General features: G+C 64.6%; 53 protein-coding genes and 4 tRNA genes (2 of these 57 running past the window's edge). 39 read left to right on the top strand and 18 right to left on the bottom strand.

Going from position 1 to position 57,671, the window contains the following annotated elements; genetic code table 11:
* A protein-coding gene (gene menD / locus KXR83_RS13990; RefSeq protein WP_437425312.1) for a 2-succinyl-5-enolpyruvyl-6-hydroxy-3-cyclohexene-1-carboxylic-acid synthase crosses the window boundary here: on the top strand, window positions 1–1,085 show its 3' portion. Its footprint begins 553 nt before the window's first position; 1,085 of the gene's 1,638 nt are visible here — the last part of the coding sequence; its start codon lies beyond the left edge, outside the window; the stop codon is at window positions 1,083–1,085.
* 34 nt (window positions 1,086–1,119) lie between these two features.
* On the opposite strand, the gene KXR83_RS13985 is transcribed toward menD, so the two are convergent.
* Window positions 1,120–1,986, bottom strand: a complete 867-nt coding sequence (locus KXR83_RS13985; protein WP_437425311.1) for a cyclopropane mycolic acid synthase family methyltransferase — start codon at window positions 1,984–1,986, stop codon at window positions 1,120–1,122.
* A gap of 186 nt (window positions 1,987–2,172) precedes the next feature.
* Here KXR83_RS13985 and KXR83_RS13980 point away from each other — a divergent pair, with 186 nt between their 5' ends.
* From KXR83_RS13980 to KXR83_RS13970, 3 genes are read left to right on the top strand one after another with little or no spacing between them, the layout of a single operon-like run.
* Window positions 2,173–2,643: a hypothetical protein gene (locus tag KXR83_RS13980; protein WP_437425310.1), complete on the top strand. Its 471-nt coding sequence runs from the start codon at window positions 2,173–2,175 to the stop codon at window positions 2,641–2,643.
* Between the two features lie 25 nt (window positions 2,644–2,668).
* Window positions 2,669–3,829: a glycosyltransferase family 4 protein gene (locus KXR83_RS13975; RefSeq protein ID WP_437425309.1), complete on the top strand. Its 1,161-nt coding sequence runs from the start codon at window positions 2,669–2,671 to the stop codon at window positions 3,827–3,829.
* Window positions 3,830–3,870: 41 nt separating this feature from the next.
* Window positions 3,871–4,560, top strand: a complete 690-nt coding sequence (locus KXR83_RS13970; protein WP_099383796.1) for a demethylmenaquinone methyltransferase — start codon at window positions 3,871–3,873, stop codon at window positions 4,558–4,560.
* Between the two features lie 103 nt (window positions 4,561–4,663).
* Here the strand turns inward: KXR83_RS13970 and KXR83_RS13965 are convergent, their stop codons facing one another.
* Entirely contained in the window at window positions 4,664–5,938 is a 1,275-nt protein-coding gene (locus KXR83_RS13965; RefSeq protein WP_437425308.1) for a geranylgeranyl reductase family protein, read from the bottom strand.
* 32 nt (window positions 5,939–5,970) lie between these two features.
* On the opposite strand from KXR83_RS13965, the gene KXR83_RS13960 reads away from it, so the two are divergent.
* Both KXR83_RS13960 and htpX read left to right on the top strand, forming a co-directional pair.
* Entirely contained in the window at window positions 5,971–6,981 is a 1,011-nt protein-coding gene (locus KXR83_RS13960; RefSeq protein ID WP_030165278.1) for a polyprenyl synthetase family protein, read from the top strand.
* A gap of 95 nt (window positions 6,982–7,076) precedes the next feature.
* Window positions 7,077–7,934 (top strand): zinc metalloprotease HtpX, encoded by an 858-nt coding sequence (gene htpX, locus KXR83_RS13955; RefSeq protein ID WP_023962289.1) that lies wholly within the window; start codon window positions 7,077–7,079, stop codon window positions 7,932–7,934.
* A gap of 95 nt (window positions 7,935–8,029) precedes the next feature.
* On the opposite strand, the gene KXR83_RS13950 is transcribed toward htpX, so the two are convergent.
* The gene (locus tag KXR83_RS13950) at window positions 8,030–8,521 is read right to left on the bottom strand and encodes a YajQ family cyclic di-GMP-binding protein (protein WP_437425307.1); all 492 of its coding nucleotides are present in this window, start codon (window positions 8,519–8,521) and stop codon (window positions 8,030–8,032) included.
* Between the two features lie 160 nt (window positions 8,522–8,681).
* On the opposite strand from KXR83_RS13950, the gene KXR83_RS13945 reads away from it, so the two are divergent.
* The 10 genes from KXR83_RS13945 (at window position 8,682) to rplA (ending at window position 13,766) form a co-directional block, all read left to right on the top strand.
* Window positions 8,682–8,762: transfer RNA gene (locus KXR83_RS13945), tRNA-Tyr, on the top strand.
* 157 nt (window positions 8,763–8,919) lie between these two features.
* Window positions 8,920–8,992: transfer RNA gene (locus KXR83_RS13940), tRNA-Thr, on the top strand.
* Window positions 8,993–9,063: 71 nt separating this feature from the next.
* Window positions 9,064–9,137, top strand: a tRNA-Met gene (locus KXR83_RS13935).
* Window positions 9,138–9,244: 107 nt separating this feature from the next.
* Entirely contained in the window at window positions 9,245–9,412 is a 168-nt protein-coding gene (gene rpmG / locus KXR83_RS13930; protein ID WP_030165273.1) for a 50S ribosomal protein L33, read from the top strand.
* A gap of 177 nt (window positions 9,413–9,589) precedes the next feature.
* Window positions 9,590–10,675, top strand: coding sequence for a fused (3R)-hydroxyacyl-ACP dehydratase subunits HadA/HadB (locus tag KXR83_RS13925; RefSeq protein ID WP_437425306.1), 1,086 nt, complete (start codon window positions 9,590–9,592; stop codon window positions 10,673–10,675).
* 208 nt (window positions 10,676–10,883) lie between these two features.
* Window positions 10,884–10,956 (top strand) — tRNA-Trp (locus KXR83_RS13920).
* Window positions 10,957–11,065: 109 nt separating this feature from the next.
* Window positions 11,066–11,560, top strand: coding sequence for a preprotein translocase subunit SecE (gene secE / locus KXR83_RS13915; protein WP_437425305.1), 495 nt, complete (start codon window positions 11,066–11,068; stop codon window positions 11,558–11,560).
* A gap of 42 nt (window positions 11,561–11,602) precedes the next feature.
* Window positions 11,603–12,445, top strand: coding sequence for a transcription termination/antitermination protein NusG (gene nusG, locus KXR83_RS13910; protein WP_437425304.1), 843 nt, complete (start codon window positions 11,603–11,605; stop codon window positions 12,443–12,445).
* Window positions 12,446–12,529: 84 nt separating this feature from the next.
* Window positions 12,530–12,967: a 50S ribosomal protein L11 gene (rplK, locus tag KXR83_RS13905; protein ID WP_023962301.1), complete on the top strand. Its 438-nt coding sequence runs from the start codon at window positions 12,530–12,532 to the stop codon at window positions 12,965–12,967.
* Between the two features lie 88 nt (window positions 12,968–13,055).
* Window positions 13,056–13,766: a 50S ribosomal protein L1 gene (rplA, locus tag KXR83_RS13900; protein WP_023962303.1), complete on the top strand. Its 711-nt coding sequence runs from the start codon at window positions 13,056–13,058 to the stop codon at window positions 13,764–13,766.
* 210 nt (window positions 13,767–13,976) lie between these two features.
* Here rplA and KXR83_RS13895 read toward each other — a convergent pair whose 3' ends face one another.
* The 4 genes from KXR83_RS13895 to KXR83_RS13880 all read right to left on the bottom strand — a co-directional run bounded on the left by KXR83_RS13895 (window position 13,977) and on the right by KXR83_RS13880 (window position 16,918).
* Window positions 13,977–14,975: an LLM class flavin-dependent oxidoreductase gene (locus tag KXR83_RS13895; protein WP_437425303.1), complete on the bottom strand. Its 999-nt coding sequence runs from the start codon at window positions 14,973–14,975 to the stop codon at window positions 13,977–13,979.
* A gap of 131 nt (window positions 14,976–15,106) precedes the next feature.
* Window positions 15,107–15,721, bottom strand: coding sequence for a flavin reductase family protein (locus tag KXR83_RS13890; protein ID WP_437425302.1), 615 nt, complete (start codon window positions 15,719–15,721; stop codon window positions 15,107–15,109).
* A gap of 62 nt (window positions 15,722–15,783) precedes the next feature.
* The gene (locus tag KXR83_RS13885) at window positions 15,784–16,332 is read right to left on the bottom strand and encodes a dihydrofolate reductase family protein (protein ID WP_437425301.1); all 549 of its coding nucleotides are present in this window, start codon (window positions 16,330–16,332) and stop codon (window positions 15,784–15,786) included.
* A 10-nt stretch (window positions 16,333–16,342) separates the two neighbouring features.
* Window positions 16,343–16,918 carry a TetR/AcrR family transcriptional regulator gene (locus KXR83_RS13880; RefSeq protein WP_437425300.1) on the bottom strand — a complete coding sequence of 192 codons (576 nt, stop codon included), beginning with the start codon at window positions 16,916–16,918 and terminating at the stop codon, window positions 16,343–16,345.
* Window positions 16,919–17,041: 123 nt separating this feature from the next.
* Here KXR83_RS13880 and KXR83_RS13875 point away from each other — a divergent pair, with 123 nt between their 5' ends.
* Both KXR83_RS13875 and KXR83_RS13870 read left to right on the top strand, forming a co-directional pair.
* Window positions 17,042–17,863, top strand: coding sequence for a DUF2786 domain-containing protein (locus KXR83_RS13875; protein WP_437425299.1), 822 nt, complete (start codon window positions 17,042–17,044; stop codon window positions 17,861–17,863).
* A gap of 29 nt (window positions 17,864–17,892) precedes the next feature.
* Window positions 17,893–18,408: a TIGR04338 family metallohydrolase gene (locus KXR83_RS13870; protein WP_437425381.1), complete on the top strand. Its 516-nt coding sequence runs from the start codon at window positions 17,893–17,895 to the stop codon at window positions 18,406–18,408.
* Window positions 18,409–18,424: 16 nt separating this feature from the next.
* On the opposite strand, the gene KXR83_RS13865 is transcribed toward KXR83_RS13870, so the two are convergent.
* Entirely contained in the window at window positions 18,425–20,359 is a 1,935-nt protein-coding gene (locus KXR83_RS13865; RefSeq protein WP_437425298.1) for a CocE/NonD family hydrolase, read from the bottom strand.
* Between the two features lie 536 nt (window positions 20,360–20,895).
* Between KXR83_RS13865 and rplJ the strand changes: the two genes are divergently transcribed.
* The 16 genes from rplJ to KXR83_RS13785 all read left to right on the top strand — a co-directional run bounded on the left by rplJ (window position 20,896) and on the right by KXR83_RS13785 (window position 43,115).
* Complete coding sequence (gene rplJ, locus KXR83_RS13860; RefSeq protein WP_030165238.1) at window positions 20,896–21,435, top strand: 50S ribosomal protein L10; 540 nt, start codon at window positions 20,896–20,898, stop codon at window positions 21,433–21,435.
* A 66-nt stretch (window positions 21,436–21,501) separates the two neighbouring features.
* On the top strand, window positions 21,502–21,885 hold the full coding sequence (gene rplL, locus KXR83_RS13855) for a 50S ribosomal protein L7/L12 (protein ID WP_030165235.1): 384 nt from the start codon (window positions 21,502–21,504) through the stop codon (window positions 21,883–21,885).
* A gap of 403 nt (window positions 21,886–22,288) precedes the next feature.
* Window positions 22,289–23,437: an ABC transporter ATP-binding protein gene (locus KXR83_RS13850; RefSeq protein ID WP_437425297.1), complete on the top strand. Its 1,149-nt coding sequence runs from the start codon at window positions 22,289–22,291 to the stop codon at window positions 23,435–23,437.
* On the top strand, window positions 23,438–24,244 hold the full coding sequence (locus tag KXR83_RS13845) for an MlaE family ABC transporter permease (protein WP_023962323.1): 807 nt from the start codon (window positions 23,438–23,440) through the stop codon (window positions 24,242–24,244).
* A gap of 13 nt (window positions 24,245–24,257) precedes the next feature.
* Entirely contained in the window at window positions 24,258–25,115 is an 858-nt protein-coding gene (locus KXR83_RS13840; RefSeq protein WP_023962325.1) for an MlaE family ABC transporter permease, read from the top strand.
* A 4-nt stretch (window positions 25,116–25,119) separates the two neighbouring features.
* On the top strand, window positions 25,120–26,484 hold the full coding sequence (locus tag KXR83_RS13835; RefSeq protein WP_437425296.1) for an MCE family protein: 1,365 nt from the start codon (window positions 25,120–25,122) through the stop codon (window positions 26,482–26,484).
* On the top strand, window positions 26,481–27,548 hold the full coding sequence (locus KXR83_RS13830) for an MCE family protein (protein ID WP_023962329.1): 1,068 nt from the start codon (window positions 26,481–26,483) through the stop codon (window positions 27,546–27,548). Before KXR83_RS13835 ends, KXR83_RS13830 begins: the two co-directional genes overlap by 4 nt.
* Window positions 27,549–27,591: 43 nt before the next feature.
* Window positions 27,592–28,626: an MCE family protein gene (locus KXR83_RS13825; RefSeq protein ID WP_437425295.1), complete on the top strand. Its 1,035-nt coding sequence runs from the start codon at window positions 27,592–27,594 to the stop codon at window positions 28,624–28,626.
* Window positions 28,626–29,888, top strand: a complete 1,263-nt coding sequence (locus KXR83_RS13820) for an MCE family protein (RefSeq protein WP_437425380.1) — start codon at window positions 28,626–28,628, stop codon at window positions 29,886–29,888. Before KXR83_RS13825 ends, KXR83_RS13820 begins: the two co-directional genes overlap by 1 nt.
* The gene (locus tag KXR83_RS13815; RefSeq protein ID WP_437425294.1) at window positions 29,888–31,213 is read left to right on the top strand and encodes an MCE family protein; all 1,326 of its coding nucleotides are present in this window, start codon (window positions 29,888–29,890) and stop codon (window positions 31,211–31,213) included. Before KXR83_RS13820 ends, KXR83_RS13815 begins: the two co-directional genes overlap by 1 nt.
* Window positions 31,210–32,451, top strand: a complete 1,242-nt coding sequence (locus tag KXR83_RS13810) for an MCE family protein (RefSeq protein ID WP_437425293.1) — start codon at window positions 31,210–31,212, stop codon at window positions 32,449–32,451. The genes KXR83_RS13815 and KXR83_RS13810 overlap by 4 nt, the downstream gene beginning before the upstream one ends.
* A gap of 85 nt (window positions 32,452–32,536) precedes the next feature.
* Window positions 32,537–33,193: a hypothetical protein gene (locus KXR83_RS13805; RefSeq protein WP_437425292.1), complete on the top strand. Its 657-nt coding sequence runs from the start codon at window positions 32,537–32,539 to the stop codon at window positions 33,191–33,193.
* Complete coding sequence (locus KXR83_RS13800) at window positions 33,193–34,152, top strand: hypothetical protein (protein WP_437425291.1); 960 nt, start codon at window positions 33,193–33,195, stop codon at window positions 34,150–34,152. The genes KXR83_RS13805 and KXR83_RS13800 overlap by 1 nt, the downstream gene beginning before the upstream one ends.
* A 254-nt stretch (window positions 34,153–34,406) precedes the next feature.
* A complete protein-coding gene (gene rpoB, locus KXR83_RS13795) occupies window positions 34,407–37,895 on the top strand; it encodes a DNA-directed RNA polymerase subunit beta (protein WP_317711927.1) in 3,489 nt (1,162 codons plus the stop codon).
* Between the two features lie 75 nt (window positions 37,896–37,970).
* On the top strand, window positions 37,971–41,927 hold the full coding sequence (locus tag KXR83_RS13790) for a DNA-directed RNA polymerase subunit beta' (RefSeq protein WP_437425290.1): 3,957 nt from the start codon (window positions 37,971–37,973) through the stop codon (window positions 41,925–41,927).
* A gap of 258 nt (window positions 41,928–42,185) precedes the next feature.
* Window positions 42,186–43,115, top strand: a complete 930-nt coding sequence (locus KXR83_RS13785) for a hypothetical protein (RefSeq protein ID WP_437425289.1) — start codon at window positions 42,186–42,188, stop codon at window positions 43,113–43,115.
* A gap of 146 nt (window positions 43,116–43,261) precedes the next feature.
* On the opposite strand, the gene KXR83_RS13780 is transcribed toward KXR83_RS13785, so the two are convergent.
* From KXR83_RS13780 to KXR83_RS13740, 9 genes are all read right to left on the bottom strand, one after another.
* Window positions 43,262–43,636, bottom strand: a complete 375-nt coding sequence (locus KXR83_RS13780) for a VOC family protein (RefSeq protein ID WP_437425288.1) — start codon at window positions 43,634–43,636, stop codon at window positions 43,262–43,264.
* An 87-nt stretch (window positions 43,637–43,723) separates the two neighbouring features.
* Window positions 43,724–44,014: a DUF1905 domain-containing protein gene (locus tag KXR83_RS13775; RefSeq protein WP_437425287.1), complete on the bottom strand. Its 291-nt coding sequence runs from the start codon at window positions 44,012–44,014 to the stop codon at window positions 43,724–43,726.
* A gap of 30 nt (window positions 44,015–44,044) precedes the next feature.
* Complete coding sequence (locus KXR83_RS13770) at window positions 44,045–44,842, bottom strand: SDR family NAD(P)-dependent oxidoreductase (protein WP_437425286.1); 798 nt, start codon at window positions 44,840–44,842, stop codon at window positions 44,045–44,047.
* Window positions 44,843–46,066: an MFS transporter gene (locus tag KXR83_RS13765; protein ID WP_437425285.1), complete on the bottom strand. Its 1,224-nt coding sequence runs from the start codon at window positions 46,064–46,066 to the stop codon at window positions 44,843–44,845.
* Complete coding sequence (locus KXR83_RS13760; RefSeq protein WP_437425284.1) at window positions 46,063–47,400, bottom strand: LLM class flavin-dependent oxidoreductase; 1,338 nt, start codon at window positions 47,398–47,400, stop codon at window positions 46,063–46,065. Before KXR83_RS13760 ends, KXR83_RS13765 begins: the two co-directional genes overlap by 4 nt.
* A gap of 31 nt (window positions 47,401–47,431) precedes the next feature.
* The gene (locus KXR83_RS13755) at window positions 47,432–48,307 is read right to left on the bottom strand and encodes an ABC transporter permease (protein WP_437425283.1); all 876 of its coding nucleotides are present in this window, start codon (window positions 48,305–48,307) and stop codon (window positions 47,432–47,434) included.
* Window positions 48,300–49,109 carry an ABC transporter ATP-binding protein gene (locus KXR83_RS13750; RefSeq protein WP_437425282.1) on the bottom strand — a complete coding sequence of 270 codons (810 nt, stop codon included), beginning with the start codon at window positions 49,107–49,109 and terminating at the stop codon, window positions 48,300–48,302. Before KXR83_RS13750 ends, KXR83_RS13755 begins: the two co-directional genes overlap by 8 nt.
* Entirely contained in the window at window positions 49,106–50,179 is a 1,074-nt protein-coding gene (locus tag KXR83_RS13745; RefSeq protein ID WP_399509859.1) for an ABC transporter substrate-binding protein, read from the bottom strand. Before KXR83_RS13745 ends, KXR83_RS13750 begins: the two co-directional genes overlap by 4 nt.
* A 207-nt stretch (window positions 50,180–50,386) precedes the next feature.
* Window positions 50,387–51,136 (bottom strand): IclR family transcriptional regulator, encoded by a 750-nt coding sequence (locus KXR83_RS13740; RefSeq protein WP_437425281.1) that lies wholly within the window; start codon window positions 51,134–51,136, stop codon window positions 50,387–50,389.
* 227 nt (window positions 51,137–51,363) lie between these two features.
* Here KXR83_RS13740 and KXR83_RS13735 point away from each other — a divergent pair, with 227 nt between their 5' ends.
* The 4 genes from KXR83_RS13735 (at window position 51,364) to KXR83_RS13720 (ending at window position 55,457) form a co-directional block, all read left to right on the top strand.
* Window positions 51,364–52,320, top strand: coding sequence for a TauD/TfdA dioxygenase family protein (locus tag KXR83_RS13735; RefSeq protein ID WP_437425280.1), 957 nt, complete (start codon window positions 51,364–51,366; stop codon window positions 52,318–52,320).
* A gap of 26 nt (window positions 52,321–52,346) precedes the next feature.
* Window positions 52,347–53,279: a TauD/TfdA dioxygenase family protein gene (locus KXR83_RS13730; protein WP_437425279.1), complete on the top strand. Its 933-nt coding sequence runs from the start codon at window positions 52,347–52,349 to the stop codon at window positions 53,277–53,279.
* 66 nt (window positions 53,280–53,345) lie between these two features.
* Window positions 53,346–54,437, top strand: coding sequence for a DNA polymerase IV (locus KXR83_RS13725; RefSeq protein WP_437425278.1), 1,092 nt, complete (start codon window positions 53,346–53,348; stop codon window positions 54,435–54,437).
* Between the two features lie 60 nt (window positions 54,438–54,497).
* Window positions 54,498–55,457, top strand: coding sequence for an esterase/lipase family protein (locus tag KXR83_RS13720; RefSeq protein ID WP_437425277.1), 960 nt, complete (start codon window positions 54,498–54,500; stop codon window positions 55,455–55,457).
* Here KXR83_RS13720 and KXR83_RS13715 read toward each other — a convergent pair.
* Window positions 55,442–56,167, bottom strand: coding sequence for a type 1 glutamine amidotransferase (locus KXR83_RS13715; protein ID WP_437425276.1), 726 nt, complete (start codon window positions 56,165–56,167; stop codon window positions 55,442–55,444). The two genes, KXR83_RS13720 and KXR83_RS13715, sit on opposite strands and share 16 nt — an antisense overlap.
* Window positions 56,168–56,431: 264 nt before the next feature.
* On the opposite strand from KXR83_RS13715, the gene KXR83_RS13710 reads away from it, so the two are divergent.
* Window positions 56,432–57,671: the 5' portion of an acyl-CoA dehydrogenase family protein gene (locus tag KXR83_RS13710; RefSeq protein WP_437425275.1), read on the top strand. Its footprint extends 380 nt past the window's final position; 1,240 of the gene's 1,620 nt are visible here — the first part of the coding sequence; its start codon is at window positions 56,432–56,434; its stop codon lies off the right edge, out of view.

Raw genomic sequence — 57,671 nt, 5'->3', positions numbered from 1 at the left:
CCGGCGTCGGACCGCACGACGACCTCGGCAGCTACAGCGGACGACCCGGCAACGCGCCGTGGACCGCGACAGCCGTCGGAAAGCTGGACGTACCGGTGGAGATCGACCTCACCGAGCCGACCGTGGTGGTCTCCGGGCACGGCGCCGGACACCGTCCCGAACTCGCCGCGCTGCCGACGGTCGCCGAACCGACCGCACCTGCCCCCGAGAACCCGCTGCATCCGCTGGCTCTCACCGCGGTGCGGCCCACCCAGGCCATCATCTGCGGCCGGCCCACCCTGCACCGCCAGGTGTCGACGCTGCTCGCCAACCCGTCGATCAGGGTGTATGCCCTGACCACCGGGCCGCGGTGGCCGGACGTCTCCGGCAACGTCCTGGCGACGGGTTCGCGGGCCATCACCACCGGTGAGCCCGACGAGGACTGGCTCAAGGACTGCGCCGCCGCACACCAGCGAGCGGTCGGGGCGGTAGACGCCGTACTCGATGCCACCGACCTGCCCACCGGGTTACACGTGGCCCGGGTTGTCAGTGCCGCGATGTCGCCGGGTGAACAGCTTGTGGTCGGGGCATCCAACCCGATCCGCGACGTCGCCCTGGCCGGCCGGGTGGGACCAGACGTCCGGGTGCTGTCCAACCGGGGTGTGGCAGGTATCGACGGCAACGTCTCCACGGCGATCGGGGCCGCGTTGGCCCGTGATGTGCGCACCGTGGCGTTGATGGGTGATCTGACGTTTGTGCACGACGCGACGGGTCTGTTGATCGGCCCGGCCGAGCCGCGACCGGGCCGGCTGACCATCGTGGTGGCCAACGACGACGGCGGCGGCATCTTCGGGTTGCTCGAACAGGGCGACCCCCGCTTCGACGGGCCCGACTACCTCGGCGCGCACGAGCGGGTGTTCGGCACTCCACACCGCACCGACCTGGCGTCGGTGTGCGCGGGCTTCGGTACCAAGCATTCGCTGGTGACACCGGCCGAGCTACCCGGGGCGCTGAGCGCTGCGGGCGAGGGCATCGACGTGGTGGAGGTACACACCGACCGCGCGTCGCTGCGGTCGGTGCATGCCGCCATCAAGGCGCGCCTCTAGGCCGATCGGGCCTTCTCGGTTCGCCGGTGGTGGGTCACGGCTTGAGCAGGGTGAACTGCATGACGTCGACGTAGCCCTGCCGGAACAGCTCCGCGCACCCGGTGAGGTACTTCATGTACGTGTCGAACGTTTCCTGCGAGGCGATCTCGACCGCTTCGTCATGTCGGCGCTCCAACGCGGCCGACCACAGGTCGAGCGTTCGTGCGTAGTGCAGCTGAAGTGGGTGCACCCGGTCGACCGTGTATCCGACACGCTCGGCGCCCTCGACAACCCACTTCGGTTCCGGCAGTTGCCCGCCCGGGAAGATCTCCCGGGTGATGAACCGCGTGAACTCGAGGAGCTTGCGGTCGATCGGCAGACCCTTGTCGCGGATGTCGTGCCGGTTGTGACCGACGATGGTGTGCAACAACATTCGACCGCCAGAAGGCAGGAGTGAGAACGACTTCTCGAAGAACGCGTCATACCGTTCCTTGCGGAAGTGTTCGAACGCGCCGATGCTGACGATGCGGTCGACCGGTTCGTCGAACTCTTCCCATCCCTGCAAGCGCACCGAAGCCCGTTCCGCGGGCCAACCACGGTCGTCGATGAGCCCTTCGACATACTCGAATTGGTTCTGCGACAACGTGAGTCCCACCGTGTCGACGCCGTACCCCTCCACTGCCCGCATCACCGTGGCGCCCCATCCGCAACCGATGTCGAGCAGGCGCATGCCCGGCTGGAGGTCGCATTTGCCCAGTGCCAGATCGACTTTCGCTCGCTGAGCCTGCTCCAGCGTGTAGTCGTCCTGCTCGAAGTAGGCGCAGCTGTAGGTCCGCGTCGGATCGAGGAACAGTGCGAAGAAGTCGTCCGACAGATCGTAATGAGCTTGGACGTCGTCGAAATAGGGTTTGAGGTCGGCCATGAAAGGTCCAATCAACGAGACTGAGCGACCGCAACCAACGCCCGAGGGTTTCAGCGCAGCGGCCACTGGTCCCGGGATATTACGGGTAACTAGGGCTCAATGTTGGATGAACAACATTGTTGTCCTGATGAGTCGGCGGTCACAGGGTTCGGTGGGGAGGCGGCCAGGGTCGCTATTGTGGCCTGCATGTCCGCTACCGTGCTGCGCCGAGTACAGATCGGACTACTCACGGTCGGGGTCCTGGTGACCATCATGATGGCCGTGATGGTCGCCGGCTCGTACCGCGACGATGCGCTGATCGACGACGACAAGGCCACCGCCGTGGCCGACGTGGTCAGCGCCGGCCCCACCAAGGCCACCGTCAGCTTCTCCACGCCGGACGGCATCTTCCGCAGTCCCAGGCTCGGGGTGTTCTACCCCGGACGACTGACCGAGGGGCAGCGGATCAGCATCGAATACTCCTCGACCAACCCCGAGCTGGTCCGGGTGGCCGGACGCGACGCAAGTCTGTCGATCCTGCCCGCACTGTCGGTACTGGTGTATTCGTGGCTCGCCATCGCGGCGATCATGGTGCTGCTGGCCGAAACACACCGCCGCCGCGCCAATGGACGTTCACCTACGGTTCGGCCTCCGGTCACGGCGTCGCAGACCTCCTGACAGGTCCGGTGCCCACACTGGCACCGTGCGAGTCGCAATCGTCGCGGAGAGCTTTCTCCCGAACATGAACGGCGTGGTGAACTCCGTGCTGCGGGTGGCCGAGCATTTTGAGCACGCCGGGCACGAAGCCATGATCATCGCGCCGGCCCTTCCCCGGTCGGCGAGCAAGGGTGAAAAGCCGTCGCGCGGGCCGGACGAGGTCTCTGGCGCTCCTGTCCACTACATCCCTTCCGTGATGGTCCCGAAGGTCAGTTCACTGCCCGTCGGTGTGCCCGCGCCGTCGATGTTCCGCGCACTCGCCGATTTCGAGCCGGACGTGGTGCACCTGGCATCGCCGTTTGTGGTCGGGGCCGCGGGAGCTGCCGCAGCACGGCGCCTCGATGTGCCGTCGGTGGCCGTGTTCCAGACCGATGTCGCGGGCTTTGCGGCGAGCTACGGGATGAAACTGGGCACTCGCGCTGCCTGGGCGTGGACCCGCAAACTCCACACCGCCTGCGACCGCACTCTTGCGCCGTCCACCGTGTCGGTGAAAGCCCTTCGAGATCACGGCATTCCACGGGTGTTCCAGTGGGGCAGAGGTGTTGATGCCGAGCGGTTCCATCCCGATCGACGTGACGAATCATTGCGGTCGAAGTGGAGCCCACAGGGCAAGTTGATCGTCGGTTTCGTCGGCAGATTGGCGCCCGAAAAGCACGTTGAGCGCCTCGCGGTGCTGTCCGGACGTTCGGACGTGCAGCTGGTGATCGTGGGCGGTGGGCCTGAGCGCGACCGGCTCGGCAAGCTGATGCCCGACGCGGTGTTCACCGGGGAACTCGGCGGTCTCGACCTCGCCCGCGCCTACGCCAGCCTCGACGTCTTCGTGCACGCGGGCGAACACGAGACGTTCTGCCAGGCGGTGCAGGAGGCCCTGGCCAGCGGTGTTCCCGCGATCGGCCCCGACGCCGGCGGTCCGCGTGACCTGATCACCCACTGCCGGACCGGATATCTACTCGCCGTCGAAGACTTCTCGCCCCGGCTCGTCGATGCCGTCGCGACCTTGCAGGACAAGAGGACCCGTGACGAGTTCGGCACGGCCGCCCGGCGCAGCGTGCGTGGACGCACCTGGTCGGCCATTGCTGACCAGCTGATCTGGCATTACGACGACGTCCTCGGCCGCGACGACCTGTTGCGTCGGCGGTCGGCATAGAGGTTCACGGGGAGTCTTCTCCAGCCGGTACGGTGGCCGTTATGTCTCGTGCATCGCTGGCCAAGGATCCCGCCGACGTCGCGGCCATGTTCGACGGAGTGGCCGGCCGCTACGACCTGACGAACACGGTGCTCTCGTTCGGTCAGGACAGGGGATGGCGGGTCGCCACCCGCAAGGCGCTTGCCCTCGGACCCGGCGATGTGGTGCTCGACCTTGCCGCCGGTACCGCGGTGTCCACCGAGGAGCTGGCCCGCTCGGGCGCGGATTGTGTGGCTGCCGATTTCTCCATGGGGATGCTGAAGGCCGGCGCCCGGCGGTCGGTACCGAAGGTCGGGGCCGATGCGCTTCACCTGCCGTTCGGAGACGAGTCGTTCGATGCCGCGACCATCTCCTTCGGTCTGCGTAACGTGAACGACGTCGACCAGGCGTTTGCAGAACTGTTCCGTGTTCTCAAACCCGGTGGGCGAGTGGTGATCTGCGAGTTCTCCACACCGGTGTTCGCGCCGATGCGCGTGGTGTACATGGAATACCTGATGAAGGCGCTGCCCTCGGTTGCCAGGAAAGTGTCCAGCAATCCCGACGCCTATGTGTACCTTGCGGAGTCGATCCGCGAATGGCCCGACCAGGCCGCTCTCGCGCAGCGGATGAAGTCCGCAGGTTTCGAGCACGTCCGCTGGCGCAACCTCACCTTCGGCATCACCGCCCTTCACCGCGGCATCAAGCCCCGCTAGCCTGTCCAATCCCGCCCCCGCCCCCGCCCCCGATGATGTGCGGTTCTGGCGGTCGCGACCTGGGGTTTTGTTCGCCAGAAGGGCACAACATCGGGGGAGGGGGTCAAGTGAAAGGTGGGCGGGAGTCGAGTGCGCTGCTGGTCATGCCTGCGACGCGCCAGGCCCGGGCGATCAGGTCGCTGTCGTCCTCGGTGATCAGATTTCCCATCACCCGCACCACCATCGACATCAGCGCTGCCGAACGGATGCCTGGGCGGCCCAGGACGGGCACCACCCGCGGCACGGTCAGGACGGCTGCGAGTCGGCGGGCGGCGGAGAACGCCAACGCGTATCGCGATCGGAGCAGGTCCGGCCAAAGAGCCGAAAGGTCTTGCTGGTCAAGCACTTCCACGGCCAGTCGCGCGGTCTCCAACGCGTAGTCGATGCCCTCGCCGTTGAGTGGGTTGACGCAGGCGGCCGCATCGCCGATCAACACCCAGTTGCCGCCCGCGACGTTGCTGACCGCTCCGCCCATCGGCAACAGCGCCGAGGCGATGCGCATCGGCTCGCCGCTGAGCCGCCAGTCCTCACGCTGAGAGTTGGTGTAGTGCTCGATGATCGGGCGAAGCGCCATGCTCGCCGGGCGTTTGTCCGTCGCAAGGGCACCCACCCCGATGTTGACCAGCCCGGTCTCCGAACCCAATGGGAAGACCCAGCCGTATCCGGGCAGCAGTTCGGAATCGGTGCCGCGCAATTCCAGATGCGACCCCATCCAGGGGTCGTTGCAGCGTTCGGACTGCACGTAGGCCCGCGCGGCCACGCCGTAAGCGGTGGTGCGGTGCCACGACCGTCCCAGCGCGTTGCCCAAGGCCGAGCGCACCCCATCGGCGACGATGAGCTTGTCGACCTTGATCTCCGCGGGACCGTCGTCTGTATTGACCTGTACCGCAGTCACTTTGCCGTCGACGACGGTGGCGCCGACCGCTTTGGTGCCCGACACCATCGTCGCTCCGGCCTCCACGGCATGAACGCGGATCCGGTCGTCGAGTTCGGTGCGGGTGACAGCGCTGCCGTAATCGGGGAAATGGTCCGACTTCGACGGCCAGCGAACGAGCTGACGGCCGCCCCAGCCCTGCATGTCCAGTCCGAGAATTCGTGGACCCGAGAACGCGTCGCCGAGGCCGAGGGCGTCGAGTTCGGCAATGGCGCGGGGCGTCAGTCCGTCACCGCACGTCTTGTCCCGCGGGAACACCGCCGAGTCGAGCAGAGTCACCTCGTATCCCGCCCGGACTGCCGCATACGCCGCGGCCGAGCCGCCGGGACCTGCGCCGACCACAAGCACCTGGGTGCGCGACGGACATGGGATGGGTGCACTCACCCGGCCAGTATCGCGCACCATTAGGCTCGTCCTATGACAGGAGCTGGTCAGGCGTGAAGACGACGTTCGCGGGTCTCGATATGGGTTCGGAAGACTTCGCCGCAGATGTGGGCAGGTCGCTGGAGAGCGTCGAGAAGCTGCTGCTCGAGGAGTTGTCCTCTGGTGAGGACTTCCTGACCGAGGCGGCCACGCATCTGGCCAAGGCCGGCGGCAAGCGGTTCCGGCCGATCTTCTCGATCCTGTCGGCCCATTTCGGCCCCAACCCACACGCCCACGAGGTCATCATCTCGGCGACCGTCGTGGAGATGATCCACCTGGCGACGCTGTACCACGACGACGTGATGGACGAGGCCGAGCTGCGGCGCGGTGCCGTCAGCGCCAACAGCCGGTGGGGCAACAGTGTTGCGATCCTGTCCGGCGACTTCTTGTTCGCGCGGGCTTCGCGTCTGGTGTCCACTCTCGGGCCGCACGCCGTCCGTATCATCGCCGACACCTTCGCCGAGCTGGTCACCGGTCAGATGCGTGAAACCGTGGGCTCGCAGGGCAAGCTCGACCCAGTCGACCACTACCTGAAGGTGGTCTGGGAGAAGACCGGTTCGCTGATCGCGGCCAGTGGCCGGTTCGGGGCGATGTCCTCGGGTGCGGACGAAGAGCAGATCGAACGCCTGTCCCGGCTCGGCGACTCGATCGGGACCGCTTTCCAGGTCAGCGACGACATCATCGACATCAGCTCGGTGGCCGGTGATTCGGGTAAGAACCCGGGAACCGATCTGCGCGAAGGCGTGCACACCCTGCCGGTCCTCTACGCCATCGCAGACCCCGACGAAACCCGGTTGCGCGAGTTGGTACTCGCCGCCGACGGCACGCCCCGGCCGCTCACCGACGACGCCGAGGTCGCCGAAGCACTCGAACTCCTGAACAAGTCGGCGGGCCTGGCCAAGGCCCGAGCCACTCTCCAGGGGTATGCCGATGCGGCCGATGCCGAACTGGCCCAGCTCCCCGAGGGGCCCGCGCACGATGCGATGAGCTCGCTGGTGCGGTACACCATCGACCGGATCGGCTGACCTGCTGCGCGGTCCGGCTCTGACCGGCCTGGGATCGGGAACCGTGAGGTCGGGCCCGATCGTTGTGCTGCCGTGTGTACAGACGGGAGTGATGGATGAGTGGTCATGCCAACGGCCTGAAGACCGTCCTGCTGCTCGGATTCATGTCGGCGATCATCGTCGGGATCGGGGCAGCGTTTCGCAGTCCCGCCATCCTGTTCGTCGCCGTGGTGGCTGCGGTCGGATTCAACGCCTACATCTACTTCAACAGCGCCAAGATGGCGCTCAAGGCCATGCACGCACAGCCCGTCACAGAGGTGCAGGCGCCGGCGCTGTACCGGATCGTCCGCGAGCTGGCGACCGTGGCGCGCCAGCCCATGCCCGCGTTGTACGTGAGCCCCACCGAGGCGCCGAACGCCTTTGCCACCGGACGTAATCCGAAGAACGCCGCAGTCTGCTGCACCGCAGGAATCCTGCAGATCCTCGACGAGCGCGAGCTCCGCGCCGTCCTCGGCCACGAACTGTCACACGTCTACAACCGCGACATCCTCATCTCGTCGGTGGCCGGCGCGATGGCCGCGGTGATCAGCGGCATCGCCAACTTCGCGTTCTTCTTCGGCAGCAACCGTGAGGGCGGCGCCAACCCGATCATGTTGTTGCTCATCACATTTCTGGGCCCGATCGCTGCAACAGTGATCAAACTGGCGGTCTCGCGCTCACGCGAGTACCAGGCCGATGCCTCGGGTGCTGAGCTCACCGGCGACCCGCTGGCCCTCGCGTCGGCCCTGCGCAAGATCTCCGGCGGGGTGCAGGTCGCCCCGCTGCCGCCGAATCCCGACCTCGCCGCCCAGTCTCACCTGATGATCGCCAACCCGTTCCGGGCCGGCGAGCGGGTGGGCAAGCTGTTCTCCACGCACCCCCCGATGCAAGACCGCATCAGGCGCCTGGAAGAGATGGCCGGCCCACACCGCTGACGTCGTCGAAAGCCACCACAATCGTCCCGCCGGTGGGAAGGCAAGGGGTATCTACCCTCTGCGCCCTCTGAGCGGGACGATGTGGGTGTGGGGGACTAGCGGTAATTCACGAACTGCAGGGCGATCTCGAAATCCTTGTTCTTCAGGAGCGTGATCACGGCCTGCAGGTCGTCGCGCTTCTTGCTCGAGACGCGCAGCTCCTCACCCTGGATCTGAGCCTTGACGCCCTTGGGCCCCTCGTCGCGGATCGCCTTGGTGATCTTCTTGGCCTTCTCCGAGTCGATGCCCTGCACCAAGGTTCCGGTGATCTTGTAGGTCTTGCCCGAAGTGACGACCTCGCCGGCGTCGAAAGCCTTCAAAGAGATGTCGCGTCGGATGAGCTTCTCCTTGAAGACCTCCAGGCCCGCCTGGGCGCGCTCCTCGGCGTCGGAGGTGATCACGATGTTCTCTTCACCCGACCACTCGATCTTGGTGTTGGTGCCCCGGAAGTCGTACCGCTGCGACAACTCTTTCGCCGCCTGATTGAGAGCGTTGTCGACTTCCTGCCGATCGAGCTTGCTGACCACGTCGAACGATGAATCTGCCATAACCGACAAGCCTAGTCGCCGCCCCTGCAGTGATGGGCCCGATGGTCTCCGGGGCCGAAACAGGCGGCCATACGCAGGGCATTTGTGCTCAGGGGCCATGCCCGTTGTATTCTTTGCGGCGTTGCTTTCCGCCGGTCCAAAAGACTACGGAAAGTAGCCCGGCAGGTTGCCCGAGCGGCCAAAGGGAGCGGACTGTAAATCCGTCGCGCAAGCTACATAGGTTCGAATCCTATACCTGCCACAGCACCGCAAAACGGCCTCGAGCTGGGTGAACCGGCCCGAGGTCGTTTGGTGCGGCGAGACAACTACACAGGCGATTTGGCGTGTACCAGCGCCGCTGTGTAATCTCGTTAAGGCTCTTCGTGCGTTGCCAGGTAGGCAGCACATGGAAAGCGAACGCCCCCTTAGCTCAGTCGGTAGAGCGTTTCCATGGTAAGGAAAAGGTCGACGGTTCGATTCCGTCAGGGGGCTCGCTGGACTCAGATCCTGGGCAGCGGCGCAGCTGATGCCAGACGCGCTGTCGGACCTGGAATCGGGGCCATGGCGGTGTAGCTCAGTTGGTTAGAGCGAACGACTCATAATCGTTAGGTCGCCGGTTCGAGTCCGGCCATCGCTACGAAGTGTCGTCTCCGACGACGCGCTACGAAGTGTCGTCTTGCGACGATGCGCCACAAGTACCGCCTCACGGTGGTACACCACACGATCCACCTGAAAGGCAATCCCGTGGCCTCCTCAACAGACGTGCGCCCCAAGATCACCTTGGCCTGCGAGGTTTGCAAACACCGCAACTACATCACCAAGAAGAACCGCCGCAACGATCCCGATCGCCTAGAGATCAAGAAGTTCTGCCCGAACTGCGGCAAGCACCAGAACCACAAGGAATCGCGCTAACTCCCACGCCGGGCGGCCGTTCGAGGCCGCCTGCGCAGCGGGGGCCACTGCGGCGCCCCAGCGAAGTCGGCCCTTCTCGGCCGACGATTGTCCGGGAGTAGCCACGGCACCCGCGGCGCGGCCCACATCGACAAGCCGCCGGAGTCGACGAAAAGTCGAAAGTCAGAGGTCGGTTTAGTGACGAATGTGAGCGAAGCCCAAGCTGCCGAGCGCATCCAGGCCATCCGGGACGGCGTCAAGCTGACCCCCGAAGAAATCGCCGAACACACGCAGGCGCTGGTGGGGTACAAGTACACCGTCGACGACTACTACGAGGTCGGCCGCGAGAAGGTGCGCGAGCATGCCCGCGCCGTCCAGGACACCAACCCCGTCCACTGGAACGAGGCCAAGGCCCGTGAGATGGGCCACGACACCCTCGTCGCCGCGCCCACATTCGTATCCGTCCTCGGGATCATCGCCCAGCGGCGCCTCTTCGAAGATGTCATCACCGGCTACGACCTCTGGCAGATCATGCAGAGCGATCAGCGGCTGGTGTTCCATCGGCCCATCAAGGTCGGCGACCACCTGATCTGCGACGTGTCCCTCGACTCGTTCCGGCAGATGTCGGGCACCGACCTGATGGTCACCAAGAACGTCGTCTGGAATCAGCACAACGAACCCGTGATGACCACGTGGACGAGCCTGGCCGCCAGAGCCGCCATCGAGGTCGACCCCGCGCTGATCGACAAGATCGAACACGTGATGATGGACGAGCCCCCCGGCATCGACCCGGGCAAGACCATCCACGGCCCGTTCGACCGCTACACCGACCCGGACCCGGCTGTCGATCCAAAGCCTTATGCCGCAATCGATTTCGACACGCTGACGGTCGGACAAGAACTCCCCGCGCGGACGTTCAAGCTGACCCGTGGAAACCTGATCAACTACGCCGGTGTGGCAGGCGATCCGAACCCGATCCACTACAGCGACGAGGTCGCCAAGGTGGCCGGCCTGCAGGACGTGGTGGCCCACGGCATGCAGACCATGGGTCTCGGAGCCAGTTTCATCGGCGAGTTCATCGGCGACCCGGCGGCCATCTACGAATACAACGTGCGGTTCACCAGTCCGGTGTACGTGCCGGCCGACGACTTCGCGGCCGTCGACTTCACCGGCAAGGTGAAGTCGCTTGATCCCGACACCCGCCGCGGCCAGATCTCGATCGTTGCCAAGCAAGGTGAGCGCAAGATTTTCGGACGAGCACTGGTCAGCGTGCAGTTCAATTGATCGTGGGTACGAATGACCTGCGGTTTCCGCGGGTCAACACCGAGTTGGAGTTCAACCCGCCCGGTGACGTACACTTCAATAGTCTGAGTTCTACTCACACTTGCGCGCTGCCCTGAGGGTGGCGCGTTGGTTTTGTGTAGTGCAGACACCGGGTCGACGTGGCCTCGAGACCATCGCAAGGTGGTCACCGAGTAACTCGCCGTCCCAAAGGGGCGTAGCTCAACTGGCAGAGCAGCGGTCTCCAAAACCGCAGGTTGCAGGTTCAAGTCCTGTCGCCCCTGCCCTTGACGGTGTGCACGTCGGCACCTCAGGGCACCCGATGTCAGCTGTTCGGTGCCCAGGCACATCGCCTGCCGCCGAACATCCGACTTCAGCCACGAGAGGATCAAGTTGAGCAAGCGCGACCGTGCCGAACGCGCCAAGAGCGCGGCCGAGTCGAACGACGAGGTCGAGGTCGACACCTCAGTCGACGGCGAAGCCGGTTCGGTGGACGAGTCCGATGCTGAGAAAGTCTCCGACGGAGACACTCAGACGGCGGCTCGCCCGACGGGTAAGCGTTCGCCGCGTGGCAAACGGACGAACCTGACGAAGAGCGACGACGACGATTCAGCGGGATCGGCCGTCGCCACCAAGGAAAAGACCAAAGACAAAAAGAAAGACGGCAAACGCAAGCGAGTCCGGCCCGAGGACAGCCACAATCCCTTCATCCGGTTGTGGATCTTCCTCAAGCAGGTTGTCAGCGAGCTCAAGAAGGTCATCTGGCCCACTCGCAAGCAGCTGATTCAGTACACGATCGTCGTGCTGATCTTCGTGATCATCATGGTCGCGTTCATCTCCGGGCTGGATCTGCTCTTCGCAAAGGCCGTTTTGTGGCTGTTCGGGTAATCACCCGTACGGCCGCTTCGAGGAAAGGGAGCGTGGGCTGCAGTGAGCACCCCCGAGAACGACGCTGAGATCAGCGAGACCGAAACCGACGTCACCGATCAGACGGTCGGTGATTCGGAGGCTGTTGACAGTGGCATCTCCGACCCCGAAGCGCCGGCTGATTCCGACAGCAGCGACCAGGACGCCTCCGATGAGGCCGACAGCACCGATCAGGACGCCTCCGACGAGGACACGACCCCCGAGGTCGTCGAACCCGAGGAAGAAGAAGACCCGGTCGAGGCCCTCAAGAAGTCCCTCAAGCGCGCAGCTGGCGACTGGTATGTGATCCACTCCTACGCCGGTTACGAGAACAAGGTGAAAGCCAACCTCGAAACCCGCGTGCAGAACCTGGATGTGGGCGACTACATCTTCCAGGTCGAGGTGCCCACCGAAGAAGTCACCGAGATCAAGAACGGCCAGCCCAAGAAGGTCAACCGCAAGGTGCTGCCGGGCTACATCCTCGTGCGCATGGATCTCAACGACGAATCGTGGGGCGCAGTGCGCAACACCCCGGGCGTCACGGGCTTCGTGGGATTGACCTCGCGTCCTTCGCCGTTGTCCATGGATGACGTGCTCAAGTTCCTGCTGCCACGTGCCGAGCCGAAGAAGTCGTCGGCGAAGTCCGGCAGCGACGCCGGTTCCGACCTGGCTGCCGCCTCCGCACCCGTTGTCGAGGTCGACTTCGCGGTCGGCGAGTCGGTCACCGTCATGGACGGCCCGTTCGCGACGTTGCCCGCATCGATCAGCGAGGTCAACGCCGAACAGCGCAAGGTGAAGGTGCTCGTCTCGATCTTCGGTCGCGAGACCCCCGTCGAACTCGCCTTCAACCAGGTCGAGAAGATCTAAGACTTTCGCGTCTCCAGCGGGCGCGAAACCGGGCTGACGGAGTGTTGTCAGCCCAAACGCAATCAATCAGAAACAGGGAAAAGGATGCCCCCCAAGAAGAAAAAGAAGCTGTCCGGGATCATCAAGCTTCAGATCCAGGCCGGCGCAGCCAACCCCGCACCCCCCGTGGGTCCGGCACTCGGCCAGCATGGCGTGAACATCATGGAGTTCTGCAAGGCGTACAACGCCGCGACAGAAAGCCAGCGCGGCAATGTCGTGCCCGTGGAGATCTACGTTTACGAAGATCGCTCCTTCGACTTCAAGTTGAAGACCCCGCCGGCCGCCAAACTGCTGCTGAAGGCCGCCGGTCTGCAGAAGGGTTCGGGAGAGCCGCACAAGACCAAGGTCGGCAAGGTCACGATGGACCAGGTCCGCGAGATCGCCAAGACCAAGCAGGAAGACCTCAACGCCAACGACGTTGAACAGGCCGCCAAGATCATCGCCGGAACCGCCCGCTCCATGGGCATCACGGTCGAGGCCTGAGTCTCTTCCTCGAACAGACATCACGTGGGAGGGCCGGCTCGGTCCGCACCACCAACCCGCATGAGTTGCGGAGAAAGACAGAGCAAACATGAGTAAAACCAGTAAGGCCTACAAAGCCGCTGCGGAAAAGGTCGACAAGTCCAAGCTCTACAGCCCGCTGGAGGCTGCCAAGCTTGCCAAGGAGACCGCTTCCACCAAGACCGACGCAACCGTCGAGGTCGCCGTCCGTCTCGGCGTCGATCCCCGTAAGGCAGACCAGATGGTGCGCGGCACCGTCAACCTGCCCCACGGCACCGGCAAGACCGCCCGCGTCATCGTGTTCGCCGCCGGCGACAAGGCCAACGAGGCCGTCGCCGCCGGAGCCGACGAAGTGGGCGCCGAGGATCTGATCGAGCGGATCCAGGGCGGCTGGCTCGACTTCGACGCCGCGATCGCCACCCCTGACCAGATGGCCAAGGTCGGCCGGATCGCGCGTGTCCTCGGACCGCGTGGGCTGATGCCGAACCCGAAGACGGGCACGGTCACCACCGACGTGACCAAGGCCGTCAACGAGATCAAGGGCGGAAAGATCAACTTCCGCGTCGACAAGGCAGCCAACCTGCACTTCGTCATCGGCAAGGCTTCCTTCGACGAGAAGAAGCTGGTCGAGAACTACGGAGCAGCCGTCGACGAGATCCTGCGTGTGAAGCCGTCAGCAGCAAAAGGCCGGTACCTGAAGAAGGTCACCGTTTCGACCACCACCGGACCGGGCATCCCGGTGGATCCTGCGGTGAACCGTAATTACCTCGAAGAGGACTGACCAACTCTTACAGGCTGAGCATCACAGTGCCGGGACTCCGTAACGGGGTCCCGGCACTGTGTTTTTGGCTCGCTGGCGCTCGCGGGCGGATGGCCTTTCTCGCGTCGTCTTCCCTCGTCTTCGCATCGCTGCGCTCGCTCATCCTCAGTCCAGACGACGCGGGCCATCCGCCGGGCGGTTTCGCTTTGCTTCGCTCGCTCTAGGGGTGGATCAGACCTTCGCGGTCTTCATTGCCTCGGCGGTGAGCTCGAGAGAACGGATACGTCCGGCACTGGTCACCGACTGATGGGCCACGATGACCTCATCGGCCTGGGCCAACTCGGCGAAGTCCTCCAAGAAGCCGCGGACGTCCGCGCCCGTGCCGACGCCGGTGTACTTCATCATGTTGGCGATGCCGCGGCCCTCGCGGGTGGTGAGGAACGCATCGATCTCCTCATCGCTGTATTCCGGGGTCGACGGCCCGCGGGAGATGAACATCCGCACCCGGATGCGACGCAACGCCTCGTAGTCCCTCGCCGCCTCGTCGGCGTCGTCGGCCGCGACAACGTTCGCGCCCGCGATCACATAGGGCTCCGACAGCTGAGCCGAGGGCTTGAACTCGCGGCGATAGAGCGCCACCGCCTGCTCCAGGGCGTCAGGCGAGAAGTGCGACGCAAAAGCGTAGGGGAGCCCGAGAGCAGCGGCCAGCTGAGCGCCGAACAGTGACGAACCCAGGATGTACAGCGGTACATCCGTGCCCGCGCCGGGAACGGCCTGAACGCCGGGGATCCGCGACTGTCCACGCAGGTAGGCCTGCAATTCGAGGACGTCCTGAGGGAAGCTCTCGGCCGAGCTGTGGTCTCGGCGCAGTGCGCGCATCGTTGCCTGGTCGCTACCGGGTGCGCGGCCCAGACCCAGATCAATCCGGCCGGGGTGCAACGTCTCCAGGGTGCCGAACTGCTCGGCGATCGTCAGCGGCGCATGGTTGGGGAGCATGATGCCGCCGGCACCCAGACGGATTGTCTCGGTGTGCGCGGCGATATGAGCGATCAGCACACTGGTGGCCGATGAGGCGATCGACTCCATGTTGTGGTGCTCGGCGTACCAGACTCGCTTGTAGCCGTTGCGTTCTGCGGCCTGGGCCAGCGCAACACTTGCCTCGAAGCTCGCGTGGGCGCTCTCACCGGGCGCAATCGGTGCAAGATCGAGAATCGACAGGGTCAAGGACATAGACGGGCCTTCTTCACTGCTGGAAAGTAGTCATCACGCGAATTAGTTGTACGTGTGCAACAACGCCTGAGCGCGTCACTACCTTCCCGAAACCGAGCAAAACCTGCCCGGGCTGCTCAGCCAGAGGAGTCTCAGGGTCGTTCGCGTTCGACCACCCTGCCCGGCAGACCCCATTCGGTCCGGCCCAGACGGCTGACCGGTGCGAGCCTCGTGAAGTCCGGGTGGCCGTCGGCGGCGGCGACAGCGGGATCAACCGTCACCGCGACCACACGCCCCATCACCACCTGCGAATTGCCGACCTCGATGATCTGGTGGAGTTCGCATTCGATGGCCACCGGGCTGTCGCGGACCCTCAGGCAGTCGACGACCGTGGCCGGTGCCGAGGCGACCCCCACGGCGGTGAACTCGTTGACGTCCTCCGCGAAGCCGGCCGACGTGGCATTGACCTGGTCCATCATCGGCTCCGTGGCGATGTTGACGACGAACTGCCCGGTGGCCGCAGCATTGTCCGCGCTGTGCTTGCCGCCGACCGCGGTGAACTGCACGACCAGCGGATCGGTGGAGCTGACGGAGAAGAAGCTGAATGGTGCGAGGTTGTCCACGCCCTCGGCGCTGCGCGAGGACACCCAGGCGATCGGCCGCGGGACGATCGCGGCGGTGATCAGCTTGTAGAAGTCACGCGTGGACGTGTTGGAGTGGTCGAACAGCGTTCGACCGGCCAAGGTTTCGTCGACATCTCGATTCACCCGTCCAGCATCGCACCAGCCGCACGACGGCGTCGTGCGGCCGTCGCCCGGTCAGAGACGACTCATGCCGCCGAGACCCGGTAGACGCTCTGGGTCATCCCGTTGCCGAGCGTTGTGGTGCGCACGTGATCGAGCGGGATGTCGTGATCGATGGCGCCGAACAACGGCAGACCGGATCCGATGATCACCGGTGCCGTGGTGATCGTGATCTCGGTGATCAGGCCACGCTGGAGGAAGCTCGTGATCAGACGACCGCCGTCGGCATAGACATGACGGACACCCTCGTTGTGGGCGGCCTCGAAGAGTTCGTCGAGACCGCGGTGCACGGAGATCCGGTCGTCGGCTCCGGGTTCGAGGGTGGTACTGACCACGAACACGCGCATTCCCTCGTAGGGCCAGGTGTCGAAACTGCACCCCACCTCATAGGTGTTGCGGCCCATGACAATTGCGTCCGTGGTCGCGATGAAGGCGTCGTAACCGGTCTCGCCGAGGTTCTCGTCGCGACTGAGCAGCCAATCGATGCCGCCGTCGGTGCGGGCGATGTAACCGTCGACGCTGGTCGCGATGAACACCGCTCCGGTGACAGGGCTCGGGGAAGGGGATGTGGTCATTGTTGTCCTTTCATGTCCAGGTGGTGATGAGTCGATCGAACTCGTCGCCGAGGGCGTCGATGAGGGAACCGTGCGGTTGGACGGTCCAGCCGAGGAAGGTGCCCTCCAGTAGCGCGAACAACGTTCGGGCAGCGGCGGGGGGAGGAGGCGCGCCGGATAGTTCACCGCTGTCCACGGCCCGGGCGATGACGGCTTGCAATTGTCGTCGCTTCTTGTCCCAGCCTGCGGCAAGCAGTCGAGTCAGTTCCGGATCGCCGAGATCCATCGCCAGTGAGGACACGTGATTTCCGGCCTCGTCGGGGTCGTCGCTGTCGGTGTAGGACCCCACCGACAATCGGCGAAGCGCCGCCAGGACCGGTTCGCCCGGGCCCCCGACGTCGTCGAGATCGATCGCGTCGACCCAGCGCTGCGATGACGCGATGAGCAGTCCGCGTTTGGAACCGAAGCGCTTGACGAAGGTCGCCGCCGAGACGCCGGCCTCCCGGGCTGCCATCTCGAGGGTGAACCGGGCCGAGCCGGTCTGCGACAGGACGGCGTCGGCTGCATCGAGCAGGTGATCATCGGAGTTCACTCGAGGGCGCGCCACGCAGTTAGTAAATCATCATTTCCTAATGCTGCCAACGAGGGGTTTGTCCACAGAGGCCGCGTTGTGAACATGACGTTGGCGCAGGCGGGGGAGCAGTCACACCGACGCCTTAGGGTTGTGAGCGTGCAAGACGACAAACTCCTGACCCGCATCTCCGGTTTGCTCAGGCAGGCAGAAGGCACCGACAACGAGCACGAGGCGCAAGCCTTCATGCAGGCGGCGCAACGGTTGGCCACCGCAGCGTCCATCGATCTGGCCGTTGCGCGGGCCCATGGGAAGCCCGAACAGCGCACGTCCCCGGTGCAACGCAACATAGCGATCGGAACGGCCGGCAAGCGAGGGCTGCGCACATATGTCCAGCTCTTCGTGGCCATCGCCCACGCCAACGACATCACCTGCGACGTCGCGAGCAACTCGACGTTCGTCTATGCCTACGGATTCCCCGGCGACATCGACACTTGCGAGGCGCTGTACAGCTCGCTGGTGGTGCAGATGGTCGCCGCCAGCGACAGCTATTTGAAGTCGGGTGCGTACAAAGGCGAGACCTTCGCTCGTGTGGTCACCGAACGTCGCGGCTGGGTGCAGCGCAGGGTGGTCGAGGAGAAGCCGTTGTCGCCGATCACGGCCCGGCTGAACTTCCAGTCCGCGTTCGCCGAACGTATCGGCAAGCGGCTCACGCAAGCCCGTGATGAGGCGCGTGCGGATGCGGTAGCCGCGGACGGGGGCCGTTCGGATTCGGGAACAGCGCTGGTGCTCCGGAACAAAGAGGTAGAGGTCCGGGATTTCCACAAGGAGACGTCCACCGCGCGGGGCACGTGGCGGTCCCAGAGTGCGTCGGCCGGCTACTCCGAGGGCGCGCGGCGGGCAGGGGACCGAGCCGGCCGCCGGGCACGGATCAGCGAGGACAACCAGTTGGGTGCTGCGCGTGGGGCTCTGGAGGCGTGAGTGGGCGCGCTGAACCGTGAGTGGGCGAGTTGACGCAGCGTGACAGCCAACGTTCGGCGTTGTACTCCGCAGAAGCGCTGGTGCACAACGTTTTCGAGCGTGCCGCACGCGGTGGCTCCACGCTGGAGATCGCCGGCACCTCGGTGACCCTGCCGCCGGAGGCGCGGTTCGGCTCGGTGGACTCGGTACGCGACTACGTGAACCGGGTGCTCTCGCTGGACAGCGTTATCGACAGGTTCCCGCGGGCCGCAGTTCCGGTGAGGGTTCGATCCCGCCGGGGACAGCGCGAAGCCCACTACGAGTACCGGTCGGCCGACGGCGACGGGGCGATCGCGGTACCCGATGCAGCCGAAGGCCGCTGGGCGATGCGCGAGCTGGTGGTGCTCCACGAGATAGCCCACCACCTGAGCCCGGGGTCGGCGCAGGACAAGCACGGCCCGCGATTCGCGGGCACCCTCATCGACCTCGTCGGTCTGGTGCTCGGACCTGAAGCTGCACTGATCTACCGGGTGACCTTCGGCGACAGCGGTATCGCGGTCGGTTGAGAACCCGCGTGCCCGGCTACCAGCCTGGCTCGCCCACCGTCAGGAACGTGAGGTGGCTCTGGTGGAACGGGTCGAGAACGATTCTCTGCGAACGGAATCCGGACTTCACCAGGTCGGGGACCACGGCAAGGAAACGGGGCATGCTCGCCGCATAGACGTCGACCCGCAACCGATGCCCGACGTCCAGTAGCGCATCTGTGGACACCAGGTCGATGTCGAGGTCGATGGGTACGTTCGGGATCACCTTCAGTTTGCGTTTGCGGCTGAGTGGGTGATGGGCGACGAGCAGTGAGCCGTCCTCGGCGTAATCGCTGAGTTCTGGGTCCAGAGATCGGTTGGATGCGGTCAATGAGCCGTTGGTGAGCACGGTCGAGGTGCCGTCCGGCGCAACGTCGTTGAGAGTCACCGCCCAGAGGGCGTCGCTACCGGCACAGGTTGCGTGCAGGTGCAGATTCAGCGCGCCGGAGATCTGTACCTGTTCGGTGACGGGCGCCGTGGTGAACGAGAGCGCGCCCCGTTCCTGGAACCGGGCATCGGTGGTGAAGGCCTTGCCGAGAAACATGGTGGCGCCGGCGGTCACCTGGGTCATGTCCCGGGAGATGAAGCCGCGCACGCCCGGCTTCACCTTCAGTTCGGCGCGCGAGGTGTTCGCCTCCGCCCCCAGACTGCCGTCGTGCACACAGTGCCCGGCGGTGTCCGAACCGTCGGGCGACAGATACAACCGCCGAACCCGCGCCTCGGGGCGGGGGAAGCTCTGGCCCGACGTCCACATACCGCCCTGTTGCTGCAGGGTCACCGGGCCGTATTCGTCCACGCCGTTGTCGAGGCCTTTGAGCCACTTGTCGAACCACGCGCGTTCGAGCACGTCGACGCGCGGCGGGCTGACCCGGCCGCCGAAGCCGAGCCCGGCATCGAGGTGATAGCCGTCGGCCATGATCAGCTGCTTCTGCCCGGGTGGCAGATTGAGCTGGTTGTAGATGCGGGTTGCGCTGCGGCCGAAGAGGTCGTGCCACCCACCGAAGACGAATGTCGGGGCGGTGATCTCGTCGATCTTGGGGTCGCGCTCGTCGAAATAGGGATCGTCGTAGATCCGCGGGTCGCGGCCGGTGAGGAAGCCCCACGCCAGCGAGCCGATCTCGGTGGCGGGGGAGCCGACCCGGTCCTTCAGCCAACGGACGCCGTTGGTGCTGAGGGCATCACCCACCGCTGTGGACGGGTTGGGCAGCCACTTGAGCAGATTCACCGCCGACAGCCAGATCGGGATGAACGCCGACGGCGCACCGCCGGTGATGTAGATGTCGCGGACGATGTCCTCACATCCCTCGATGGCGAACACCGCCTTGAGGTGCGGTGAGCCGTTGCCGGCGGCCTGCAGCGAGTTGATCGCCGAGTACGACCAGCCGGCCATCCCGATGTTGCCGTTGCTCCAGCTCTGCGCGGCGGCCCAGTCGATGACCTCGATGGAGTCGCGTTGTTCGCGTTCACCCAGGATCTGCCAGCGCCCGTGCGAGGCGCCGGTACCGCGGACATCGACCACGAGCTGGGTGTATCCGCTTTGCACGAGCTTGCGGTTGATGCCGAAGACGTCGAGGGCACCGCCGGACAGTGGGGGGAGGGGAAGACGATGGGTGGCCTGGTCGATCGCGTCGAGCAGGGCGCGGTTGTAGGGGTTGATGGTGACCACCGTCGGCAGCGGGGTCTGCACGGGTTCGCCTGACATCTTCACCGGCCGTACGAGGGTGGCTCGCAGGCGGACGCCGTCGGACATGGTCAGCTCGAGAGAACGGTCGATCGTCACCTTGGGAAACGCGGGACGGCCGTCGACCTGTTCGCGCCACCAACGGGCGTTGGCGCCGCCGGTCGGGTCGCCGAACGGGAGGGTCGGTGCAGAGTGTGGAATCGCGCTCATCCGAGGCTCGGTGTTCTCGAACGGGTTGATCTGGTAGACCACGGCGTTCACCTCTCTGCGTCGAGCGGGCCACGCGTTCCGGCAATGCCCCGTCTGAGCAGGGCATATCTCGAAAACTGTGGCAACACTCCGTCGTGCTGCGGTACCGGGTGGGTCAGGAGGTATTCGTGACCGACCTCACACCGGATGGTTTGATGTCAATGTAGCCGAGCGGGTGTTCGGTCGCGACCCTGGGCCAGAACAGCCGCCGGTCCTTGACCCCGATGTGCCTGATTTGTGATCCGGCCCGTCGTGCCGGTACTGTTGGACCTTGGTGTTCGCAGGTCATCGGCCTGCGAGCGTCAGTTCAACCAGAGACCGTTGGTCACCGGTACGCATCGCGCGACCGGCCGAAGGCCCGACACACGTCGGCGGCCCACGCAGGGAGAACGAGGATTCGCTTTCGAAGCGGCGTCAGAGCCGCTTTGCTCGTGTGCGCCCCGTGCCCTGTGCCGGGGCGTTTGTCGTTGGTGGGGCCCGCGGCCGATCGTACGAGTCGGACGAGGTGCCAACCGACACGTCATGAGAGGAGGCGAAGTATGGCAAATAGTGAAAAGGTCACCGCGGTTGCGGAGATCACCGAGCAGTTCAAGGGAGCCACTGCGGCAGTCGTCACGGAATACCGTGGCCTGACCGTCAAGCAGATCTCCGAGCTGCGTCGCTCACTGGGCGAAGGCGCTGTTTACTCCGTCGCCAAGAACACCCTGGTCAAGCGCGCTGCTGCTGATGCGGGCGTGGCCGGTCTGGACGAGCTGTTCACTGGTCCCACCGCAATTGCCTTCATCGAGGGCGAACCTGTGGTGGCTGCCAAGGCGATCAAGAATTTCGCCAAGGACAACAAGGCTCTCATCATCAAGGGCGGGTACATGGACGGCCGTGCGCTGTCCGTGGACGAGGTCAATCAGATCGCCGACCTTGAAACACGCGAGATTCTCCTTGCAAAGCTCGCCGGTGCCATGAAGGGCAACTTGGCAAAGGCCGCGGGTCTGTTCAGTCAGCCCGCTTCGCAGGTCGCACGTCTTGCGGCCGCACTGCAGGAAAAGCAAGCCGCGGGCGCACCCGCAGAAGCGGCCGAATAAACCCCCAAAACCCTCCTGCGGTCGCATCATCGCGCGGGCGCAGGAAAGACAGAAAGGATTGCCACCATGGCAAAGCTCTCCGCTGACGAGCTCATCGATCAGTTCAAAGAACTCACCCTGCTGGAACTCAGCGACTTCGTGAAGAAGTTCGAAGAGGTCTTCGAGGTCACCGCTGCTGCTCCGGTCGCCGTTGCCGCCGCCGGTGCACCCGCTGCCGCCGAAGCCGCTGTCGAGCAGGACGAGTTCGACGTCGTCCTCGAATCGGCCGGCGACAAGAAGATCCAGGTCATCAAGGTCGTCCGCGAGGTCGTCTCCGGACTGGGTCTGAAGGAAGCCAAGGATCTCGTCGAGTCGGCTCCCAAGGCCATCCTCGAGAAGATCGACAAGGACGCTGCCGAGGCTGCCAAGACCAAGCTCGAAGAAGCCGGCGCCAAGGTCTCGGTCAAGTAAGACAAGCACGTCAAAAGCGATTGTTGATCCCTGTGTAGGGGTCGATCGCTCCACAACGATGGCCCGTAGCGACAGCTACGGGCCATCGTTGCGTCTCGGGTGGGGTGTGGCGCCACAGATCGGGGTGCTGACGGCCCTGGCTACTGACGAGTAGAACCCGCTCCGACCTGGATTTGCGTCGCGCGGAAAAAGTTTTTACGGTGATCCAAGTTACCCGCGAGTAACTGTTCGTTTGATCTACCTGCGGCGATCGGGAAGAAGCCGTCGGGCAGGTGGGTCGGCGAGGGTGCGACGAAACTGAGAAAGATCGACAGCTCGTATATTCGTCACGCTGTGTGCGTTAGAGTGAGCCGAACCACAGGCTCCGCGCGGGGGCGGACTTCGTTTTGGAGGGACTAAATCAGTGGGCGTTGAGGTCAGTGTCGAGAATCTGACGAAGTCGTTCGGCTCGCAGAATATTTGGCGTGATGTGTCGCTGACCCTGCCCCAGGGTGAGGTCAGCGTGTTGCTCGGCCCGTCGGGTACCGGTAAGTCGGTGTTCCTGAAGTCGTTGATCGGTCTGCTCCATCCGGAGCAGGGATCGGTCATCATCGACGGCACCGACATCACCAAATGCTCCAGCCGCGAGCTGTACGAGATCCGTAAGCTGTTCGGTGTCCTGTTCCAGGACGGCGCCCTCTTCGGTTCGATGAGCCTGTTCGACAACATCGCCTTCCCCTTGCGTGAGCACACCAAGAAGAAGGAAGACGAGATCCGTCAGATCGTCATGGACAAGATCGAGCTGGTGGGTCTGACAGGCGCGGAGAACAAGCTCCCGGGCGAGATCTCCGGTGGTATGCGCAAGCGTGCCGGCCTGGCCCGTGCTCTGGTCCTGGACCCGCAGATCATCCTGTGCGACGAGCCGGACTCGGGTCTGGACCCGGTCCGTACCGCGTATCTGTCGCAGCTGTTGATCGACATCAACGCGCAGATCGACGCCACGATCCTCATCGTGACCCACAACATCCAGGTCGCTCGTACCGTTCCCGACAACATCGGCATGCTGTTCCGTAAGGAACTGGTCATGTTCGGTCCGCGCGAGGTGCTGCTCACCTCGGACGAGCCGGTGGTCGATCAGTTCCTCAACGGTCGCCGCATCGGACCCATCGGTATGTCCGAGGAGAAGGACGACGCTCAGCAGAAGCGTGAGCAGGAGATGGTCGATGCCGGGCACTCCGATGGTGGTACCGCCGAGGATGTGCGCGGTATCGTGCCGCAGCTGCAGGCCACACCCGGACTGCCCGAGCGCAAGGCTGTCGGACGCCGTCAGGCCCGTGTCCGCGAGATCCTGCACACGCTGCCCGAGCCCGCCCAGCGCGCGATCGAGGAGAGCTTCCAAGAAGAGGAGCGAGCTCAGGAGAACGGGCGCGAAGCCGCTCGTAAGACCCAGAAGGTGGGCGCCGGTTCCGGTTCCGCCTCCACATCCTCTTCCTACGACGACTCCAGTTACCAGGGTTCGGACGCTCAGACAGAGCAGTTCCCCGCATACCGCGCCGGTGACAAGGCTCTCTAGATGACCAGTGCCACTACACGTGGCGTCGACAGGGTGGCGAAAGCCGGCTCCGGGGCACTTTCTCAGACCGGCAACATCGTTCAGCTGTTCATCGACGTCGCACGTCAGACTTTTGTGCGCCCTTTTCAGTGGCGTGAGTTCATCCAGCAGGCCTGGTTCATCGCCAGCGTCACGATCTTGCCGACGGCGCTCGTCGCCATCCCGTTCGGCGCGATCGTCTCGCTGCAGACCGGGTCGCTGATCCGCCAGCTCGGTGCCGAATCCTTCACCGGTGCAGCCAGCGTCCTGGTGGTCATCCAGCAGGGTGCGCCGCTTGTGACCTCGCTGTTGGTCGCGGGCGCGGCGGGATCAGCGGTGGCTGCCGACCTCGGTGCCCGTACCATTCGCGAAGAGATCGACGCGATGGAAGTGCTCGGCATCAATCCGGTTCAGCGACTTGTGGTTCCGAGAGTGCTCGCCATGGTCCTGGTGGCCGTGCTGCTGTGCGGGCTGGTCTCGGTGGTCGGTATCGGCGGCGGTTACTTCTTCAACGTGATCATCCAAGACGGAACGCCCGGTGCGTATCTGGCCTCGTTCAGTGCGCTGGCGCAGTTGCCCGACATATACGTTGCCGAGGTGAAGGCTGCCGTCTTCGGCGTGATCGCCGGCGTGGTCGCTGCCTACAAGGGCCTGCACCCCAAGGGTGGCCCCAAAGGCGTTGGTGATGCGGTCAATCAGAGTGTCGTCATCACATTTTTGTTGTTGTTCTTCGCGAACTTGATCATCACCGCGGTCTACTTGCAGATCGTTCCCGCCAAGGGTTCATAGGAGGACTTCGGAAGTGACCATCGCCAAAGGTCGGGGAGACCTGGGATATCGGGCGGCCAAAGTCGCGCGTGTTCCTTTGCGCGTCCTCGACGGCGCGGGCGACCAGATGTCGTTCTATGGCCGCGCGATCGGCTGGTCGCCGCGCACCATTCGCCGTTACCCCAAAGAACTGCTCCGGCTTCTCGCCGAGGTGGCATTCGGGTCCGGTGGACTCGCGGTCATCGGCGGCACCATCGGTGTGATGGTGCTGATGTCGGGATTCACCGGTGTCGTCGTCGGTCTGCAGGGCGCCAATGCGCTCGATCAGCTCGGGTCGCAGGCCCTCACGGGGTTCCTGGCGGCCTACGCCAACACCCGTGAGGTCGCCCCGCTCGTCGCCGGACTGGCCCTGTCCGCAACTGTCGGTTGTGGTTTCACCGCTCAGCTCGGCGCCATGCGCATCTCCGAGGAGATCGACGCACTCGAGACCATGGCCGTCCCGTCCATCCCGTTCCTGGTCACCACCCGCGTGCTGGCCGGCTTCATCGCCGTCATCCCGCTGTACGTGCTGGGCCTGCTGTCGGCCTACTTCGCCTCCCGGCTGATAGCCACGCAGTTCACCGGGCAGTCGTCGGGTTCGTACGACCATTACTTCAATCTGTTCTTGCCACCTGCGGACGTCCTCTGGTCGTTCGGCAAGGTCATGATCTTCGCGTTCGTGATCATCCTGGTGCACTGCTACTACGGCTACTACGCCACCGGTGGTCCGGCCGGCGTCGGCGTGGCGGTGGGTCACGCGGTGCGTGCGGCCCTGGTGATCATCGCGGTGCTCGACTTCTTCCTGGGCCTCGCAATCTGGGGGACCACCACCTCCGTGCGAGTAGGGGGATAAACCGATGAAAGCTCTTCGCCGCCGGGCTCTGGGCCTGGTGTTCTTCATCGTTGTCATCTTGTTCCTGACGTTGACGATCATGCAGTACAACAAGTCGTTCACGAAGTTCGTCGACATCAAGTTGGCGACCAGTTCGGCCGGAAATGCGTTGCCCGCCAACGCCGACGTCAAGGCTCGTGGCCTGATCGTCGGGCAGGTGCGCAGTGTCGAACCGGACATCAAGGACGGCTCGGTTGTGGTGACCCTCGGGCTGCAGCCGGACAAGGTCAAGATGCTGCCCACCGACACCACGGCCAGGATCTTGCCGAAGACCCTCTTCGGTGAACGCTATGTCGCGCTGCAGGTGCCCGACGGTCAAGAGGGATCGCCGAGCGATCACCTGACCAACGGCGACACCATCGACGAGGACGTGTCGGGTAACGCGGTGGAGCTGCAGCAGTTGTTCGATCAGCTGCTCCCGGTGCTCGACGCGATCCCGCCTGCCGACCTGAACATCACCCTGTCGGCGCTGTCGAAGGCCTTGTCTGGCAACGGCGAACGCCTGGGCACGAGCTTCGAGCAGCTCAACACGATTTTCAAGGACATCAACGCGAACATGCCTGAACTCCAGGGCACGCTGCGTGGCCTGGCCAGCTTCTCGGAGACCTATTCCGAGGCCCTGCCAGATCTGGTGGACTCGCTGGACAATCTGCGCACGACCACCAACACGCTCTATGAGCGCCAGGGCGACCTCCGCACACTGATCGCGTCGGTGACCCAGGTTGCGGTGGACGGCACGAACTTCCTGACCACAAACCGGAAAGACCTCGTGGACTTAGCAATTCAGTCTGAGCCGCTGCTGACGGCGCTGGCGAGGTACTCGCCGACCTTCGGCTGCACGTTCAAGAACTTCGCGGGATTGGTCCCCGAGGCGAACATCATCACGGGTAAGGACACCGAGAATCCCGGTGTGCGCGTGAACCTCCAGTTCGTCAACCCGCGTGGCCGTTACCTTCCGAACCAGGACGAGCCGCGACTGTTCGACCAGCGCGGACCGATCTGCTACCCGCAGGCCCGCAACGGCCGGCCGTTCCCGCAGTACCCCTACGGGTCGGTCAATGACGGTTCGTACCAGGTTCCGTCGCGGAACGCCGGTCCCCGAGACCTGCCCGTCCTGCCCGAGCCGCAGTTCTCCGGTATCCCCTCGGGGACGATCGGTGAGGCCCAGCAGCAGCAGGATCCGCCGACCAACTACAGCGATCCGCGGAACAAACTCCAGGTGCGCGCCATCGTTGCGGCGTCATCCGGTAAGGACCCCGCCGAGATACCGGGATGGATCACGATGGTCGCAGCACCGACGATGCAGGGACAGCAGGTGAGCATTCGATGAAGAGTCTTGTCGGACCCCTCGTCAAGCTGATCGTCTTCTCTGTCATCACGGTTCTCGCCACCTCGGTCCTCGCCTTCGCGGTGGCCAACGGTGGTGGCGGTGGCGGCACTGATTTCAAGGCGATCTTCACCGACGCCACCCAGGTCGCCAAGGGCGACGACGTCCGCATCGCCGGCGTCCGGGTGGGTCAGGTCAGCGGAGTGGAGATCGTCAACCGCGACGAGGCCCAGGTCAGCTTCTCCGTCGACCGGGGCCGGCTGCCTGCCGGCGTGCGGGTGGCGATCAAGCTCCGCAACCTCACCGGCCAGCGGTACCTGTCCCTGGAGAAGGGGCCGGGCGACCCCGACGACACCATCGGCGGCGGCAGCACCATCGGTCTGCCGAACACCACCGAGGCCATCAACCTCACCGAGCTGTTCAACGGTTTCCGGCCGCTGTTCCAGCAACTCACCGCCGACGACGTCAACAAGCTGTCGGCAGAGATCATCCAGGTGTTCCAGGGTGAGAGCGGCACGATTTCGGAGCTGGTCCGCGACACCGCCAGCCTCACGAACACGATCGCCGACCGCGACCAGGTGATCGGCACGCTGATCGACAACCTGACCGTGGTGCTCAAGAACCTCAACGACCACGACGACCAGTTCACCGCGTTGCTGACGAACACCGAGAAGTTCGTCACCGGCCTTGCGGCACAGCGTGGTTCGGTCGGATCTGCGATCACGTCGCTGTCGAACCTGACGGCGGTGACGGCATCGATCCTGCAGCCGACGCGCCCGTCCATCCAGGGCTCGATCGCTGCACTCAACGATCTCGGACAGACCGTGGTGCAGCGTCAGGACGAGATCAAACAAACACTGACCAACCTGCCGGTGAAGCTCCAGAAGATCGGGCGGGCAGCCACATTCGGTTCGTGGTTCCAGTTCTACCTCTGTGGACTGGATGTCACCGCGGGGAACGGCACCAGCAGCTTGCTGACGCAGCCGCTGATCCCGCTACCCGACATCAACCACGTCCTGTACACCAGCGCAGCTACCCGCTGCTGGGCAAACGAGGATCCACCGTGAACGAGATGACCCACCATGCAAGGCGAGAAGGGGAGGTGAGCAAGTGAGCGACCGTTCCAGTTCCGGACGTAGTCCGGTCACCGTGGGTTTCATCGGCATCCTCGTGCTGCTGATGCTGTCCACCTCGGCCTTCTTCCTCAACTCACTGCCGCTCATCGGCGCCGGTGTCATCTACTCCGCCGACTTCTCCGAAGCAGCCGGTCTCAAGCCGGACGCCGAGGTGCGAGTGGCCGGGGTCAAGGTCGGCAACGTGCGCGCCGTCGAACTCGAAGGCGACAAGGTCCGGGTCGACATGCAGGTCAGTCAGGCCTGGATCGGCAACCAGACCACGGCGTCGATCCAGATCAAGACTGTTCTGGGTCAGAAGTACATCGCGCTCGACCCGCAGGGCAGCGAACTCGCCGATCCAAAAGACGTCATCCCGCTGAGCCGCACCACCTCGCCGTATGACGTGATCGAGGCGTTCTCCGACGCCGCCGATCAGATCGAGGAAGTGGACACCAACCAGCTCGCGACCAGCATGCGCACGTTGTCGGATGCCTTCTCGGGCACTCCCGCCGACCTGCGTGCCTCGCTCGATGGGCTGACCCGACTGTCGGAGACCATCGCCAGCCGCGACCAGAAGGTCCAGGAACTGTTGGAGGCGACCAAGGACACCTCCAAGATCCTCGCCGACCGCAACCAGGAGTTCGAGCGGTTGATCAACGGCGCGGGACAGTTGCTCGAGGAACTCAACAATCGTCAGCAGTCGATCTCACGGCTGCTCTCGAGCACGATCACGCTCTCCGATGCCCTCAGCGGAATCGTCAAGGACAACCAGGAGCAGATCGGCCCGACGCTGGAGACGCTGCGTCAGGTGATCGAGATCCTCAACGACCAGAACGAGAACCTGCGTCAATCGCTCACGTACATGGCGCCGTTCTACCGGCTCTACGCCAACGTGCTCGGTAGTGGTCGCTGGTTCGACTCGGTGGTCACCAACATCCTGCCGCCGGCTCTGCCGCAGCAGAACACGACAAGGCTCCCGGTGCAGCAGAAGCAGCTCAACAATGGCGGCGGAACGGTGGCCGGACAATGATGACCTCGGCAAGCAACACACAGGACACTCGCGGTCCCGGCCGCTGGTTCACCCCGAAGCACATCGTCTTCATCGTCATCGCGCTGATCCTGGCGCTGTTGGTGGCGGGGTCGTTGTGGTGGGTGTTCAAGCGTGTCAACAGCACTCAGGTCACCGCGTACTTCAAGAGCAGCGTCGGGATCTACGACGGCAGCGACGTGCGTGTGCTCGGCGTTGCGGTGGGCACGGTGGAGAACGTCAAGCCCGAGGGCGATCAGGTGCGCGTCAAGATGCGCGTCGACGGCAACGTCAATCTGCCGAAAGATGTCGGCGCGGTACAGATCACACCGTCTGTGGTGGCCGACCGCTACGTGCAGTTGACTCCCGTCTACACCGGCGGCCCGAAGGCGCCGAAGGACATCAGCCTGCCGGTCTCCAAGACGATGGTGCCCGTCGAGGTCGACGAGCTGTACTCATCGGTGCAGAAGCTCTCGACCGCGCTCGGTCCCGACGGCGCCAACAAGAACGGCGCGGTGTCCGAACTGGTAACCACCGGAGCGCAGAACCTCGCCGGCAACGGTGAAGCACTGCAGTCGACGATCACGGGGCTGTCCAAAGCGGCGAACACCCTCAACGAGTCGCGGGGCAACATCGTCGACACGGTCAAGAACCTCGACAGCTTCATCGGCATGCTCGCGGCCAACGACCAGCAGGTGCGACAGTTCAACACCCAGATGGCCGACTTCAACAACTTCCTCGCCGGCGAGCGTGAACAGCTCGGAACCGCACTCGACAAGCTGTCGGTGGCGCTCGGTGATGTGGCCGGATTCGTCGAGGACAACCGCGAGGCACTGGGCGACCGCGTCTCGGAGTTGATCCCGACCACACAGATGCTCGTGGACACCAAGAGCTCCCAGAAAGAGATCCTGACGGCTCTGCCGCTGGCGCTGTCAAACCTGGTGAACGCCTACAACGCGGAGTCGGGGACTCTCGATCTGCACCTGACCATCCCCGAGTTGCAAGACCTGCTCGGCGCTCAGTGTGGGTTGCTCGATCTGGGCAAGCTCAAGCCAGGTGACCCGGCGTTCGAACAGTTCAGCAAGACGCTCCAACCGCTGATCGATCAATGTACAAATGTTGCCGACCAGATCACCGCAGGTATCAAGACGCCGACGCTCAACCTGCCGTTCGGCATCCTGAGCAACGACAACCTGCAGAATCGCGGACCCGTGCCGGGCACGGTTCCGGGCAATCCGGATCCGGCACTGGAGGGTGAGAACTGATGAGGTCACCCCTTCGTAAGAACGTCGTCGGACGTCAGCGACTGGTGCAGGTCGGTGCCGCGGCACTGGCCGGTGCTGCGCTGATCGCAGTGAGTGGTTGTGGCACACAAGGGCTGCAGTCTGTTCCGCTGCCCGGTGGCGCCAGCCTCGGCGACTCGCCGCGCACGTACAAACTGCAATTCCTCGATGTCCTCGACCTGGTCCCGCAGTCGACGGTCAAGTTCAACGGCATCGAGGTCGGCCGGGTGGATTCGATCAAGGTCTCGCCCGACCAGTGGACGGCCGAGGTGAAGATCGAGGTGCAGAACAGCGTCGATCTGTCCGACGCGTCCACCGCGGAGATCCAGCAGACGAACCTGCTCGGTGAGAAGTACGTGGCACTCGAGGATCCGCAGGAGAACGCGAACCTGCCCCGGCAGAACCCGGCCGAGACCATCGGTTGCCCCGCAGTTGGTGCGCCGGACTGCCGCACGCGTACGGCGACGGATATCGAGCAGGTTCTCGGTGCGTTGTCGTTGCTGCTCAACGGTGGTGGTGTCTCGCAGATCAAGCCGATCGTCGACGAATTGAACACCGCACTCGACGGCCGCGAAACCCAGGTGAAGAGTCTCCTCAACGAGACCGCGACCCTGATCAGCGGACTCGAAGAGCAGAAGAACAACATCGTGACCGCGCTCGACGGCCTCGACAAGCTGTCGAATCGGGCTCGATCACAGACCGATCAGATCAACCGGGTTCTCGATGAACTGCCCAGAGGCGTAGCGGTTCTCGAAGAGCAGCGACCTCAACTGGTGGCGATGCTCGAACAGGTCGACCGGCTGGGTGTTGTCGGGGTGCAGGTGCTCGGCACCGCTCGCGAGGAGATCATCACCGACCTCAAGGCCCTGCGGCCGACGCTGCAGGCACTGGCCGGTGCGGCTCCGGACCTGATCACCTCGTCACCGCTGCTGTTCACCTACCCGTTCCCGGACGCTTTGCTCCCGGGTGTCAAGGGTGACTCGACCAACCTGTTCGCCAACCTGGACCTGCGGCTGCTGAACCAGCTCGAGGCCCTCGGGGTGGGACAGGGTGAGCCGGTGTACAGCCCGCCACGGACCGGACCTCAGCCGATCATCGACCCTGCGAACCCGTACTACAACGGCAATGGCCCGCGGCTCGGGTGGCCGACCATCACGCTGCTCCCGCTGCCGAATGCTCGGCCGGGGCCGAACACGCCGCCCTCGGGCGGGCAGTACGCGCTGATGCCGGAAGAACGCGGGCAGCAGAGCTTCCTGCAGGGCCCGATGAACATGCTGGCCAACGCTAACGTCGGAGCTTCATCATGATGACCAAGATCGTCCGATGGCAGCTGATCATCTTCGTGGTGATCGGTGTGGTTGCCATCGTCTACGTGGGTGCCACCTACGCCAAGCTCGATCGGATGGTCGGCGTCGGGTCGTACTCCGTAAAGGCGGAATTCCCGGACTCCGGCGGCATCTTCACCAATGCCGAGGTGACGTATCAAGGTGTTCCCGTAGGCCGGGTCGGCGCGTTGACCCTCCAGCCCAAGGGCGTCCAGGTCGAGCTGATCCTCGACTCCGATGGCGCGGACATCCCGGATTCGGCTGTGGCCGTCGTCGCCAACCGATCGGCGATCGGCGAGCAGTACGTGGACCTTCGCCCGAAGAACAACGACGGTCCGTACCTCAAGAACGGCTCGGTCATCACCGACACCAAGACGCCGCCGCCGCTGCAGGACGTGCTGAAGTCGGCCGTCGACTTCACCGGCTCCATCCCGGTGGACGACCTGCGCACGGTGGTCACCGAATTGGGCAAGGCCTTCAACGGCAATGCGGAGAACCTGCGGTCGCTCGTGGATTCGCTGACCAACCTGTCCCAGGCCGGCCTCGACAACCTGCCCCAGACGATCTCGCTCATCCAGAACAGCGACACCGTTCTGAGCACCCAGGCCGAGCAGTCCGATGAGATCCTCAGCTGGTCACGCAATCTCGAACTCGTGACGCAGACCCTGCAGGCATCCGATCCTGCCATCCGGCGGTTGCTGACCACCGGAACCACCAGCGCCACACAGATTTCCAGGCTGCTGCAAGACAGTGGCGGCGACATCACCACCGTTGTCCGCAATCTCGCCGAGGACGTCCGGACCATTTCGCCGACCTTCTTCGCGGCGGGCCCGGCGCTGGCGCTTCTGTCTGCGCTCTCCAGCGGCAGCTACAGCCCGGCGCCCGGCGACGGCACGATCCACTTCGGCATCGTCCTGGAGGTCAACAACCCACCTGCGTGCACGCTCGGATACGAGAGCACCCAGGACATCATCGCCGCCGAAGAAGCCCGCAACCCGGACTTCGACATCAACTACGACGACTTCCCGTTCAACACCGAAGCGAAATGCACGGTCGCACAAGGCAATCCGACCGACGTTCGTGGTGCTGCCCGGGCGGTGTACGCCAACCCGAACATCCCGCAGCCGTGGGACGACAACCCCAAGAAGATGCCCGACACGCTGAATCTGAACCCGATCGCGGAACAGATCGCCGGCCTTCTGGGTGTGCGGGACAAGTGATGTCGAAGATGTGGTCTGACCGGTTGACCGGGATGACGCCGGAGCCGGAGCTCGTCTCATCGGCGGCGTGTACCTTTGGCGGGCGATGACTGAGACTTCAAAGCCCGGCGGTAAGCGGCAGCACGGATCGCAGACGCTGTGGTTGCGGATCGGCGCTGCCCTGGCAGTGGCCGGCCTCGTGGCCGCAGTGGTGTGCGCAGCGGTCTTCGCGATCGGGTGGAAGGACGCCTACGCCGAACACAACGCCCAGCAGACCCGCGACAGTGCGCAGGACGGTGCCGAACAGGTGATCCTCAACGTCACCAACATCGACCCGAAGAATCTGACGGCGTTTCGCGAGCAGGTCGACGCATCCCTCACGGGTAAGGCCAAGACGCAGATCACCGCGGAGGACTTCGAGAACCTCACCAAGCAGGTGGACGCCAACGGCGACCAGACCGCGACGTTGTCGTCGGTGGTCAAGCGCAGCGGCGTCGTCGAGTTCAACAAGGAAGACAAGACCGCGAAGGTGCTCGTCTACGTAGATGTCACAAGTACGGTCCAGGGAACGCCGCCGGCCACGTCGAACATGGGGTTCTCGGTCGACGTCGTCGATGTCGACGGCGGCTGGAAGGCCTCGGACATCCAGTCGATAGATGCGATCGGACTCCAGGACCCGGCAGGCAGCACCCAGGCACCGGCAGGCGATCCGGCTGCCACCCCGGCGCCGGTTGAACCCGCTCCCGCCACAGGGGGCAACTGATGGCAGGCACACCGCGTAAGCCGATCCGTCCGGCCGGACCCCGCGGCAAGATCCGCGTCGCAGGCAGCAGCCCGTCGGCGCGCAAGGTCAACCCATCCGAGAACGCCGACGAGTCGGGCACCACGGACAACGTGACGCCCGAGACGGCAGCACCGGAGACGTCGGCACCTGAAGCGATCGAGTCCGCTGAGTCCGGAACCGCTGAGGCGGGGGAGCCCACGCCCGGCGCCACCGCCGAAACCAGTGACAAGGCGTCGACCGGCGAAGCCACGGCAACAGCCGAGACCGCCTCAACAGACAAGGCCGACGCCACCGACAAAACGGTGACACTCGGCAAGCCGGCCGCGAAGAGCAAGCCGAAGGTCAAGGGTGCCTCGCTCAAGAAACCCGCAACCGAGCGTTCGTCCGACGACAAGCCGGCACAGGTGGCCGAACCGAAGACTGCGAAAGCGGCATCGGGCTTCCTGACCTGGCGCAAGGTTGCGATCGTTGCGCTCCTGGCCGTCGTGTTCGCGGTGTTCGCCGTGGTCGCGGCGTTCAAGCCGGGTGCATCGACGCAGTCGAACATGGCGTTCATCAACTCGTCGGAGACCAGTGCCCTCAAGGCGCAGGCCGGCGACCGCATCTGCGCCGTGCTCTCGATTGACCCCACCAAGTTCGACGACTGGGCCGACAAGGCGAAGACCGGTCTGACCGGCGAAGCCCTCACCGAGTTCAACGAGTACCAGAGCACCAGCAGGGACCTGGCGGCCCAGAGCGGCCAGGGAGCCGAGTGCAAGGTGGACCTCGTCGCGGTCAGCAACATGGACGACTCGAGCGCCACCGTCATCGCCACGGTGCTGATCAGTACCACCCAGCAGGGTGTGGCAGTCCTGAGCGGTCCGGGCCAGGCGCGTACCGAACTCGGTATGCAAAAGGTTGACGGACAGTGGCTCATCAACCGCATATCTGACTTTTAAGCGTCTTTCCGCGCGTTCCTCTTGACGCAGGGCCCCGTTGGTAGCAGTCTGTCCGCAGTAACCAAAAGGGGTTGTTTACGTGCGCCCATTTTCTGGTACAGTAGGACGTTGCGCTGGCTGCCTCCTGTCCATCTCTCGATCTCACCTTCTCGCCACGACCGTGTGTCGTCTCAGGTGATCGCCGTTGACCAGGTCGTACAGCAGCGAAAACACCACTTAGGCACTACGAGTTATTCGTGTTGGAAGGACATATCTTGGCAGTCTCCCGCCAGTCCACCTCAACCATTCCAGGTGCGCCTCGGCGCGCCTCTTTCGCGAAGATCAGCGAGCCCCTCGAAGTACCCGGACTGCTTGATGTGCAGCTCGAGTCGTTCGAGTGGCTGGTCGGTTCAGCGGAATGGCGTGAGCGCGCTGCTTCCCGCGGCGACGGAAACCCTACCGGCGGCCTGGAGGACATCCTCGCCGAACTGTCCCCGATCGAGGACTTCTCCGGCTCCATGTCGCTGTCTTTCTCCGACCCACGGTTCGATGAGGTCAAGGCCTCGGTCGAGGAGTGCAAAGACAAGGACATGACGTACGCGGCCCCGCTGTTCGTCACCGCGGAGTTCATCAACAACAACACCGGCGAGATCAAGTCGCAGACCGTCTTCATGGGCGACTTCCCGATCATGACCGACAAGGGCAGCTTCATCATCAACGGCACCGAGCGTGTCGTGGTGAGCCAGCTGGTGCGTAGCCCCGGTGTGTACTTCGACGCGACCATCGACAAGGCCACCGAGAAGACCCTGCACAGTGTCAAGGTCATCCCGGGCCGCGGCGCATGGCTCGAGTTCGACATCGACAAGCGCGACACCGTCGGCGTCCGCATCGACCGCAAGCGTCGCCAGTCGGTCACCGTTCTGCTCAAGGCACTCGGCTGGACCAAGGAGCAGATCGAAGAGCGCTTCGGTTTCTCCGAGATCATGATGTCGACGCTGGAGAAGGACAACACCGCAGGCACAGACGAGGCCCTGCTCGAGGTGTACCGCAAGCTGCGTCCGGGCGAGCCCCCCACCAAGGAGTCCGCGCAGACCCTGCTGGAGAACCTGTTCTTCAAGGAGAAGCGCTACGACCTCGCCAAGGTCGGCCGTTACAAGGTCAACAAGAAGCTCGGACTGGTCGAGAACCCGATGGCCGGCGCACCCGTGCTGACCGAAGAGGACATCGTCGCCACCGTCGAGTACCTGGTGCGTCTGCACGAGGCCGACCCCAACGTCACCAGCACGATGACCGTGCCCGGTGGCGTCGAGGTGCCCGTCGAGGTCGACGACATCGACCACTTCGGCAACCGTCGCCTGCGTACCGTCGGCGAGCTCATCCAGAACCAGATCCGCGTGGGCCTGTCCCGCATGGAGCGCGTGGTCCGTGAGCGGATGACAACTCAGGACGTCGAGGCGATCACGCCGCAGACCCTGATCAACATCCGTCCGGTCGTCGCGGCGATCAAGGAGTTCTTCGGAACCTCGCAGCTGTCGCAGTTCATGGACCAGAACAACCCGCTGTCGGGCCTGACCCACAAGCGCCGCCTGTCGGCGCTGGGCCCCGGTGGTCTGTCCCGTGAGCGTGCCGGCCTCGAGGTCCGTGACGTCCACCCGTCGCACTACGGCCGCATGTGCCCGATCGAGACCCCTGAGGGCCCGAACATCGGCCTGATCGGTTCGCTGTCGGTGTACGCGCGGGTCAACCCGTTCGGATTCATCGAGACGCCGTACCGCAAGGTCGTCGACGGGTACGTCACCGACGAGGTGCAGTACCTCACCGCTGACGAAGAGGATCGTTACCTGATCGCCCAGGCGAACTCGGGCATCGACACCGACAACCGGCTCTCCGACGACCGCGTGCTGGTCCGTAAGAAGGGCTCGGAGGTCGAGTTCGTCTCGACCAGCCAGGTCGAGTACATGGACGTCAGCCCGCGCCAGATGGTGTCGGTCGCCACGGCCATGATCCCGTTCCTCGAGCACGACGACGCCAACCGTGCCCTGATGGGCGCGAACATGCAGCGTCAGGCGGTGCCGCTGGTTCGCAGCGAGTCGCCGCTGGTCGGTACCGGCATGGAACTGCGTGCCGCGATCGACGCCGGTGACGTGATCATCTCGGCGAAGGCCGGTGTGGTGGAAGAGGTTTCGGCCGACTACATCACCGTGATGGCCGACGACGGCACTCGCGACACCTTCCGGATGCGCAAGTTCGCCCGTTCCAACCAGGGCACCTGCGCCAACCAGCGTCCGATCGTGGACGAGGGCCAGCGTGTCGAGGTCGGCCAGGTCCTGGCCGACGGTCCTTGCACCGATCAGGGTGAGATGGCCCTCGGGAAGAACCTGCTCGTGGCGATCATGCCGTGGGAAGGCCACAACTACGAGGACGCGATCATCCTGAGTCAGCGTCTGGTCGAAGAGGACGTGCTCACCTCGATTCACATCGAAGAGCATGAAATCGACGCCCGCGACACCAAGCTCGGTGCCGAGGAGATCACCCGGGACATCCCGAACGTCTCCGATGAGGTGCTCGCCGATCTCGACGAGCGCGGCATCATCCGCATCGGTGCCGAGGTCCGCGACGGCGACATCCTGGTCGGCAAGGTCACGCCCAAGGGCGAGACCGAGCTCACCCCGGAAGAGCGTCTGCTGCGCGCCATCTTCGGCGAGAAGGCGCGCGAAGTGCGCGACACCTCGCTGAAGGTTCCGCACGGTGAGACCGGCAAGGTCATCGGCATCCGCGTCTTCTCGCGTGATGACGACGACGATCTGCCTCCCGGTGTCAACGAGCTGGTCCGGGTGTACGTGGCCCAGAAGCGCAAGATCCAGGACGGCGACAAGCTCGCCGGCCGTCACGGCAACAAGGGCGTCATCGGCAAGATCCTCCCGCAAGAGGACATGCCGTTCCTGCCCGACGGCACCCCGGTCGACATCATCCTGAACACCCACGGTGTGCCGCGTCGTATGAACATCGGCCAGATCCTGGAGACCCACCTCGGGTGGATCGCCAAGACCGGCTGGAACATCGACGTTGCCCAGGGCGTGCCGGAGTGGGCGTCGAAGCTGCCCGAGGACATGCTCTCGGTGGAGCCCGACACCAACACCGCCACCCCGGTGTTCGACGGCGCTCGCGAAGAGGAGCTGACAGGTCTGCTGGCCTCGACGCTGCCGAACCGCGACGGCGAGGTGATGGTGAACGCGGACGGCAAGGCGACCCTGTTCGACGGTCGTAGTGGTGAGCCGTTCCCGTACCCGGTCTCGGTCGGCTACATGTACATCATCAAGCTGCACCACTTGGTCGACGACAAGATCCACGCGCGTTCGACCGGTCCGTACTCGATGATCACGCAGCAGCCGCTGGGTGGTAAGGCGCAGTTCGGTGGTCAGCGTTTCGGCGAGATGGAGTGCTGGGCCATGCAGGCCTACGGTGCGGCATACACGCTGCAGGAGCTTCTCACCATCAAGTCGGACGACGTCGTCGGCCGCGTGAAGGTGTACGAGGCGATCGTCAAGGGCGAGAACATCCCGGAACCGGGTATCCCCGAATCGTTCAAGGTGCTGCTGAAGGAACTTCAGTCGCTGTGCCTGAACGTCGAGGTGCTCAGCTCCGACGGTGCTGCCATCGAGATGCGTGACGGTGACGACGAGGACCTCGAGCGGGCTGCGGCCAACCTGGGGATCAACCTCTCGCGCAACGAGTCCGCCACTGTCGACGACTTGGCGAACTGACCTGACCCGCAAGCGGTCAGGCGGCTCGCCAACTGATCGTCCAGATTTACTGACTGAGCAACTGAAAGGTAAATAGTGCTCGACGTCAACTTTTTCGATGAACTCAAGATCGGTCTGGCCACCGCCGACGACATCCACAACTGGTCCTTCGGTGAGGTGAAGAAGCCGGAGACCATCAACTACCGCACGCTCAAGCCAGAGAAGGACGGCCTGTTCTGCGAGAAGATCTTCGGTCCCACCCGGGACTGGGAGTGCTACTGCGGTAAGTACAAGCGCGTCCGCTTCAAGGGCATCATCTGTGAGCGCTGCGGCGTCGAGGTCACTCGCGCCAAGGTGCGTCGTGAGCGGATGGGTCACATCGAGCTGGCCGCGCCGGTCACCCACATCTGGTACTTCAAGGGTGTGCCCAGCCGGTTGGGTTACCTGCTCGACCTGGCGCCGAAGGATCTCGAGAAGATCATCTACTTCGCCGCCTACGTCATCACCGCGGTGGACGACGAACTGCGCCACAACGAGAAGTCCACTCTCGAGGCCGAGATGGAGGTCGAGAAGAAGGGTGTCGCAGACACCCGGGACGCCGACCTCGAAGAGCGCGCCAAGAAGCTCGAAGAGGACCTGGCAGAGCTGGAGCGCGAAGGCGCCAAGGCCGATGCCCGCCGCAAGGTGAAGGATGCCGGCGAGCGCGAGATGCGCCGTATCCGCGACACCGCGCAGCGCGCTCTCGACGATCTCGAAGAGATCTGGGACAAGTTCGTCAAACTCGCTCCCAAGCAGATGATCATCGACGAGAAGCTCTACCGCGAGCTCCAGGACCGCTACGGCGAGTACTTCACCGGAGCCATGGGTGCCGAGGCCATCAAGCGTCTGCTCGAGGACTTCGACATCGCGGCCGAGGCCGAGATCCTGCGCGACACGATCCGTAATGGCAAGGGGCAGAAGAAGCTCCGTGCACTCAAGCGGCTCAAGGTCGTCGCAGCGTTCCACCAGTCGGGCAACTCCCCGCTGGGCATGGTTCTCGACGCCGTTCCGGTGATCCCGCCGGAGCTCCGCCCGATGGTCCAGCTCGACGGTGGCCGTTTCGCGACGTCCGACCTGAACGACCTGTACCGCCGCGTGATCAACCGCAACAACCGCCTCAAGCGACTGATCGACCTCGGTGCCCCCGAGATCATCGTCAACAACGAGAAGCGGATGCTGCAGGAGTCCGTCGACGCACTGTTCGACAACGGCCGTCGTGGCCGTCCGGTCACCGGACCGGGTAACCGCCCGCTGAAGTCGTTGAGCGATCTGCTCAAGGGCAAGCAGGGTCGTTTCCGTCAGAACCTGCTCGGCAAGCGCGTCGACTACTCGGGCCGTTCGGTCATCGTCGTCGGCCCGCAGCTCAAGCTGCATCAGTGTGGTCTGCCCAAGCTGATGGCACTCGAGCTGTTCAAGCCGTTCGTGATGAAGCGTCTGGTGGACCTGAACCAGGCACAGAACATCAAGTCCGCCAAGCGGATGGTGGAGCGTCAGCGCCCCGCCGTGTGGGACGTGCTCGAAGAGGTCATCGCCGAACACCCGGTGCTGCTCAACCGTGCACCCACCCTGCACCGTCTGGGCATCCAGGCGTTCGAGCCGCAGCTCGTGGAGGGCAAGGCCATCCAGCTGCACCCGCTGGTGTGTGAGGCCTTCAACGCCGACTTCGACGGTGACCAGATGGCAGTGCACCTGCCGCTGAGCGCCGAGGCACAGGCCGAGGCCCGCATCCTGATGCTGTCCTCGAACAACATCCTGTCGCCCGCGTCGGGTCGTCCGCTGGCCATGCCGCGTCTGGACATGGTGACCGGTCTGTTCCACCTCACCACGCTCAAGGAGCAAGCGGTCGGCGCGTACACCGCCTCGACCGACGGCGACATCGAGCGCGGCGTGTACTCCAGCCCGGCCGAGGCCATCATGGCCGTCGACCGTGGACTGCTGAGTGTGCAGGCTCCGATCAAGGTCCGGCTGACGCACCAGCGTCCGCCGGCCACCATCGAGCGTGAGCGTTTCCCCGAGGGCTGGAAGTTCGGCACCCCGTGGGAGATCCAGACCACGCTGGGTCGGGTGATGTTCAACGAGCTGCTGCCCAACGACTATCCGTTCGTCAACGAGCAGATGCCGAAGAAGCGTCAGGCCACGATCATCAACGACATGGCCGAGCGCTACCCGATGATCGTTGTCGCGCAGACCGTCGACAAGCTCAAGGACGCCGGTTTCTACTGGGCGACCCGTTCGGGTGTCACCATCGCCATGTCCGACGTGCTGGTCTCGCCGGACAAGAAGCAGATCCTCGACAAGTACGAGGAGCGTGCCGACGGCCTGGAGCGCAAGTTCCAGCGTGGTGCTCTCACCGGCGCCGAGCGTCGTGACGCTCTGGTGGAGATCTGGAAGCAGGCGACCGAAGAGGTCGGTGCGGCCATGGAGGCGCACTACCCCGATGACAACCCGATCCCGATGATCGTGAAGTCCGGTGCCGCGGGCAACATGACCCAGATTCGCTCGCTCGCGGGCATGAAGGGTCTTGTGACCAACCCGAAGGGTGAGTTCATCCCGCGTCCGATCAAGTCTTCGTTCCGCGAGGGCCTGACCGTGCTCGAGTACTTCATCAACACCCACGGTGCCCGTAAGGGTCTGGCCGACACCGCGCTTCGTACCGCCGACTCGGGTTACCTGACCCGTCGTCTGGTGGACGTGTCGCAGGACGTCATCGTGCGCGAAACCGACTGTGGCACCGAGCGTGGCATCAACACGATCATCGCCGAGAAGCAGTCCGACGGTTCGCTCATCCGTGACGCCCATGTCGAGACGTCGACGTTCGCTCGTACGTTGGCCACCGACGCTGTCGATGAGAACGGCAACGTGATCATCGAGCGCGGCCACGATCTCGGTGATCCCGCGATCGAAGCCCTGCTCGAGGCCGGCATCTCGCAGGTGAAGGTCCGTTCGGTCCTCACCTGCAGCACCGGCACCGGCGTCTGCGCCACCTGCTACGGACGGTCGATGGCCACCGGCAAGCTCGTCGACATCGGCGAGGCCGTCGGTATCGTCGCGGCCCAGTCGATCGGTGAGCCCGGTACCCAGCTGACCATGCGTACCTTCCACCAGGGTGGCGTCGGCGACGACATCACCGGTGGTCTGCCGCGTGTGCAGGAGCTGTTCGAGGCCCGTGTCCCCAAGGGCAAGGCCCCGATCGCCGAGGTCTCCGGACGTATCCGGCTCGAGGATGATGATCGCTTCTACAGGATGACCATCACGCCTGACGACGGCTCCGAAGAGGTTGTCTACGACAAGATCTCGAAGCGTCAGCGTCTGCGCGTCTTCAAACACGACGACGGTAGCGAGCGTCTGCTCGCCGACGGCGACCACGTGGAGGTGGGACAGCAGCTCATGGAAGGTGCTGCCGATCCGCACGAGGTGCTGCGTGTGATGGGTCCGCGTCAGGTGCAGGTGCACCTCGTCAACGAGGTCCAGGAGGTCTACCGGAGCCAGGGTGTGTCGATCCACGACAAGCACATCGAGACGATCGTTCGTCAGATGCTGCGTCGTGTGACGATCATCGACTCCGGTGCCACCGAGTTCCTGCCCGGTTCGCTCACCGAGCGCGCCGAGTTCGAGGCGGCAAACCGTCGTGTCGTGGCCGAAGGTGGCGAGCCCGCTGCCGGACGTCCGGTGCTGATGGGTATCACCAAGGCATCGCTCGCGACCGAGTCGTGGTTGTCGGCGGCGTCGTTCCAGGAGACCACTCGTGTGCTCACCGATGCGGCCATCAACAGCCGTAGCGACAAGCTCATCGGTCTCAAGGAGAACGTGATCATCGGTAAGCTCATCCCGGCCGGAACCGGTATCAACCGGTACCGGAACATCCAGGTGCAGCCGACCGAAGAAGCACGTGCGGCCGCGTACGCGGTGCCGTCTTACGACGACACCTACTACAGCCCGGACGGCACCTTCGGTGCCCCGTCGGGTGCGGCTGTCCCGCTGGACGATTACGGCTTCAGCAGCGACTACCGGTAACCAGCGCAACTCAAAGCGGGCGTCCTCTTCGGAGGGCGCCCGCTTTGTGTTGTCGCACCGTTGTCGCGCCGCCCCCGCCGCGGCCCGCCGCCCTCGAATTCGCTCCACCTGCTTGCGTCTGCTCCAGGTGCACCCGGCGCGTTCGACGGCAGGTGGAGCGAATTCTGGTTGTTCACAGGGCGGTTGGTATCCACAGGTCGCCGAAATGCCGGTCGGACGGGTCCGGTTGCCGTCGGTGGCTAACCCGAGCCTCGGTGCATGAGCGAATCGAAGATCGAAGACCCTAATCTTGTCCGACGACGGGATGCATTGCAGATCGGCGAACTCGACCGGCATCTGGCCGCTCGTGTCAAAACCGGGGGGCTGCGTCGGCTGTATCGCGGGTTCTACACGTTCACCTCTGACCTCGACCAACTCGATCGTCATGTCCGCGACACGGAGATCTATCGGCGCACCGTGCTTGCGGCGGCGGACAGCGGTGAGCCGAACAAGGCCATCAGTCACTGGTCGGCGGCGGTCCTGCACGGATTGCCGGTGCTCGATGGTGACTGTTCCCGTGTGCATTTCACCGCGAATCGAATCGGGGGAGGACGTCGCAGAGGCCGGGCATGTGTTGTGCACGGCTCGACATGGGAGACCGACGAGGTGGTGATGGTCGGCGAGTTCCTGGTGACCTCGCGGGCCAGGACGGCAGTGGACGTCGCGCGGTCCGGGACATTCTTCCAAGCCGTCTGTGTGTTCGATGGCGCGCTACACGCCGGCGTGCCCCGTGGTGAACTCGAATCGGTGTTGCGACGAAGCGTCGGCCGTACCGGCATCTCTGTTGCTCGCGCGGCGCTGGCAGTGGCAGACGGGATGTCCGAGAGCATCGGGGAGTCGCTGTCTCGCGCCCTGATACTCAGTTTCGGGGACATCCCGCTGCCTCGTTTGCAGCACACATTCATGACCGGCGACGGAACCTTTGTGGCTCGCACCGACTTTGATTGGGGCGGGTTGGTAGCGGGAGAGTTCGACGGCTACGCCAAGTACATCCGCTACCTTCGTCCGGGCAAACCACTGAGTAGGCGTACGAGCGCGAGAAGTGGCGTGAGCAACGGCTGCATCGCATCGGAGTTGTTGTGGTGCGCTGGAACTGGCGCGATCTCCAGAATCCGGAGCGTTTGCGTCGAATCCTGGTGGACGCTCTGACTGCACACGGGCTGATGCCCTCCGCCTGAACAGAATTCGCGCCGCCTACCGGCGTGCGCGCCCGTTGCAAGCGGCGCACGCGCAGGCAAGCGGCGCGAATTTGGGGGTGGGGGTCAGCGGGGCCGCGGGGCCGGCCGGGGTGGGGGCTAGGAGTTGTTGCGGTACGGGAGGTACTGGACGGCCCAGTGATTGCCGTCGGGATCGTCGAAGGAGAGGAAGTGGCCCCAGGCCTGGACGTCGACTTCGCCGGGTTCGATGCCGACGGACCGGAGGTGGGTCTGGGCCTCGTTGATGTCGGAGACACAGACCTGCAGGCCTTTGACGGAACCTGGTTCGGCCTCGGTGAGGCCTTTGCCGAAGGCGATGGAGCACGCTGAACCGGGAGGCGTCATCTGCACGAACCGGACGTCGTCCGACACGACGTGATCGTGGTCGACGTTGAATCCGATCTTCTTGTAGAAATCGCGGGTGCGGTCGACGTCGGTGACGGGCAGGATGACGAGTTCGAGTGTCCAGTCCATGATGTGCTCCTCCGGTTGTGGCTGTCGGTTGCTGCTGAAACAAGGTTCTCAGCAATCGCGGACACTTCCGGTCCTAATTGTGAACTTTCAGCGAATGATCTCCACCGTCAGCGTGACCACGTCACCTTCGGCGGCTCCGACCGCTCGCCGGACCGCCTTCTTCACCGGCAGAACGTAGGTGCCGCGCTTGGAGTCCGGAAAGATCGATGTCTGCCACTCGGTCTCGTCGATCGCGACGGAGACCCGGATCGATCCGAATCCGGGCCCAGGTTCCACGGTTGCCCGAATCTCGTCGGCGGAGTCCGCGGGCAGCGAGACGAAGTGCCACGCTCCCATCTCCGGAGCGGTCCAGATTTCGGCGTCGAACGCGATGATCACCCCGACAGTGTGGCCCAGAGCTCTGACGTCTCAGTAGTACACCGGGCCGGGAACGCCGCCACCTGCTGCGATGGCGTCCCCGGTGATCGCGACACTGCGCGGTGAGGCCAAGAATGCAACCACGTCGGCCACCTCGGATGCGTCGACGATCCGCCGGATCGAGTTGGTGGCCAGTTCGTTCTCCAGGTCCGCGACGGCTAGACCGGACTCCGCCGACCGCTCCGCGAGTTGATCGGTGAGCCGCTGTGTCCGGGTACGGCCCGGGTGGACAACCGTGACGTTGATGCCGTGCGGACCCAGCTCGTCGGCGAGGTTCTTGGTCAGCGCCGCGACGCTCACGTTGCGGATGGTCTGGGCGATGGAGTTCGCTTGTCTCGCACCGAGACCGCTGATGTTGATGATCCGGCCCCAGCCCTGCTCGATCAGGTGCGGCGCCACCGCTCGAGCGGTGCGCAGGTACCCGAGCACCTTGATCTCGACCTCTCGTCGGACGACGTCATCGGTGGTTGCCGCGAAGTCGGTCGGTTTACCGGCGCTCCACGGTGTGGCCGCCGAGTTGACCAGGATGTCGATGCCGCCCAGCTCCGCGACCGTACGGGTCACGAGGTTCTGCACCGACGCGTCGTCACCGGTGTCGACGGGTATCGCGATGGCTCGCCGGCCGGACTGCTGGGCGATGTCGGCGGCGGCGGACTCCAGGGCCTCGACCCCGCGTGCGGCGATCACGACGTCGGCGCCCTCTGCGGCCAGGGCATGAGCGATCGCCAGGCCGATGCCCTTGCTGCCGCCTGTCACCAAAACCCGTTTTCCGGTCAGACCCAGATCCATCTATGTACTCCTCGTGGTCGGTGGACTCATGCTTGTGTACTCGGGAACATACTTGCCCAACAGCACTGCGCCCCCGGCCGACAGTGCGGCCACGGCGAAAACTGCCGCCGACAACGGGAACACGGCCGCGGACAACGCGATCGACAACGGGCCGACGAGAAAGCCACTGTCGTGGGTCAGACGCCATGCGGCGAGGAACTCGGCTCGGCCGGTACTCGGGGCGACGTCTGCACCGATGGTCATGATGACCCCGTTGCCGAGGCCGTTCCCAACACCCATGACCACCGCGACCGCAGTAAACGTGAAAAGCGTTGTGGTGAAGGGCAACAGCACATACGACACGGACAGCACCACAATCGATGGCACCGCCACCAACGTGCGCCCGAAACGGTCCATCAGATGGCCTGCGGGGTAGGCGAACAGCACGTCGGCAGCGGCCCCGACACCAAAAAGGAGGCTGGCCACAGCCGGCGACAACCCGATGTGGCTGGCCCACAACGGCAAGATCGCGTCACGAGCACTGCGTGCCACGCCGAGCAACAGCGACCCCGCGCCGAGGGTCGACAAGAGTCGACCGTGCTCTGCGAAGACCTGGGAGATGTTGTGTGACTTCGACATCGGCCCGGCGCCCGGTGGATCGGGGAGCCGGGCCATCATCGACCCGGCGACCACAATCGCTGCCAGCTGCACCAGGAATCCGCCGCGAGTACCGAACACGACGATGGCGCCGGCACCGAGAAGCGGTCCGACAAAGAAGCCGAGCCGCATCGCGCCGCCGAACAGCGACATCGCCCGCGCCCGCCAGGCGAACGGAACGGCCAGCGACAGGTAGTTCTGCCGCGCGAGGCCCCACACCGCATTGGCCAGTCCGACCGCAAAGATCCCCAGGCACAACGTCCATACCGCCGGTGCGAGAAGGCACGCCAGCGCACCCGACGCCGCCAGCAGACTGGCCACGATGATCGACCGCCGCTCGCCGATCTTGGCGACGATCTGCCCGGAGCACGTGTCGCCGACGACCTGGCCGAGTCCGACGATCGCCACGGTGAGGCCGGCCAGAGCTGGGGATGCGCCGAGCTCGAGGGCGGATAGCACCATCACCGGCGCGGCCGCCCCCTGCCCGATCCCGTACGCCGTCGCCGGCAGGTAGACGGTGCCGGCGAGCGATCTCAGGGGGCGTTCGACGCGTCCGGCCGTCTTCGCCGGATCGTCGATCGATGTCATGCGCTGGCTGCCGCCGGCTCCTTCTCGACGGATCCGGACGGCAGTTCGATGCCGTAGTGGCCGCGGAGGGTGGATGCGGTGTAGTCGTCGCGGAAGCGGCCGCGGGCCTGCAGGATCGGGACGACGTGGTCGACGAAGTCCTCGAGGCCGCCGGGCAGGTAGGGAGGCATGACGTTGAAGCCGTCGGCCGCGCCCGCGTCCACCCAGGCGATGAGGTCGTCGGCGATCTGCTCCGGTGTCCCGGTGATGGAGCGATGGCCGCGACCGCCCCCGAGGCGGCCGATCAGCTCACGGATCGTGAGATCTTCGGACGCGGCGAGTTGACGTACCAGCGTCGATCGACTCTTGTGGCCCTGGATCTCCGATTCCGGAGGTAGGGGAGGCAGCCGGGAATCGAGTGGCAGTCCGGTGAGGTCGACGTTGAAGAAGTTCGACAGCTGGCCCAGCGCATAGTCGGGGGAGATCAGATCGGTGAACTCACGTTCGAGGTCACGTGCTTCTTTCTCGGTGCTGCCGATGAACGGCACGATGCCCGGGAGGATCTGGAGGTCTTCGGCGCCGCGCCCGTAACGCGGGAGACGGCGTTTGAGGTCGCGATAGAAGTCCTGGCCTTCCGCGATGGTGCGCTGGGCAGTGAAGACCACCTCCGCGTAGCGGGCTGCGAGGTCTTTGCCGTCCTCAGATGATCCGGCTTGCACCAGAACCGGCCGACCCTGCGGTGATCGGGGCGAGTTGAGCGGGCCACGGACCCTGAACGCCTCTCCGACATGGTTGATGGGATGCACCCGGTCGGGGTCGGCGAAGATCGCGTTGTCGACGTCGAGCACCACGGCGTCGTCCTCCCAGCTGTCCCACAGCCGGTTCACGACATCGACGAACTCTTGGGCGCGGCGGTACCGACCGGCGTGGTCGGGGATGGTGTCATAGCCGAAGTTGAGCGCCTCTTGTTCCTGACCGGACGTGACGATGTTCCATCCGGCACGCCCCCCGCTGATGTGCTCGAGCGAGGCGAAGGCACGCGCCAACGTGTACGGGTGGTTGTAACCCGTTGAGGCAGTAGCGATCAGACCAACCTTGCTGGTCCCGCCCGCGATGGCGGACAGCAGTGTGATCGGCTCGAAGATGGCCTGGGTGTTGCGGCGGATGTTGGGGCCCACGGCCAGTCCGTCGGCGAAGAACACCGAGTCGAGTTTTCCGCGTTCGGCGATCTGGCCCAGCCGCACGAAGTGGGCGACGTCGAGCACTTCGTGTTCGGAGGTGCGTGGATGGCGCCAGGCGGCCTCGTGATGGCCGACGCCCATCAAGAAGGCGTTCAGGTGCAGGGTGCGTGTCATGTGATCAGTCCTAGTGTGATGTCGAGTGATTTCAGTTGGCGGCAGGTGTTCGCCAGCGTGAGAATCGGCGTTCGAGCAGAACGAGTACGTAGTTGAAGACGAGACCGACAAGTGCGATGGTGAGGATGCCGGCATACATCTGCGGGATCTGGAAGTTGAGCTGGCTCGCCATGATCAGGTAGCCGAGCCCAGAACGCGCACCGACCATTTCGGCTGCGATGAGTACCAGGATCGACGATGCGGCCGAGAGTCGGATGCCGGTGAAGATCGTCGGCAGGGCCGCGGGCAGGATCACCTTCTGGAACAGCCGGTACGCGGGAAGGCCCAGTGAGCGAGCAGATTTGATCAACAGCGGGTCAACTGTCCGCACACCAGAGATCGTGTTGAGCAGGATGGGGAAGATGCAGGCATAGGTCACGAGCGCGACCTTGGAGGTCTCGCCGATGCCGAGGATGAGCACGAAGACGGGGAGCAACGCGAGTGCAGCCGTGTTTCGGAACAGTTCGAGAACCGGGCTGAGGTACTGCGCAAGAGGTCGGTACCAGCCGATCAGGATGCCCAACGGCACGGCGAACACCACCGCGATGGCGAAGCCGCGCAGAGCTCGGCCCAGACTCGCGGAGATGTGTTCCCAGAGTTGACCACTCTCGGCCAGGTCGACCAGAGCCTTGGCGACCACCGAGAACTCGGGGAGGAATGTTCGGTCGACCAGACCGATTCGCGGCGCGACCTCCCAGAATGCGACCAGCAGCACCAGGGCGATCGAACTCCGGAAGACCCAGGAGCCGGACTTTCGCAGTTTCCCTCCGACCCGCCGGGTGGGTGAGGCGACGGGTGCCGGCGCCGGGGATGCGATGTCCCTCACCGGTGCCGGGCTCGAGACCTTTTCCAACGTGACACTAGACATGGCTACCTACTCCGATCGTTTCGGCGGCGGCACCGGCCACCTCGGGACGCAACGACAGCCAGATCCGGTGCCGGTAGTCGCGGAACTGCTCAGATGAACGGATGTCGTCGACGGCATCCCGGTCGATGTCGATCGGCAGGATCTCCTTGATCCGACCGGGACGTTCGGTGAGGATGGCAACCCGGTTGCCGAGATAGATGGCTTCGTCGATGCCATGGGTGATGAACAGGATGGTCTTGCCCGTGGCCTTCCAGATCCGCAGGAGCTCGCCCTGCAACCCCTCCCGGGTCTGGGCGTCGAGTGCGGCAAACGGCTCGTCCATCAGCAGCACTTCGGGGTCGTACGAGAGGCTTCGCGCGATCGCCACACGCTGTTTCATGCCACCCGACAGCTCGTGTGGGTAGTGGTCGCCGAAGTTGCCGAGACCGACGAGCCCGAGGTACTCATCGGCGATGGCCTTGCGCCGGCGACGCGAGATGCCCTTGGCCTCGAGACCGAACTCCACGTTCGCGCGGGCCGTTCGCCATGGCAGCAGCGCGTACTGCTGGAACACCACGCCCCGGTCCAGTCCTGGTCCGGTGATGGGCTTTCCGTCCAGCAGGATCTCACCCGCAGTGGGCTTGGTGAGACCACCGACCAGGTCGAGCAGGGTGGACTTCCCGCTGCCGCTGGGGCCGACGAGGACAAGGAACTCTCCTTCGGCGGCAGAGATGCTGATGTCGTCGATGGCCACGAACTCGGGTTTGCCCGGCGCGGTGAACGACTTGCGCACCCCGCGCAATTCCAGTTTGGGAATGGTCATTTCGCTGCCACCACCGGTGCGCCGTCAGGTCCCGAGTCCGGCTGGTACGTGCCGTCGGCATAGGGGTTGTCGTCGTTTGTGAAGATGTCCTGCGGTGTCAGCTTGCCCTTCTCGAGCTCGTTGTTGCGCACAAGCCAATCGATCCACAATTGGAACTCCTCGGGCTTGATCACCCCGCCCGGCGTGGGAATGGACGAGCTCTTCCAGTACTCGGCCAGAGCGGGGTCCTCACCGCGACCGCGCTTGGTGATGATGTCCTTGAAGCGGGCGACAACCTCTGCCTGTGGAGTCACCTGCGTCCAGCGGATCGCGCGAGCGGTGCCTTGGACGAAGTCCTTCACGGCCTCGGGGTTCTTCTTTTTGAAGTCGTCACGGAACACGTAGCTGCCATAGCTGAAGTCTCCGAAAATCCTGTCGGTGAACAGCTCTCGGATACCACCGTTCTCCAGCGCGCGCTGCTGGAAGATGCCGTTGAAGGCGCCGACATCGATCTGTCCTTGGCGCAGCGACGACTCGTTGTTGATCGGCGGCACCACCAGCAGCTGGACGGACGCGATCTCGTCCTTCGAAAGGCCCTCACGGGCAAGCCATTCGCGAATGACGAACTCCGAGTGCGCGCCCAGCGTGTTGATCCCGACCTTCTTGCCGATCAGGTCCCGTGCGGTGCGGATCGGGGAGTCCTCCAGCACATAGAACCCGTTGAACGTCTTCTCGTCGGCGCCGTAGGAATCGACGACGGCGGTGATCGGTGAACCCGCCGACGTCAGCTTGACGATCGCGCCGTTGAAAGCGTGCCCGAAGTCGGTGTCGCCGGTGGCGGCGGCCTGGATCGACTGCGGGCCGCTGGTGGTCTCACCGACCGCCTTGATGCTGACTTTGCTGAAGTACCCGAGATCGGCTGCCAATTCCGGAAATTGAACGGTCGCGGGGAAGCTGAGGTACCGCAGCTCGGTCTTGCCGTCGGCGGTGACAGTGGCCTCGTCGGCGGAACCGCAGGCGGCAGTCGTCACCCCCACGAGAAGTGCCAGCGCCGCCGCGATGCGGACCCGCCATGGGTGTTTGTGACTCACTGCTTTTCCTTTCGGGTTTCTCGGATTCGAAAACGGCTGTGTTCGTGATCCGAAATTGTTCATCGATTCGTTTCACTGGCATCGAATACTTCATTCGCACGGCGAAACACTCTGCCGGGCATGGCACTTGGGGTCCGAAGTACATTCTTTGGTACCGCCCCCGTGGTCTCCAACAACCTATTTCACATCATGGAAATAGAGGCCCGATTAAATCGTGGCGGGTAAAAGGCGGTCGAAGTTCGCCCTCACCGAACCGTCGGCGACCGCGTCGCGGAGCATTTCCGCGGCCTGGCGCATCGCCGGCTGAATGCGGACGATCAGGTCCTCATCGAGTCGTGCGCTGCGTGCCTGGACTCCGATGGAGGCGCGCACCTGTCCTCGGGCATCGAACACGGGGACGGCCACCGCCGTCACGCCACCGGCTGACGACACCGTGAAGCCGCGCCGGCGGGTGGATGCCACGTCCGGAATCGTCCCGAGGCGCCGATCGCGTCGATGGCCGAACGCGACGATGGCCTGGCCCATTGCGCTTCCTTCGACCTTGGTTCGCCGGCCGGGCAGTTGGTGGGTACAGAACATCGACGGTGGTCGGGCCGAGTACACGGTGACCGCGTCGGTGTTGTCGATGACACCGAGGCTGGCCGTGATCCGGATTCCTGACGACAAAAGATGCAGGTGGGGGGCGGCAGCGTCGATGTTGATCCGCTGAGCCGCGGTTTGTGCAAGCGCAGTGATGCCATCGCCGATGCGATAGGCGCTGTGACCGTCGCGTGCCAACAGTCGGCCCCGGACAAGCGCTTGGACGATGCGATGTGTGGTGCTGACCGGCAGATCGACCCGGCCCGCCAGTTCGCTGACCGTCACCGGCCGGTCCTCGCCTTCGAGTGCGTAGAGCACCGCGATTGCCCGTTCCACCGACTGTGAACCGGTACGACCCGGCTGACGCGTCGAGGCCATGTCCTACCCCCCTCCGGTTCGCTCTGATGCTTGTCGCCATGGTGGTTGCCGAACCGGGAGAGGTGAAGATTTCGGCCCGGCGTGAACCTATCTCCGCTGGTGGCCTGGGTATTTCGACTCGACGGGCCGCCAGGTTTCACATTGTGGAAGCTGTGGTTGCCACGCATATGCGGTCTCGGTAGCCAATGGAAATCGTCAACCACTGAATGCAAAGGATGGGATCTGCGATGACCACATTGATCGAGAGCCGCCAATCGGTATCAAACCGTTTGTCCGTCGAGCCGATTGCCGGCTACCTCGGCGCCGAAGTGTCGGGCGTCGACCTGGTCGACGGGTTGGACGCGGTGACGCAGCGCGAATTACGTGATGCCCTGTTCGAGTACAAGGTGCTGTTCTTTCGGGACCAGGTGATCGACCATGCACAGCAGATCCGCTTCACTAGTTATTTTGGGCCGGTCACGGACGCTCATCCACTCGGGTACACGGACAAGTCGCCGGCCGGCTATCCGCAAGTGCTGGAGGTCGATTCGCGAACCTATGCCAGCCGTGGAGGATCGCGCCGATACAGCTACGCCAACTTCTGGCATCAGGACGTCACGGCACTGGTGAACCCGCCGGCCGTGACCGTGCTGCGTGCCGAACTCGTTCCCGAGGTGGGTGGCGACACCACCTGGGCAGACCTGGGTGCCGCCTACGACAACCTGCCCGCCTCGCTCCAGCGGTTCCTGGAAGGTCTGTACGCGGAGAACCGATTCGGAGGACGTGAAAAGCGTTGGGAAAAGGGGTCAGAAGCCGAGTCGCTGACCCAACAGACGCCGATCATCAGTGAGCACCCGGTGATTCGCGTGCACCCGGTGACCGGACAGAAACTGATCTACGTCAACCCGGGTTTCACCAGCAGGATCCTGGGAGTCAGTCCCTCCCAGAGCGATCGCATCCTCGATCTGCTGTTCGAGGAGATCACCAACCCGGCCATCACGGTTCGGGTTCGCTGGACACCCGACAGCATCGGGGTGTGGGACAACCGCGCCACCATCCATCAGGCGCCCACCGATCTCGACCATCTCGACGTGGTGCGGGTGCTGCACCGCACGACGGTGGAAGGCGATGTGCCCGAAGGAGTTGATGGCCGGAGGTCCCGATCCGTCTCCGGCGAGCCGTTTTTCGCCAAGAAGAGTGCCTGAACCCCCCCAACCTGAGGACCACAGCCATGACAATCACCCAATCCGTCACCCGCACCACCCTCGAGTTCCGGCCGATCGCCGGACACATCGGAGCCGAGGTCAGCGGCGTGGATCTGCGCCTGCCCCTCGACGACGACCAGTCGACGGCAGTGATCGACGCGTTGCATCGGCACAAGGTGCTGTTCTTCCGGGACCAGCAGATCGGCCACGCCGAGCAGATCGCCTTCGCGCGGAACTTCGGCCCCGTCACCGCCTCGCACCCCTACGACGACGACGCCCCGACCGAGTTCCCCGAGATCTTGGCAATCGACAACCGAGACTACGAGCGCAAGTTCGGCGTGAAGGCTGCCGGCTACACCAACGAATGGCACACGGACGTCACGGCTTTGGTGAACCCTCCGGCCGTGAGCATCCTGCGGTCGGCCATCGCTCCGGCGCGGGGCGGGGACACCAGCTGGACCAACCTCGCGGCCGCGTACGGCGGGCTGCCCGACTCGATCAAGGAACTCGTCGACGGCCTTCGCGCCGAGCACCGCTTCGGTGGCCGCCACCCGATCTTCAAGGCCGAGAGCTCCTACGGCAAGAAGGTCAGCAAGGCGCCGCTGATCAGCGAACACCCGGTGGTCCGCGTGCACCCGGTCACCGGCGAGCGGATCCTGTTCGTGCAGCCGGGATTCACCAGCCGGATCGTCGGCTACAGCCGTCGACAGAGCGATGCCCTGCTCGACCTGTTGTTCGAGGAGGTGTCTCGGCCGGCCTACACGGTGCGATTCCGCTGGTCGGCGGGAAGCATTGCGGTGTGGGACAACCGGGCGACCGCGCACCTGGCTCCGGGGGACATCAACCATCTGGACGTCACCCGTGTGCTGTATCGCACCACCATCGAGGGTGACATCCCCGTCGGTGTCGACGGCACGCCGTCGACGTCCATCTCGGGCGAACAGTTCATCGGTTCCTAGCCCGGCGGGTGGCAGCGGGAAACGCACGGTTCCGCCGGGGTCGTCCGTCGCATATCGTCGGGCACGATGACCACACCACCGATCCGGCGCTTCCGCGCGATCCTGCACATCGACCTGGACCAGTTCCAGGTGTCGGTGGAGCGTCGCCGGAACCCGGACCTGATCGGCACACCGGTCATCGTCGGCGGCACCGGTGACCCGACCGAACCGCGCAAGGTCGTCACGTGCGCGTCGTACGAGGCCCGTGATCAGGGGGTACGGGCCGGTATGCCGTTGCGGTCGGCATTTCGCAAGATGCCCGAGGCGATCTATCTGCCGCTGGACCACACGTCGTACGACGAGGCGTCAGCCGAGGTGATGCAGACGCTCCGAGACTTCGGGTATCCCGTCGAGGTGATCGGATGGGATGAGGCGTTCCTGGGTGTTCCGGCATCGGAGACCGATCTTGACATCACCGAGCTGGCCCAGTCCGTCCGTCAGCGGATCCTCGATGAGCGCAGGCTGTCGTCGGCGGTCGGCATCAGCGACAACAAACAGCGCGCCAAGATGGCGACCGGATTCGCCAAAGGTTCACCCGAGCACGTCTTCACCCTGGACAACCAGAACTGGATGCCCATCATGGGGGAGCGCGGTGTCGGCGACCTCTGGAGCGTCGGTCCCAAGACGACAGCAAAACTGGAGAAGCTGGGAATCAACACCGTTGCCCAGCTTGCGGCAGAAGATGTCGGGCGGCTGGTGGCCGAGTTCGGACCCCACCTCGGCAATTGGCTGTACCTGCTCTCGCGTGGCGGCGGCGACATCGAGGTGAGCGCAGAACCGTACATTCCGCGGTCGCACAGCAAGGTCGAGACCTTCCCGACCGACCTCACCGCCCGCGCCGACATCGACGAGGCGATTCGGAAGCTGACCCGGGAACTGTTGGCGCAGGTCATCTCTGAGGCACGGGTGGCTTTCCGGGTGGCCGTGACGGTCCGGACCATGACGTTCTACACCCGGACGAAGTCGAAGAAGCTGCCCGCCCCGTCCACCGACGCCACCGTGATCGAGGCGGCGATGCTCGAGGTGCTGCACAAGTTCGAGCTCGACCGCCCGATCCGGTTGTTGGGTGTGCGTCTTGATCTGGTGATGCCGGCAGAAGACATTCCGCCCGACCCGTAGGTGGCCGTACCGCTTCGGTGCTAACTTCCGGGCAGGGATCGGCGAGCAGGAGGGCATCACATGCGGTGGTTCAGGCAGGCCTTGGTGACAGCGGTCCTGATCGGTCTGGCGACCGTCGGTCTGGCGCCGACCGCGCAGGCGGCTCCGCTGCCGGTGCAGTACAACTTCCTGGCCGGCATACCCGCCGAACTCGCCAACCCGAATGGGTCCCTGCCCGGATCCAACGATTACGCATGCAAGCCGTCCGCTCAGCACCCTGATCCGGTGGTACTGGTCCACGGCACCGCGGGCAGTCAGCAGACCAACTGGATCTCGCTGGTGCCGGTGCTCAAGAACGAGGGTTACTGCGTGTTCGCGCTCACCTATGGCGAGTTGTCGCAGCAGTGGCCGTTGTCGCGGATCGGTGGGCTGGGCGCCAAGGACGTCAGCGCCTGGGAGCTCAAGGTGTTCGTCGACAACGTGCTGGCGAAGACGGGCGCCGCACAGGTCGACATCGTGGGCCATTCGCAGGGCACGCAGATCCCGACCTACTGGGCGAAGTACTACGGGGGCGCGGGAAAGATCGACAAGTACGTGTCGCTCGCGCCGTACTGGCAGGGGTCGGACGGCGACGGCGAGGGCCGGTCGGAGCTGGTGGAGATGTTTGCCGACCGATTGGGATTGCCGCCCGCTGCAGTACCCGACACCGAATGTCCGGACTGCACCGCTGCGCCCGGCGACGGTGACTTCGCGGCGGCCATCGATGCCCCTGACGGCCCATACGTCGCCGGCATCGACTACACGAACATCGTCACCCGCTACGACCAGCTCGTGACCCCGTACACCAGCGGTATTTTGGCCGGTCCGCCCGGCATCGAGGTCACGAACATCGTTGTGCAGGACACCTGCTCGCAGGACCGCTCAGATCATCTGTCGATCGTGTCCAATCAGCGCAGTTCGGCGTTTGTGCTCAACGCCCTCGATCCCGCGCATCCCCGACCCGTTCCCTGCCTGGACGTGCCGCCTTACACCGGTGCGTGAGCCAGTTTCAGGAATGCGTCGAGCAAGGTCGCGCAGTTCTCCTTGGATTCGGCAGCGCGAGCGGTGATCTCGGCCGTGATCTTGTCCAGGTCGATACCGCGTTCGACGACCAGTTGACCCTGGCGGTTGGCTGCCCAGCTCGCCTGCCAGGTGGCCCACACCGCGGGTGAGATCTCCGGATGGAACTGAACGCCGAGGTTCCGGCCAAAGGTGAAGGCCTGCAACGCTGCTCCGTTGCGGGCGATCTCGCGAGCACCGGGCGGGAGGGTGAATCGGTCGTAGTGCATCTGCATCCATGGTCCGCGTGCGACGAGTTCGGGGGCAACGGTGTCGACGGTGACGTAACCGTGCTCGGGGTGGTCCGACCGCTTGACCTTTCCGCCGAGCACCCGGCTGAGCAGCTGGCCACCGAAGCACACCCCGAGAATCGGTACGTTTGCGGCGAGCGCAGCCCGCAGATAGCTGATCTCGGACGCCAGCCAGGGGACCGAGTCGTTGTAGGCGGCTTCCGAAGAACCCATCACGACAACAAAATCGAACCCTGCGACCTCCGGTAGGTCTTCGGAAGGGTGCACGATCTCCACCTCGTAGCCCCGGTCGATGACGTGGTCGCGCAGGGTGCCCGTGTCGGCGATACCGCGATCCCGGTCGTGATCGTGCACGACGAAGAGTGCGCGGTTGCGAGACGCTCCGGGATCTGGCTCGGTCATCACAACCGGTCGCGGAACCGGGTCGCGACGATGCAGGCCATCGATGGCGCGACAGCGACGTCTCGTGCTGACAATTGCACTGGATACTCCTGGTACACGCCGGATCGGTGTCCGACGGTGGTGGGGTTTTGTTCAGTATGGCCAGAACACGGGGCCGCCGCTCATCAGAGGCCGGCTCAGGCGGCGCTCTGGCAGGCGATCCGCGCATCGGCGCAGGTGGGGATTCCTGCGACCATCGGGTACCCCGAGGCGCATCATTGATTCATGGCCGATACGCATGAGGTGATCAATCAAGTTCCGCTCCTGAGTGGATACAACCCGGCGACCAACCCGGCGCTGTCGGAGTCGCTGACCCGCGAAGGTGGTGGCTGGGGCTCCGACGAGATCTTCGAACTGGGCGCCATCGCTGCCGGTGAGGAAGCTCAACGGTGGGGTGAACTCGCCGACCGGAACCAACCGATACTCCGCACGCACGATCGGTACGGTCACCGCGTCGACGAGGTCGAGTACGACCCGGCGTACCACCGGTTGATGGATGTCGCTGTGACACACGGTCTGCACGGAGCACCCTGGGCCGACGGGCGCGCCGGCGCGCACGTGGTCAGGGCAGCCAAGCTCGGGGTCTGGACGGTCGAGGCAGGTCACGTCTGCCCGATCTCGATGACCTACGCCGTGGTACCGGCCCTGCGGCACAACCCCGACCTGGCCGCCACCTACGAGCCGTTGCTGACGTCCCGAACCTACGACCCCCACCTGTCGGTCCCGGCGGGCAAGTCCGGTCTCATCGCCGGGATGTCGATGACCGAGAAGCAGGGCGGTTCCGATGTCCGCGCGAACCAGACGGCAGCTCAACCCAATTCGGACGGCTCCTACACGCTCACCGGGCACAAGTGGTTCACCTCCGCCCCGATGTCCGACCTGTTCCTGGTGCTCGCCCAAGCCCCCGGTGGGCTCTCGTGCTTCTTCCTGCCCCGGGTACTGCCCGACGGCACCCGCAACCGGATGCGGTTGCAGCGACTGAAGAACAAGCTCGGCAACCACGCCAACGCGTCGTCGGAAGTCGAATACGACGGTGCGACGGCATGGTTGGTGGGGGAGGAGGGACGCGGTGTCCGCACCATCATCGAGATGGTCAACCTCACCAGGCTCGACTGCGCGCTGGCCAGCGCGGGCAACATGCGTGTCGGACTCACCCAGGCCATGCACCACAGCCAGCACCGGAAGGTGTTCGGCGACTACCTGATCGATCAACCCCTGATGCGGAACGTGCTCGCGGACCTCGCGATCGAAGCGGAAGCAGCCACCATGGTGTCGATGCGGATGGCGGGGGCCACCGACGCGGCCGAACGCGGCGACGACACCGAGGCCCTGCTGCGACGTATCGGGCTGCCCGCGACCAAATACTGGTTGTGCAAGCGGGCCACCGCGCACGTCGCCGAGTCGATGGAGTGCCTGGGCGGCAACGGCTACGTCGAGGACTCCGGGATGCCGCGGCTCTATCGCG

Source organism: Williamsia muralis (genome assembly GCF_051487485.1).
GTDB lineage: Bacteria > Actinomycetota > Actinomycetes > Mycobacteriales > Mycobacteriaceae > Williamsia > Williamsia muralis_B.
Note: the sequence above shows the minus strand (reverse complement) of the source record. Positions and strands in the feature narration are given on the sequence as shown.

Bases quoted from the DNA above. Each gene is read 5' to 3' on its own strand.
- KXR83_RS13830 (WP_023962329.1), top strand. From the start codon at position 26,481: ATGAAGAGTCTTGTCGGACCCCTCGTCAAGCTGATCGTCTTCTCTGTC.
- rplJ (WP_030165238.1), top strand. From the start codon at position 20,896: ATGGCAAATAGTGAAAAGGTCACCGCGGTTGCGGAGATCACCGAGCAG.
- KXR83_RS13985 (WP_437425311.1), bottom strand. From the start codon at position 1,986: ATGGCCGACCTCAAACCCTATTTCGACGACGTCCAAGCTCATTACGAT.
- KXR83_RS13805 (WP_437425292.1), top strand. From the start codon at position 32,537: ATGACTGAGACTTCAAAGCCCGGCGGTAAGCGGCAGCACGGATCGCAG.
- KXR83_RS13770 (WP_437425286.1), bottom strand. From the start codon at position 44,842: ATGGATCTGGGTCTGACCGGAAAACGGGTTTTGGTGACAGGCGGCAGC.
- KXR83_RS13785 (WP_437425289.1), top strand. From the start codon at position 42,186: ATGAGCGAATCGAAGATCGAAGACCCTAATCTTGTCCGACGACGGGAT.
- KXR83_RS13885 (WP_437425301.1), bottom strand. From the start codon at position 16,332: ATGACCACATCCCCTTCCCCGAGCCCTGTCACCGGAGCGGTGTTCATC.
- KXR83_RS13815 (WP_437425294.1), top strand. From the start codon at position 29,888: ATGAGGTCACCCCTTCGTAAGAACGTCGTCGGACGTCAGCGACTGGTG.
- KXR83_RS13730 (WP_437425279.1), top strand. From the start codon at position 52,347: ATGACAATCACCCAATCCGTCACCCGCACCACCCTCGAGTTCCGGCCG.
- KXR83_RS13835 (WP_437425296.1), top strand. From the start codon at position 25,120: ATGAAAGCTCTTCGCCGCCGGGCTCTGGGCCTGGTGTTCTTCATCGTT.
- KXR83_RS13765 (WP_437425285.1), bottom strand. From the start codon at position 46,066: ATGACATCGATCGACGATCCGGCGAAGACGGCCGGACGCGTCGAACGC.
- KXR83_RS13965 (WP_437425308.1), bottom strand. From the start codon at position 5,938: ATGGTGCGCGATACTGGCCGGGTGAGTGCACCCATCCCATGTCCGTCG.
- KXR83_RS13725 (WP_437425278.1), top strand. From the start codon at position 53,346: ATGACCACACCACCGATCCGGCGCTTCCGCGCGATCCTGCACATCGAC.
- KXR83_RS13980 (WP_437425310.1), top strand. From the start codon at position 2,173: ATGTCCGCTACCGTGCTGCGCCGAGTACAGATCGGACTACTCACGGTC.
- KXR83_RS13755 (WP_437425283.1), bottom strand. From the start codon at position 48,307: ATGTCTAGTGTCACGTTGGAAAAGGTCTCGAGCCCGGCACCGGTGAGG.
- KXR83_RS13845 (WP_023962323.1), top strand. From the start codon at position 23,438: ATGACCAGTGCCACTACACGTGGCGTCGACAGGGTGGCGAAAGCCGGC.
- htpX (WP_023962289.1), top strand. From the start codon at position 7,077: ATGAGTGGTCATGCCAACGGCCTGAAGACCGTCCTGCTGCTCGGATTC.
- KXR83_RS13800 (WP_437425291.1), top strand. From the start codon at position 33,193: ATGGCAGGCACACCGCGTAAGCCGATCCGTCCGGCCGGACCCCGCGGC.
- rplL (WP_030165235.1), top strand. From the start codon at position 21,502: ATGGCAAAGCTCTCCGCTGACGAGCTCATCGATCAGTTCAAAGAACTC.
- KXR83_RS13740 (WP_437425281.1), bottom strand. From the start codon at position 51,136: ATGGCCTCGACGCGTCAGCCGGGTCGTACCGGTTCACAGTCGGTGGAA.
- KXR83_RS13895 (WP_437425303.1), bottom strand. From the start codon at position 14,975: ATGTCCTTGACCCTGTCGATTCTCGATCTTGCACCGATTGCGCCCGGT.
- rplA (WP_023962303.1), top strand. From the start codon at position 13,056: ATGAGTAAAACCAGTAAGGCCTACAAAGCCGCTGCGGAAAAGGTCGAC.
- KXR83_RS13750 (WP_437425282.1), bottom strand. From the start codon at position 49,109: ATGACCATTCCCAAACTGGAATTGCGCGGGGTGCGCAAGTCGTTCACC.
- KXR83_RS13950 (WP_437425307.1), bottom strand. From the start codon at position 8,521: ATGGCAGATTCATCGTTCGACGTGGTCAGCAAGCTCGATCGGCAGGAA.
- KXR83_RS13810 (WP_437425293.1), top strand. From the start codon at position 31,210: ATGATGACCAAGATCGTCCGATGGCAGCTGATCATCTTCGTGGTGATC.
- KXR83_RS13780 (WP_437425288.1), bottom strand. From the start codon at position 43,636: ATGGACTGGACACTCGAACTCGTCATCCTGCCCGTCACCGACGTCGAC.
- KXR83_RS13735 (WP_437425280.1), top strand. From the start codon at position 51,364: ATGACCACATTGATCGAGAGCCGCCAATCGGTATCAAACCGTTTGTCC.
- KXR83_RS13715 (WP_437425276.1), bottom strand. From the start codon at position 56,167: ATGACCGAGCCAGATCCCGGAGCGTCTCGCAACCGCGCACTCTTCGTC.
- rplK (WP_023962301.1), top strand. From the start codon at position 12,530: ATGCCCCCCAAGAAGAAAAAGAAGCTGTCCGGGATCATCAAGCTTCAG.
- KXR83_RS13820 (WP_437425380.1), top strand. From the start codon at position 28,626: ATGACCTCGGCAAGCAACACACAGGACACTCGCGGTCCCGGCCGCTGG.
- KXR83_RS13720 (WP_437425277.1), top strand. From the start codon at position 54,498: ATGCGGTGGTTCAGGCAGGCCTTGGTGACAGCGGTCCTGATCGGTCTG.
- KXR83_RS13970 (WP_099383796.1), top strand. From the start codon at position 3,871: ATGTCTCGTGCATCGCTGGCCAAGGATCCCGCCGACGTCGCGGCCATG.
- KXR83_RS13760 (WP_437425284.1), bottom strand. From the start codon at position 47,400: ATGACACGCACCCTGCACCTGAACGCCTTCTTGATGGGCGTCGGCCAT.